Source organism: Streptomyces sp. NPDC003248, from assembly GCF_055563235.1.
Genome location: NZ_JBVHDT010000003.1, coordinates 114261 through 170413 on the forward strand (window position 1 = coordinate 114261; position 56153 = coordinate 170413).

51 protein-coding genes and 1 pseudogene (2 of these 52 cut by a window edge) are annotated in these 56153 nt (G+C 72.9%); 30 read left to right on the forward strand and 22 right to left on the reverse strand.

The window, feature by feature from the left end; all coding sequences use genetic code 11:
* The 3 genes from ACZ3KJ_RS09295 to ilvA all read right to left on the reverse strand — a co-directional run.
* A protein-coding gene (locus ACZ3KJ_RS09295) for an ABC transporter permease (protein ID WP_467525927.1) crosses the window boundary here: on the reverse strand, positions 1 to 741 show its 5' portion. The gene continues 117 nt to the left of window position 1, outside the view; the window shows 741 of its 858 coding nt (coding positions 1–741); it begins with the start codon at positions 739 to 741; its stop codon lies beyond the left edge, outside the window.
* Positions 738 to 1724: an ATP-binding cassette domain-containing protein gene (locus ACZ3KJ_RS09300; protein ID WP_467525929.1), complete on the reverse strand. Its 987-nt coding sequence runs from the start codon at positions 1722 to 1724 to the stop codon at positions 738 to 740. The genes ACZ3KJ_RS09295 and ACZ3KJ_RS09300 overlap by 4 nt, the downstream gene beginning before the upstream one ends.
* A gap of 284 nt (positions 1725 to 2008) precedes the next feature.
* Positions 2009 to 3238 (reverse strand): threonine ammonia-lyase, encoded by a 1230-nt coding sequence (gene ilvA, locus ACZ3KJ_RS09305; RefSeq protein ID WP_467525930.1) that lies wholly within the window; start codon positions 3236 to 3238, stop codon positions 2009 to 2011.
* Between the two features lie 162 nt (positions 3239 to 3400).
* On the opposite strand from ilvA, the gene ACZ3KJ_RS09310 reads away from it, so the two are divergent.
* Entirely contained in the window at positions 3401 to 3907 is a 507-nt protein-coding gene (locus tag ACZ3KJ_RS09310; protein ID WP_467526344.1) for a MarR family winged helix-turn-helix transcriptional regulator, read from the forward strand.
* Positions 3908 to 4132: 225 nt separating this feature from the next.
* Here the strand turns inward: ACZ3KJ_RS09310 and ACZ3KJ_RS09315 are convergent, their stop codons facing one another.
* Positions 4133 to 5299, reverse strand: coding sequence for a cystathionine gamma-synthase (locus ACZ3KJ_RS09315; protein WP_467525932.1), 1167 nt, complete (start codon positions 5297 to 5299; stop codon positions 4133 to 4135).
* 99 nt (positions 5300 to 5398) lie between these two features.
* Here ACZ3KJ_RS09315 and ACZ3KJ_RS09320 point away from each other — a divergent pair, with 99 nt between their 5' ends.
* The gene (locus tag ACZ3KJ_RS09320; RefSeq protein ID WP_467525934.1) at positions 5399 to 6517 is read left to right on the forward strand and encodes a hypothetical protein; all 1119 of its coding nucleotides are present in this window, start codon (positions 5399 to 5401) and stop codon (positions 6515 to 6517) included.
* A gap of 136 nt (positions 6518 to 6653) precedes the next feature.
* Here ACZ3KJ_RS09320 and msrA read toward each other — a convergent pair whose 3' ends face one another.
* Positions 6654 to 7166, reverse strand: coding sequence for a peptide-methionine (S)-S-oxide reductase MsrA (msrA, locus tag ACZ3KJ_RS09325; RefSeq protein ID WP_467525935.1), 513 nt, complete (start codon positions 7164 to 7166; stop codon positions 6654 to 6656).
* 647 nt (positions 7167 to 7813) lie between these two features.
* On the opposite strand from msrA, the gene ACZ3KJ_RS09330 reads away from it, so the two are divergent.
* From ACZ3KJ_RS09330 to ACZ3KJ_RS09350, 5 genes are all read left to right on the forward strand, one after another.
* A complete protein-coding gene (locus ACZ3KJ_RS09330; RefSeq protein WP_467525937.1) occupies positions 7814 to 8986 on the forward strand; it encodes a globin domain-containing protein in 1173 nt (390 codons plus the stop codon).
* Between the two features lie 37 nt (positions 8987 to 9023).
* On the forward strand, positions 9024 to 9716 hold the full coding sequence (locus tag ACZ3KJ_RS09335) for a pyridoxamine 5'-phosphate oxidase family protein (protein ID WP_467525939.1): 693 nt from the start codon (positions 9024 to 9026) through the stop codon (positions 9714 to 9716).
* Between the two features lie 236 nt (positions 9717 to 9952).
* Complete coding sequence (locus ACZ3KJ_RS09340; protein ID WP_467525941.1) at positions 9953 to 11539, forward strand: alpha/beta hydrolase; 1587 nt, start codon at positions 9953 to 9955, stop codon at positions 11537 to 11539.
* Positions 11540 to 11668: 129 nt separating this feature from the next.
* Positions 11669 to 12871 carry an MFS transporter gene (locus ACZ3KJ_RS09345; protein WP_467525943.1) on the forward strand — a complete coding sequence of 401 codons (1203 nt, stop codon included), beginning with the start codon at positions 11669 to 11671 and terminating at the stop codon, positions 12869 to 12871.
* 105 nt (positions 12872 to 12976) lie between these two features.
* Positions 12977 to 13771 carry a cyanophycinase gene (locus tag ACZ3KJ_RS09350; protein WP_467525945.1) on the forward strand — a complete coding sequence of 265 codons (795 nt, stop codon included), beginning with the start codon at positions 12977 to 12979 and terminating at the stop codon, positions 13769 to 13771.
* Positions 13772 to 13903: 132 nt separating this feature from the next.
* Here the strand turns inward: ACZ3KJ_RS09350 and ACZ3KJ_RS09355 are convergent, their stop codons facing one another.
* On the reverse strand, positions 13904 to 14956 hold the full coding sequence (locus ACZ3KJ_RS09355) for an NAD(P)-dependent alcohol dehydrogenase (RefSeq protein WP_467525947.1): 1053 nt from the start codon (positions 14954 to 14956) through the stop codon (positions 13904 to 13906).
* A gap of 168 nt (positions 14957 to 15124) precedes the next feature.
* On the opposite strand from ACZ3KJ_RS09355, the gene ACZ3KJ_RS09360 reads away from it, so the two are divergent.
* The 3 genes from ACZ3KJ_RS09360 (at position 15125) to ACZ3KJ_RS09370 (ending at position 18211) form a co-directional block, all read left to right on the forward strand.
* Positions 15125 to 16060, forward strand: coding sequence for a helix-turn-helix domain-containing protein (locus ACZ3KJ_RS09360; RefSeq protein WP_467525949.1), 936 nt, complete (start codon positions 15125 to 15127; stop codon positions 16058 to 16060).
* A gap of 131 nt (positions 16061 to 16191) precedes the next feature.
* On the forward strand, positions 16192 to 16575 hold the full coding sequence (locus ACZ3KJ_RS09365) for an IS607 family transposase (protein WP_467525951.1): 384 nt from the start codon (positions 16192 to 16194) through the stop codon (positions 16573 to 16575).
* Entirely contained in the window at positions 16568 to 18211 is a 1644-nt protein-coding gene (locus tag ACZ3KJ_RS09370; protein WP_467525952.1) for a nuclease/transposase family protein, read from the forward strand. Before ACZ3KJ_RS09365 ends, ACZ3KJ_RS09370 begins: the two co-directional genes overlap by 8 nt.
* A 193-nt stretch (positions 18212 to 18404) precedes the next feature.
* Here the strand turns inward: ACZ3KJ_RS09370 and ACZ3KJ_RS09375 are convergent.
* The 3 genes and pseudogenes from ACZ3KJ_RS09375 to ACZ3KJ_RS09385 form a co-directional block, all read right to left on the reverse strand.
* Positions 18405 to 19076 (reverse strand): annotated as a pseudogene (locus tag ACZ3KJ_RS09375) (ABC transporter ATP-binding protein); the annotation flags it as partial.
* A 63-nt stretch (positions 19077 to 19139) separates the two neighbouring features.
* Positions 19140 to 20630, reverse strand: coding sequence for an ABC transporter permease (locus tag ACZ3KJ_RS09380; protein WP_467525954.1), 1491 nt, complete (start codon positions 20628 to 20630; stop codon positions 19140 to 19142).
* 146 nt (positions 20631 to 20776) lie between these two features.
* Positions 20777 to 22039 carry a L,D-transpeptidase gene (locus tag ACZ3KJ_RS09385; protein ID WP_467525956.1) on the reverse strand — a complete coding sequence of 421 codons (1263 nt, stop codon included), beginning with the start codon at positions 22037 to 22039 and terminating at the stop codon, positions 20777 to 20779.
* Positions 22040 to 22689: 650 nt separating this feature from the next.
* Between ACZ3KJ_RS09385 and ACZ3KJ_RS09390 the strand changes: the two genes are divergently transcribed.
* Together ACZ3KJ_RS09390 and ACZ3KJ_RS09395 are read left to right on the forward strand one after the other, a co-directional pair.
* Positions 22690 to 23055, forward strand: coding sequence for an LAETG motif-containing sortase-dependent surface protein (locus ACZ3KJ_RS09390; RefSeq protein ID WP_467525958.1), 366 nt, complete (start codon positions 22690 to 22692; stop codon positions 23053 to 23055).
* Between the two features lie 43 nt (positions 23056 to 23098).
* On the forward strand, positions 23099 to 23899 hold the full coding sequence (locus ACZ3KJ_RS09395; protein WP_467525960.1) for a hypothetical protein: 801 nt from the start codon (positions 23099 to 23101) through the stop codon (positions 23897 to 23899).
* A gap of 72 nt (positions 23900 to 23971) precedes the next feature.
* Here the strand turns inward: ACZ3KJ_RS09395 and hutH are convergent, their stop codons facing one another.
* From hutH to ACZ3KJ_RS09420, 5 genes are all read right to left on the reverse strand, one after another.
* The gene (gene hutH / locus ACZ3KJ_RS09400; protein ID WP_467526345.1) at positions 23972 to 25510 is read right to left on the reverse strand and encodes a histidine ammonia-lyase; all 1539 of its coding nucleotides are present in this window, start codon (positions 25508 to 25510) and stop codon (positions 23972 to 23974) included.
* Between the two features lie 88 nt (positions 25511 to 25598).
* Positions 25599 to 26744, reverse strand: a complete 1146-nt coding sequence (locus tag ACZ3KJ_RS09405; RefSeq protein WP_467525961.1) for a GGDEF domain-containing protein — start codon at positions 26742 to 26744, stop codon at positions 25599 to 25601.
* Between the two features lie 108 nt (positions 26745 to 26852).
* On the reverse strand, positions 26853 to 27653 hold the full coding sequence (locus ACZ3KJ_RS09410) for an enoyl-CoA hydratase/isomerase family protein (RefSeq protein WP_467526346.1): 801 nt from the start codon (positions 27651 to 27653) through the stop codon (positions 26853 to 26855).
* 254 nt (positions 27654 to 27907) lie between these two features.
* Complete coding sequence (locus ACZ3KJ_RS09415) at positions 27908 to 29071, reverse strand: adenylate/guanylate cyclase domain-containing protein (RefSeq protein ID WP_467525963.1); 1164 nt, start codon at positions 29069 to 29071, stop codon at positions 27908 to 27910.
* Between the two features lie 440 nt (positions 29072 to 29511).
* Complete coding sequence (locus ACZ3KJ_RS09420; protein WP_467525965.1) at positions 29512 to 30378, reverse strand: biotin--[acetyl-CoA-carboxylase] ligase; 867 nt, start codon at positions 30376 to 30378, stop codon at positions 29512 to 29514.
* Between the two features lie 110 nt (positions 30379 to 30488).
* Here ACZ3KJ_RS09420 and ACZ3KJ_RS09425 point away from each other — a divergent pair, with 110 nt between their 5' ends.
* The 4 genes from ACZ3KJ_RS09425 (at position 30489) to ACZ3KJ_RS09440 (ending at position 33251) form a co-directional block, all read left to right on the forward strand.
* Complete coding sequence (locus ACZ3KJ_RS09425) at positions 30489 to 32093, forward strand: acyl-CoA carboxylase subunit beta (RefSeq protein ID WP_467525967.1); 1605 nt, start codon at positions 30489 to 30491, stop codon at positions 32091 to 32093.
* Positions 32094 to 32102: 9 nt separating this feature from the next.
* Positions 32103 to 32309, forward strand: coding sequence for an acyl-CoA carboxylase epsilon subunit (locus tag ACZ3KJ_RS09430; RefSeq protein WP_389513647.1), 207 nt, complete (start codon positions 32103 to 32105; stop codon positions 32307 to 32309).
* Positions 32310 to 32411: 102 nt separating this feature from the next.
* A complete protein-coding gene (gene mmpB, locus ACZ3KJ_RS09435) occupies positions 32412 to 32540 on the forward strand; it encodes a morphogenic membrane protein MmpB (RefSeq protein ID WP_389513645.1) in 129 nt (42 codons plus the stop codon).
* A 93-nt stretch (positions 32541 to 32633) separates the two neighbouring features.
* Positions 32634 to 33251 carry a Maf family protein gene (locus tag ACZ3KJ_RS09440; protein WP_401696392.1) on the forward strand — a complete coding sequence of 206 codons (618 nt, stop codon included), beginning with the start codon at positions 32634 to 32636 and terminating at the stop codon, positions 33249 to 33251.
* On the opposite strand, the gene ACZ3KJ_RS09445 is transcribed toward ACZ3KJ_RS09440, so the two are convergent.
* Entirely contained in the window at positions 33223 to 33798 is a 576-nt protein-coding gene (locus ACZ3KJ_RS09445; protein ID WP_467525970.1) for a hypothetical protein, read from the reverse strand. The genes ACZ3KJ_RS09440 and ACZ3KJ_RS09445 overlap by 29 nt on opposite strands.
* Positions 33799 to 34173: 375 nt before the next feature.
* Here ACZ3KJ_RS09445 and ACZ3KJ_RS09450 point away from each other — a divergent pair, with 375 nt between their 5' ends.
* The gene (locus ACZ3KJ_RS09450) at positions 34174 to 35949 is read left to right on the forward strand and encodes an acetyl/propionyl/methylcrotonyl-CoA carboxylase subunit alpha (protein WP_467525972.1); all 1776 of its coding nucleotides are present in this window, start codon (positions 34174 to 34176) and stop codon (positions 35947 to 35949) included.
* A gap of 1079 nt (positions 35950 to 37028) precedes the next feature.
* Here the strand turns inward: ACZ3KJ_RS09450 and ACZ3KJ_RS09455 are convergent.
* Positions 37029 to 37994 carry a DeoR/GlpR family DNA-binding transcription regulator gene (locus ACZ3KJ_RS09455; RefSeq protein WP_467525974.1) on the reverse strand — a complete coding sequence of 322 codons (966 nt, stop codon included), beginning with the start codon at positions 37992 to 37994 and terminating at the stop codon, positions 37029 to 37031.
* A gap of 178 nt (positions 37995 to 38172) precedes the next feature.
* Entirely contained in the window at positions 38173 to 39621 is a 1449-nt protein-coding gene (locus ACZ3KJ_RS09460) for an NAD(P)H-quinone dehydrogenase (protein WP_467525976.1), read from the reverse strand.
* Positions 39622 to 39737: 116 nt separating this feature from the next.
* On the opposite strand from ACZ3KJ_RS09460, the gene ACZ3KJ_RS09465 reads away from it, so the two are divergent.
* The 3 genes from ACZ3KJ_RS09465 (at position 39738) to ACZ3KJ_RS09475 (ending at position 42863) form a co-directional block, all read left to right on the forward strand.
* A complete protein-coding gene (locus ACZ3KJ_RS09465) occupies positions 39738 to 40175 on the forward strand; it encodes a gamma-glutamylcyclotransferase family protein (RefSeq protein WP_401696387.1) in 438 nt (145 codons plus the stop codon).
* Positions 40176 to 40338: 163 nt separating this feature from the next.
* Positions 40339 to 41163: a purine-nucleoside phosphorylase gene (locus ACZ3KJ_RS09470; protein ID WP_389513628.1), complete on the forward strand. Its 825-nt coding sequence runs from the start codon at positions 40339 to 40341 to the stop codon at positions 41161 to 41163.
* A 65-nt stretch (positions 41164 to 41228) separates the two neighbouring features.
* Positions 41229 to 42863, forward strand: coding sequence for a phospho-sugar mutase (locus ACZ3KJ_RS09475; RefSeq protein WP_467526347.1), 1635 nt, complete (start codon positions 41229 to 41231; stop codon positions 42861 to 42863).
* A 283-nt stretch (positions 42864 to 43146) separates the two neighbouring features.
* On the opposite strand, the gene ACZ3KJ_RS09480 is transcribed toward ACZ3KJ_RS09475, so the two are convergent.
* A complete protein-coding gene (locus tag ACZ3KJ_RS09480) occupies positions 43147 to 43869 on the reverse strand; it encodes a PH domain-containing protein (protein ID WP_467525978.1) in 723 nt (240 codons plus the stop codon).
* A 119-nt stretch (positions 43870 to 43988) separates the two neighbouring features.
* Between ACZ3KJ_RS09480 and deoC the strand changes: the two genes are divergently transcribed.
* The 3 genes from deoC to ACZ3KJ_RS09495 are packed head-to-tail and all read left to right on the forward strand — an operon-like array spanning position 43989 to position 47285.
* Positions 43989 to 44951 (forward strand): deoxyribose-phosphate aldolase, encoded by a 963-nt coding sequence (gene deoC, locus ACZ3KJ_RS09485; RefSeq protein ID WP_467526348.1) that lies wholly within the window; start codon positions 43989 to 43991, stop codon positions 44949 to 44951.
* A 5-nt stretch (positions 44952 to 44956) separates the two neighbouring features.
* Positions 44957 to 46399: an aldehyde dehydrogenase family protein gene (locus tag ACZ3KJ_RS09490; protein WP_467525980.1), complete on the forward strand. Its 1443-nt coding sequence runs from the start codon at positions 44957 to 44959 to the stop codon at positions 46397 to 46399.
* On the forward strand, positions 46392 to 47285 hold the full coding sequence (locus ACZ3KJ_RS09495) for an aldehyde dehydrogenase family protein (protein WP_467525982.1): 894 nt from the start codon (positions 46392 to 46394) through the stop codon (positions 47283 to 47285). The genes ACZ3KJ_RS09490 and ACZ3KJ_RS09495 overlap by 8 nt, the downstream gene beginning before the upstream one ends.
* Before the next feature lie 87 nt (positions 47286 to 47372).
* Here ACZ3KJ_RS09495 and ACZ3KJ_RS09500 read toward each other — a convergent pair whose 3' ends face one another.
* A complete protein-coding gene (locus ACZ3KJ_RS09500) occupies positions 47373 to 47780 on the reverse strand; it encodes a hypothetical protein (protein WP_467525984.1) in 408 nt (135 codons plus the stop codon).
* Between the two features lie 59 nt (positions 47781 to 47839).
* Here ACZ3KJ_RS09500 and ACZ3KJ_RS09505 point away from each other — a divergent pair, with 59 nt between their 5' ends.
* Positions 47840 to 48547, forward strand: a complete 708-nt coding sequence (locus tag ACZ3KJ_RS09505; protein WP_467525986.1) for a uridine kinase family protein — start codon at positions 47840 to 47842, stop codon at positions 48545 to 48547.
* Positions 48548 to 48892: 345 nt separating this feature from the next.
* Here ACZ3KJ_RS09505 and ACZ3KJ_RS09510 read toward each other — a convergent pair whose 3' ends face one another.
* Complete coding sequence (locus ACZ3KJ_RS09510; protein ID WP_467525987.1) at positions 48893 to 49639, reverse strand: SigE family RNA polymerase sigma factor; 747 nt, start codon at positions 49637 to 49639, stop codon at positions 48893 to 48895.
* 354 nt (positions 49640 to 49993) lie between these two features.
* Between ACZ3KJ_RS09510 and afsQ1 the strand changes: the two genes are divergently transcribed.
* The 5 genes from afsQ1 (at position 49994) to ACZ3KJ_RS09535 (ending at position 54012) form a co-directional block, all read left to right on the forward strand.
* Positions 49994 to 50671, forward strand: coding sequence for a two-component system response regulator AfsQ1 (afsQ1, locus tag ACZ3KJ_RS09515; RefSeq protein WP_189933766.1), 678 nt, complete (start codon positions 49994 to 49996; stop codon positions 50669 to 50671).
* On the forward strand, positions 50668 to 52224 hold the full coding sequence (locus tag ACZ3KJ_RS09520) for an ATP-binding protein (RefSeq protein WP_467525990.1): 1557 nt from the start codon (positions 50668 to 50670) through the stop codon (positions 52222 to 52224). The genes afsQ1 and ACZ3KJ_RS09520 overlap by 4 nt, the downstream gene beginning before the upstream one ends.
* Before the next feature lie 14 nt (positions 52225 to 52238).
* Positions 52239 to 52862 (forward strand): hypothetical protein, encoded by a 624-nt coding sequence (locus ACZ3KJ_RS09525; RefSeq protein ID WP_467526349.1) that lies wholly within the window; start codon positions 52239 to 52241, stop codon positions 52860 to 52862.
* Positions 52863 to 53163: 301 nt separating this feature from the next.
* A complete protein-coding gene (locus tag ACZ3KJ_RS09530; protein WP_467525991.1) occupies positions 53164 to 53715 on the forward strand; it encodes a VanZ family protein in 552 nt (183 codons plus the stop codon).
* Between the two features lie 93 nt (positions 53716 to 53808).
* Complete coding sequence (locus tag ACZ3KJ_RS09535) at positions 53809 to 54012, forward strand: PspC domain-containing protein (protein ID WP_467525993.1); 204 nt, start codon at positions 53809 to 53811, stop codon at positions 54010 to 54012.
* Positions 54013 to 54130: 118 nt separating this feature from the next.
* Here the strand turns inward: ACZ3KJ_RS09535 and ACZ3KJ_RS09540 are convergent, their stop codons facing one another.
* Both ACZ3KJ_RS09540 and ACZ3KJ_RS09545 read right to left on the reverse strand, forming a co-directional pair.
* Positions 54131 to 54487 (reverse strand): ATP-binding protein, encoded by a 357-nt coding sequence (locus ACZ3KJ_RS09540; protein WP_467525995.1) that lies wholly within the window; start codon positions 54485 to 54487, stop codon positions 54131 to 54133.
* Positions 54488 to 54621: 134 nt separating this feature from the next.
* Positions 54622 to 55785: an adenosine deaminase gene (locus ACZ3KJ_RS09545; protein WP_467525997.1), complete on the reverse strand. Its 1164-nt coding sequence runs from the start codon at positions 55783 to 55785 to the stop codon at positions 54622 to 54624.
* 113 nt (positions 55786 to 55898) lie between these two features.
* On the opposite strand from ACZ3KJ_RS09545, the gene ACZ3KJ_RS09550 reads away from it, so the two are divergent.
* Positions 55899 to 56153, forward strand: the beginning of a protein-coding gene (locus ACZ3KJ_RS09550) for an alpha/beta hydrolase (RefSeq protein ID WP_467525999.1). 507 nt of this gene lie beyond the right edge of the window; the window shows 255 of its 762 coding nt (coding positions 1–255); the start codon lies at positions 55899 to 55901; its stop codon lies beyond the right edge, outside the window.

Consider the following 56153-nt stretch of genomic DNA (forward strand, 5'->3'; position numbering starts at 1 on the left):
CGACTGTCCGGGGTTGGCGAAGAGGACGCGGCAGGCCTGGACGGTGGCGCTGAAGGGGTTCCACTCGGCGATGTGGCGCAGCCACGGCGTCATGTTGCCGGTGTCCACGAAGGCGTTCGAGATGAAGGTGACCGGGAAGAGCCAGATCAGCCCGCCCGAGGTGGCCGCCTCGGGGGTGCGCACGGACAGGCCGATCAGTGCGCCGATCCAGGTGAACGCGTAGCCGAGGAGGAGCAGCAGACCGAACGCGGCCAGGACCCGGCCGGCGTCGGTGTCGCCGTCGGAGCCGACGCGCCAGCCGACCAGGAGGGCGACGACGGCGAGGACGAGCAGGGTCAGGGCGGTCTGGACGAGGTCGGCGAGGGTGCGGCCGGTGAGCACCGCGCCGCGGGCCATGGGCAGGGAGCGGAAGCGGTCGATGAGGCCCTTGTGCATGTCGTCCGCGATGCCCGCGCCGGCTCCGGCGGTGGCGAACGTGACCGTCTGGGCGAAGATCCCCGCCATGAGGAAGTTGGTGTAGTCGGCGGCGCTGGTGCTGCCGCCGACCCGCATCGAGCCGCCGAAGACGTACGTGAACAGCACCACGAACATGATGGGCTGGATCAGTCCGAAGATCACCATTTCAGGGATCCGGGACATCCTGATCAGGTTGCGTTTCGCGACGACCAGGGAGTCGCGGACCGCCTGCCCGAACGGGCGGGCGGGGGCCGTGCCGCGGACGGCGTCGGTGACGGCGCTCATGTGACGGCCTCCTTGCCGCTCTCGTCGTGTTCGTGTCTCCCGGTCTCGGCCGCATGGCCCGTCAGGGACAGGAAGACGTCGTCCAGCGTGGGGCGGCGCAGACCGATGTCGTCGATCTCGATGCCGCGGGTGTCCAGTTCGCGGATGACCTCGGCGAGGAGCTTGGCGCCGCCCGTGACGGGCACGGTGAGCTTGCGGGTGTGCTCCTCGACCGTGGTGCGCCCCTTGCCGAAGCCCGCCAGGACCTCGGCGGCGGTCGCGATGTGCTCGCGTTCGTGCACCACCACCTCGACGCGCTCGCCGCCGGTTCGGGCCTTGAGCTGGTCGGAGGTGCCGCGGGCGATGACCCGGCCGTGGTCGACGACCGCGATGTCGTGCGCGAGGTGATCGGCCTCCTCCAGGTACTGCGTGGTCAGCAGCAGGGTCGTGCCACCGGAGACCAGGCCCTTGATCACGTCCCACAGGAGCTGCCGGTTGCGCGGGTCGAGCCCGGTGGTCGGCTCGTCCATGAACATCACGGGTGGCGAGACGACCAGGGCGGCGGCCAGGTCGAGCCGGCGGCGCATGCCTCCCGAGTAGGTCTTCGCGGGGCGGTCGGCGGCGTCCGCGAGGTCGAACCGGTCGAGCAGTTCGGCCGCCCGGGCCTTCGCCGCCGCGGCCTTCATCTGGTAGAGCTGCCCGACCATCCGGAGGTTCTCCCGGCCGGTCAGGTACTCGTCGACGGCGGCGAACTGGCCGGACAGGCCGATGGAGCGCCGGACCTGGTCGGGGTTCTTCAGCACGTCGACGCCGGCGACCACCGCCCGGCCGCGGTCGGGGCGCAGCAGGGTGGTCAGACAGCGGACCGCCGTGGTCTTGCCCGCGCCGTTCGGCCCGAGCAGGCCGAGGACGGTGCCCTCCGGGACGTCGAGGTCGACGCCGTCCAGAGCCCGTACGTCGCCGAAGGTCTTGACCAGGCCTTCGGCGTAGATGGCACCTGCCATAAGAGCCTCCACGTCCTTGGGGATGCTTCGGAAAGACTAGGTTCGTGGTGTTCGTTCCGCCCGATGGGTGGCATGCGACCCACCGTATCGCGATATATCGCGTCTCTCAACGGATTTCCCCGAACGTCTCCGAACGGGTGAGGGAGTGACGACCGGGCAACCGCGGTCGACGGCCGTCGGCGCCGCCGACCCCGGCCGAGGGCGGGACGCGGCCCGCCTCAGCCACCCGCCTCAACCGTCTGCCTCAGCCACCCGCCTCAACCGCCTGCCTCAGCCACCCCCGCCTAGCCGATGACCGGGTAACCGGCCTCGCGCAGGGACTGCTCCACCTCGGCGCAGTGCGCCGGCCCCTTGGTCTCCAGGTGCAGCTCGACCTCCGCCTCCGTGAGGCCGAGCCGCGGGTCGGTCCGCACGTGGCTCACGTCGAGGACGTTGGCGTCGACCGCCGACAGCACCCCCAGCAGCGTGGCCAGGGCGCCCGGCCGGTCCGTCAGCCGCAGCCGTACGGCGAGGTAGCGGCCCTGGGCGGCCATGCCGTGCCGCAGGACCCGCTGCATCAGCACCGGGTCGACGTTGCCGCCCGAGAGCACCGCCACGACCGGGCCCTCGAAGCCGCCGGGCTCGCTCAGCAGCGCCGCGACCGGGCTCGCCCCGGCCGGCTCCACGACCAGCTTGGCCCGCTCCAGACACAGCAGCAGCGCGGCGGACAGCTCGTCCTCCGTGACCGTGCGCACCTCGTCCACCAGGTCGCCGATGATGCCGAACGGGACGTCACCGGGCCGGCCGACCCTGATGCCGTCGGCCATCGTCGCGGGGTTCTCCACCACGACCGGGCGTCCCGCCGCCAGCGAGGGCGGGTACGCGGCCGCCCCCGCCGCCTGCACGCCGACGATCCGCACGTCCGGCCGCAGCGCCTTCACCGCGACCGCGATGCCCGCCGCCAGACCGCCGCCGCCGATGCCGACGACGATCGTGCGCACCTCCGGGCACTGCTCCAGGATCTCCAGGCCCACCGTGCCCTGCCCCGCGATGACGTCCGGGTGGTCGAAGGGGTGGATGAACACCGCGCCGGTCCCGGCCGCGTACTCCTGCGCCGCGGCCAGCGTCTCGTCGACCACCTGGCCGTGCAGGCGCACCTCCGCGCCGTACTCGCGGGTGGCGCTGATCTTCGGGAGCGGCGCGCCCTTCGGCATGAACACCGTGGAGCCCACCCCCAGCAGCGAGGACGCCAGCGCCACGCCCTGCGCGTGGTTGCCCGCGCTCGCCGCGACCACGCCGGCCGCCCGCTCCTCCGGCAGCAGCCCGGCGATCCGGACGTACGCGCCGCGCAGCTTGAACGAACCCGTCCGCTGGAGGTTCTCGCATTTGAAGTGCACCGGCGCCCCGACGAGCTGGGAGAGGTGCCTGCTGCCCTCCATCGCGGTCATCCGCGCGACGCCCGAGAGCATCTTCTGGGCGCCGCGCACGTCATCGAGGGTGACGGGCGGCAAGGAGTCAGCCGTGCCGTAGCTCATGGCACCAGCATCGCAGTTCACGGGCGGGAACGACCGCGGTGCCCAACCACCGAGACCGGTTTCGGCAGCGCCGGTACGGCCCGCCGTCCGGCCGCGTACCCTGTCCCCCAACCCAGCACCCCTTCATGAAGTGAGCCCCCGGCCATGCCCACAACACCTGAAATGTCGATGGACATGACGACCGTCGGTGACACCGGTCTTCTCGAGACGCTGCAACACGAGGTGGCGCTCTTCGCACGCCGTGCCGAACAGACCCGGCTCGGCGGTGTCGGGCAGGTGCGCAACTCCATGGACCGCGCCGCGTACCTGCTGCTCAACCGCCTCGACAAGGAAGGTCCGATGGGCGTCAAGGCGCTCGCTTCGAGCATGGGCATCGACTCCTCCACCGTCACCCGGCAGGTGGCTCCGCTCGTCGACACCGGCCTGGTCAAGCGCACCTCCCACCCCGAGGACGGGCGGGCCGTGGTGCTCCAGCTGTCCCCGCGCGGGATGTCGCGCCTGGAGGAGGTGCGCTCCTCCCGGCGTCAGCTGATGGCCGAGCTGACGCAGGACTGGGCGCCCGAGGAGCGCGAGGCGTTCTGCACCCTCCTCGCCCGCTTCAACGGCGCGCTCTCCGCCCGGATGACCTCCCAGGGCGTCGCCGGCGCGGAGCCCACGCAGGCTTCCTGACCCCCACGCGCGCGGGGGCGTTCCGGTCCGCGCGGGGGTGTGAGCACGGCACGCGGCCCGGGCGCCCTCCGGGCCGGTGAGTACGAGGCGTCCGTCGCCGGCGCGGGCGCCCGGCTGCTGCTCTCCGCCGCCCTGCTCACCGCAGGCGCCGACGACCACGTACTCGTGGTCGGTGCGCTGGGCGGAGGCAGCGGACGGCAACCCGCGACGGACCGGGGAAGCGGACTAGGCGACGGGACGGCCGAGGGCCTGCTGGAGGTCCTCCAGGAGGTCGTCGACGTTCTCGATGCCGACGGAGAGGCGCACCAGGTCGGCCGGGACCTCCAGGGCCGAGCCCGCCGCCGAGGCGTGCGTCATCCGGCCGGGGTGCTCGATCAGGGACTCGACGCCGCCCAGGGACTCCCCGAGGGTGAACACCTCGGCGCGGTTGCACACCTCGACGGCCGCCTCCTCGCCGCCCTCGACCTGGAACGACACCATGCCGCCGAACGCCCGCATCTGCTTGGCGGCGACCTCGTGACCGGGGTGGTCCGGCAGGCCCGGGTACAGCACCCGCGTCACGCGCGCGTGCCGGGTCAGCATGTCGGCGATCTTCGCGGCGTTCTCGCTGTGCCGGTCCATGCGCACCGACAGCGTCTTGGTGCCGCGCAGCACCAGCCAGGAGTCGAAGGGCCCGGCGACCGCGCCCATCGCGTTCTGGTGGTACGCCAGTTCCTCCCCGAGCTCCCGGTCGCCGACGATCAGCGCGCCGCCGACGACGTCGGAGTGCCCGCCCATGTACTTGGTCAGCGAGTGCACGACCACGTCGGCGCCGAGCGCCAGCGGCTGCTGGAGGTAGGGGGTGGCGAAGGTGTTGTCGACGACGAGCCGGGCGCCCGCGTCCCGGGCGACCTGCGCGACGGCGGCGATGTCGGTGATCCCGAGCAGCGGGTTGGACGGGGTCTCCACCCAGACGACCTTGGTCCGCGGGGTGATCGCGGCCCGTACGGCGGCCGGGTCGGCGGTGTCGGCCACCGACCACTCCACGCCCCAGCGGGAGACGACCTTCGCGAACAGCCGGAACGTGCCGCCGTACGCGTCGTTCGGGATGACCACGTGGTCCCCGGGGGTGAGCAGCGTGCGCAGCAGGCAGTCCTCGGCCGCCAGTCCGGACGCGAACGCGAGGCCCCGGACGCCGCCCTCCAGGGCCGCCAGGTTCTCCTCCAGGGCGGTCCTGGTCGGGTTGGCGCTGCGGCTGTACTCGTAGCCGCCCCGCAGGCCGCCGACGCCGTCCTGCTTGTAGGTCGACACCTGGTAGATCGGCGGGACCACGGCGCCGGTCAGGGGATCGGCGGTGTTGCCCGCGTGGATCGCGAGGGTCTCGAAGTGCTGACTGATGTGCCTGTCGCTCATGGGCACCGAGCGTAATGCGCGGGAGGCCGGGGCGCGGGACCGCCGGGCACCGACGCAGAGGGTTGGCCAATTGTCGGCGGGGTCTGGAACCCTTGAGGCATGGAGATTCTCTGGGTCCTGATGGCGCTGGTCATGTTCGGCTTCGTGCTGCTGCCGTTCCTGCGGCGCAGGCGCGGCATGATCGAGCAGGTTCCGGCCGGTCACCCGGACGCCGCGGACCCGGCGGACTACGGCTTCGCGCGGACGGAGGAGCTGGACGTCCGCATGCCCGGCCCCGACCAGGACCTGCTGGACGTCCTCGACGTGGTGCAGCGGACCCAGGACTACCGGGCGGCGCAGCAGCTGCTGGCGGGGACGGAGGCCGAGGGCGAGCTGCGCTGGCAGCGGGTGCAGGCCTTCGCGGGCTCGGCCTCGCTGGAGCTCCAGCAGCGGCCCGGCGGGGTCGGCGACCTGCCGGGCGGGCAGTGGCTGCGGGTGTGGCGCACGGAGGCGCCCAAGGACGCGGGCGGCGCGGCGGTGCACGCCGAGTTCCTGGTGCAGCAGGCGTGGCGGACCTCGACGCCCGGCACGGACGACTTCCGGATCATCATGGAGGAGGCGAGGGACGCCTGCGGCCAGGCGGCGCTGCTCGCCCCCGGTGACCCGGTCCCGTACATCGTCGAACTGTCGGTGGCCCGCGGTCTGGGCTACTCGCAGGCGGAGTTCGAGCAGCTCTGGCTCAGGATCCTGGACCGGGCACCGGCGCACATGGGGGCTCATCTGGCGGCCCTGCACTACTGGTGCGAGAAGTGGCACGGCTCACGCGAGACGGCGATGTCCTTCGCGGAGGCCGCGGCGGCCCGCGCGCCCCAGGGGTCGCTGCTCGCGGCGATGCCCCTGTTCGCGGTGTTCGAGCACCTCCCCGAGGTCAACCTGGTCAGGGGCTTCTACCAGAGCGAGGTGGTGACGAAGGCCGTCCACGGCGCGCTGTTCGCCGTCCACGCCGCCCGTCCCGACGACCCCATGCTGGCGCACGTGCGCCATCTCCTCGTCTTCTTCCTGGTGCGCGCCGAGCGCTGGGCGGAGGCCATGAACCAGCTGGTGCACGTCGACGGCCACGTCGGCGCGCTGCCCTGGACGCTGTCCCCGGACCCGGCGGCGGAGTTCGCGGTGTACCGGGCGCTGGCGGTGGCCGGCTACGAGGCGAACGGCGGCAGCCCGGCGTCCCTCCCGCACTGACATCCCTCCCGCACCAGGGGTACGTCCGGCCCGGCCACGGCGCGCATCGCGCCGCGGGCCGCCTCCCGCCGGGCCGCCCTCATCTCATGGTCGGCCCGGGCGGTCTCACGGCCGCGCGGTCCCACGGCCTCCGCGGTCAGCCCTCCGTGCGGGCGGGCAGCCGCCATCCCGGGCGCGGGAAGTGGCAGGTGTAGCCGTTCGGGTACCGCTGCAAGTAATCCTGGTGCTCGGGCTCGGCCTCCCAGAAGGGGCCGACGGGCTCCACCTCGGTGACGACCTTGCCGGGCCACAGTCCGGAGGCGTCCACGTCCGCGATCGTGTCCTCGGCGATCCGCTTCTGCTCGTCGTCCACGTAGTAGATCGCCGAGCGGTAGCTGAGGCCGATGTCGTTGCCCTGGCGGTTCTTGGTGCTCGGGTCGTGGATCTGGAAGAAGAACTCCAGGATCGCGCGGAAGTCGGTCTGCGCGGGGTCGAAAAGGATCTCGATGGCCTCCGCGTGCGTGCCGTGGTTGCGGTACGTCGCGTTCGGCACGTCACCGCCCGTGTATCCGACCCGGGTCGCCGTCACGCCCGGGAGTCGGCGGATCAGCTCCTCCATCCCCCAGAAGCATCCGCCGGCCAGCACGGCCCTCTGCGTCTGCGCCGCCATCACGGCCCCTCCAATGTCTGTCAGCTCGGTCGTTCGGGCTGCTCGGCTCACACACCGCCGGCATCCCCTGCACACCGTCCTCAACACCGGAGGGGTCCCGGCGATTCCACGCCCGTCCGCCCGCCCCGCGATCGCCGACCACCGATCGCCGCCCCCCGACCACCGGCCACCGATCACCCGGTCTCCCGGTCAGCCGACGGTGAAGTCGGCCACGAGCGCACGTACTCAGCTCGATCTGAGCAGGCCGCCCGGATCGCCCCCCTCCTCCCTGTCCGGTCACGGCACTTCACCAGGACCATGTGACGGGAGCATGGCTACTTCTGAGTCACCCGTGCGGTCATGTAGCGTCCGGAGCCGTTTGATCCGTTTCTCTGCCGCCGCTCCTGATGAGGACTCATGCCCGCCTGTGCAGCCGCCCCGACCGCCGCGCCGCGAAGACACACCCCCCTGAGCAATGCCCCCCTGCGCAATGCCGCCCTGCGCAATGCCGCCCCGCGGTCCGCCGGCGGGAGAAGATCCCGGCCGACGGACGGGGGAGCGCCGGCCCGTTGAGATTCCGGTTCAGCCGTTCGAGCAGCGCGTCCGCGCCCCCGCCTCCGGAGCACTCGGCACCCGCTCCCACGGCACACGCCGTGGAGCCCGAGGCCGTGCAACCCGAGGCCCTGGAACCCGAGGCCGTCGAGCCCCCTCTGTCGGCCCACGAGCAGGCCCTCATCCGTGCCTCCGTCTCGGTGGTCGAGCCGTTCGCCGCGGAGATGACGGTCTACTTCTACGCCATCCTCTTCGCCCGCTATCCCGAAGTCCGTTCCCTGTTCCCGCAGGCGATGGACGCCCAGCGCGGCCGCCTGCTGCGCGCGCTGCTGCGCATCGTGGACTTGGTCGACGACCCCGAGAACCTGGTGCGCTTCTGCGGACACCTCGGACGCGATCACCGCAAGTTCGGCACGCTCGGCGCGCACTACCCGGCCGTGGGCGAGTGCCTCCTCGCCTCCTTGGCCCACTACGCCGGCCCCGCGTGGACCGCGGAGATCGCCGCCGCCTGGACCAAGGCGTACGGCACGGTCGCCGGCGTCATGATCAGTGCCGCCGAGCAGGACGAGGCGGTCCGGCCCGCCGTGTGGCCCGCCACGGTCGTCCACCGCCTCCCGCGGGGACACGGCATCGTCGAGATCACCGTACGCCCCCACATGCCGTACGAGTACGCCGCCGGACAGTACGTGGGCGTCGAGACCCCTTGGTGGCCGAAGCTGTGGCGCTCCTACTCGCCCGCCAACGCGCCCCGTGCGGACGGCACTCTCACCTTCCACGTGCGCGCGGTGCCCGGCGGCTCCGTCAGCGGCGCGCTGGTGCACCGGGCCTCGGTGGGTGACGTGATCCGGCTGGGCCCCCCGCTCGGCGACATGGTGCTCGACGCCGCCGCCCACAGCGACCTGCTCCTCGTGGCCGGCGGCACCGGTCTCGCCCCCATCCGCGCGCTCGTCGAAGAGGTCGCCCGGCGCGGCGGCCGCCACCAGGTCGACCTGTTCCTCGGCGCCCGCACCAGCGCCGAGCTGTACGGGGTCGACGACATGCTGCGGATGGCCCAGCGGCACCACTGGCTGTCCATCAGAGGTGCGGTGTCCCAGGAGCACATCCCCGGAATCAGGGGGTCGCTGCCGGACGTCCTGGCCGAGTACGGGCCGTGGTACCAGCACGACGTCTACCTCAGCGGCCCGGCCCAGATGGTCGTCGCCGCCACGAGGGCGCTCACGCTGGGCGGCACCTCGCCCGACCGCATCCACCACGACCCGTTCGAGACACCCGTCCTGTCCCTTCCCTGAGCCAAGCGCTTGCCCGTCCCGCCAGGAGAACGCACCCGTGACCTTCCCCCAGCCGCCCTTCGGATCAGCAGGTGAACACCGGCTGCAACAGCAACTGGGCACCGCCGACCGCGCCGCCCGGTTCTACGACCGACAGGTTCGCCCCTGTCTCACGCCCGAGATGCGGGACTTCATCGGCCGCCAGGCCATGGTCTTCCTGGCCACCGCCGACTCCCGCGGGGAGTGCGACGCCAGCTTCCGCGCCGGACCGCCGGGATTCGTCCACGTGATCGACGACCACTCGCTCGCGTATCCCGAGTTCCGCGGGAACGGTGTGCTCGCCAGCGCCGGGAACATGACGGAGAACCCCCACCTCGGCATGCTCTTCGTGGACTTCACCCACCACCACGTCGGACTGCACGTCAACGGCACGGCCCGGCTGTACACCGACGCGGGGCTGCGGTCCCTCCATCCCGGTCTGCCCACCGACGTCGCGCCCGGGCGCAGCCCTGAGTTGTGGGTCCACCTGAGCGTCGAAGAGGCCTACATCCACTGCTCCAAGTACATACCCCACCTGGAACCGGCCCCCCGCCCCACCGGCCATGACGCCGCGCGGCCCAAGGACGCGGACTATTTCACCGGGCCCCGGCCCGGCCCCGGCCGAATCCCGCGCCCACAGAGCAGCGCACACAGCAGCACACACAGCAGCGCGCAGAGCACCGCACCGAGCACCGTGCAACGACCCGGGTGACGGCCCGGGTGACGCGACAGCGGTGTCTCCAGCCGCTTCGCGGACCGACCCGGTTCACGCCTTCGGCCTACTCGAACCATCCATTGAGCACAGTCTGTGATGACCTGATCACAGGACGGAGCGCGGTGGAGGGAACCGCCCGCCCCGTCCGGGCACGGGGTTGACCTCGGGCCCGCCGTGAAGCCTCATCCGGCGGGCCCGGATCGCTCGCACGGGCGCACGAGGAAGGCATGGCGATGACCGCTGCACGAGCCACTGACCGCACACCCCACCTCGACCGAATACGCAGGCGGAGGCTGCGCGACAGGGCGGCGCTGCTGGGTGCCTGCGGGCTGCTCCTGACCGCCCCGTACGCCGCCTGGCCCGGAGAGGCCCCCGCCGTGACGCGGTCGGCGAGGGCGGACGGCACCGCCTCCGACGGGGCCGTCCCGCCGGGACTGCTCCGCTACCACCAGCAGAAACTCCTGTGGGAGCCCTGCTCCGGCTACCCTTCGTTCCAGTGCACCACCATGAAGGTGCCGTTGGACTACGCCCGTCCGGACGCGGGCGACCTCCTCCTGAAGGCCACCCGGAAGAAGTCCACCGGCGACGGCGCCCGGACGGGCTCGCTGCTGGTCAATCCCGGCGGCCCCGGAGCGTCCGCGATCGACTTCCTGGTGGGCGGCGGCGCCGACCGCTTCTCCCCGGCCGTGCGAGCCGCCTACGACCTGGTCGCGCTGGATCCGCGCGGCGTGCAGCACAGCTCCCCGGTGGACTGCGGGACCGACACGTCCACGAGCTCCTCGGGGGTCGGCCGCCACCTGTCGGTCGACTCGGCGGACATCGCCGCCTATGACGTGGCGTACGAGGAGTTCTCCCAGGCGTGTGCACAGCACGCCGGGCGGCTGCTCCCGCATCTCGGCACCCTGGACGCGGCCCGGGACATGGACCTGTTCCGCGCGCTCATGGGCGACGACCGGCTGCACTACGTCGGCTTCTCGTACGGCACGTACCTGGGCGCGGCGTACGCCGATCTCTTCCCGTCCCGGGTGGGCCGGATGGTGCTCGACGGTGCCGTCGACCCCTCCGTCGACGGGTACCAGCGCTTCCTGCAGACCGCGGTCGGCTACCAGAAGGCCTGGGAGTCCTTCGCCGCCGCCTGCGCCGCCCGCGGCGACTGCCCGCTGGGCCGCTCCGTCGAGGAGATCAGCCGCGGGCTGGACACGCTCCGGCGCACCCTGGACCGCGTTCCCCTGCGCCAGGGCAAGGACATCTCCGTCTCGGGGGACGAGCTCCTCGTCGCGATCACGACGGCGCTGAGGACCCCCGAGTGGGAGCTGCTGCGCACCGCGCTCCGGCAGGTGCTGGCCGGTGACACCACCGCGCTCCAGCAGCTCCTCGGCTCCGCGACGGACACCTCCAGCAACGCCACCGACGCGTTCTACGCCGTCAGCTGCCTGAGCGCCCCCCTCGCCCCGCGGTTCACCTCCGCGGAGGTCCAGGCGGCGCTGCCGCAGTTCCTGCGCACGTCGCCCCAGTTCGGCAGGTTGTTCGCGGCCCCGCTCCTGCAGTGCGCCCACTGGCCCGTCCCGCCGGCCCAGCCCTCACGCACCGTCTCCGCGCGGGGGGCCGCTCCCATCCTGGTCGTCGGCACCACGCGCGATCCCGCCACCCCGTACGCCTGGGCCAAGGCGCTCGCCGGCCAGCTCTCCTCCGGCCGCCTGCTCACCTACGACGCCGACGGGCACGCCGCCTACCACCGCGGCAACGCCTGCGTCGTCGGCGCCGTGGACCGCTATCTGACACAGGGCCAGCTCCCGCCCGCCGGCACGACCTGCACCTGAGAGAACCCCGAACGCCGGGGGTCCGTGACCTGACGGACCCCCTGGTCCGCTGCCCGGCGTCCCCGGCTCTCCCGCACCGCCGGGCACGCCACACCTTTTGCGGTGGTGTGCGGGGTTACGGTCGGCGGCATGAACGGTGATCGTCGAGGATGGCGCCAGTGTCTGCTCGCCGGGACGGTGTTCGCCGTGTGCATGGCCGGGACCACGCTGCCGACCCCCCTCTACGGCCTCTACCAGGAGGCGTTCGAGTTCTCCGAGGTGACGGTGACCGTCGTGTACGCCGTGTACGCCTTCGGGGTCATCGGTGTGCTGCTGCTGGCCGGGAACGCCTCGGACGCCGTGGGTCGGCGGCCGGTGCTGCTGTGGGGGCTGGGGTTCGCGGCGGCGAGCGCCGTCAGTTTCCTGTGCGCCACCGGGCTGGGCTGGCTGTACGCGGGGCGGCTGCTGTCGGGGCTGTCCGCCGGACTGTTCACCGGAGCCGCCACGGCGTACGTGATGGAGTCGGCGCCCCGCGGCGGCGCCTCCCGGGCCACGTTCGTGGCGACGGCCGCCACCATGGGCGGCCTGGGCTGCGGTCCGCTGCTCGCCGGGGTGCTCGCGCAGTACGCGCCCCGGCCGCTGTACCTGCCGTTCGCCGTGCACCTCGTCCTGGTGGCCGGCTCGGCCGCGGTCCTGCTGCGCCTTCGGGAGACCGTCCGGGAGCGGCGGCCGCTGAGCGCGGTACGGCCGCGGTGGCCGGCGCTGCCCCCGCGGGTGCGGGCCGTGTTCGGGCCCGCGGCGATCGCCTCGTTCGCGGGGTTCGCGCTGTTCGGGGTGTTCACGTCGGTCAGCCCGGCGTTCCTCGCGCAGTCGCTGGACGTCGGCAACCACGCGGTGAGCGGACTGGTCGTCGCGCTGGCCTTCTTCGCCTCGACCGCCGGGCAGCTGGCGGTGGGCCGGGTCGGAGCGGGGCGCTCGCTGCCGCTCGGCTGCGCCGGCCTGCTCGCCGGGCTGGCGCTGCTCGCGGGCGCGCTGCGGTGGGACCTGCTGCCGCTGGTGGTGCTGAGCGCGCTGGTCGGCGGTAGCGGGCAGGGGCTGGCGTTCCGCGGAGGGCTGTCCGTGGTCGCCGGGGCGTCTCCCGAGGACCGGCGCGCGGCGGTGATCTCGACGCTGTTCGTGGTGGCGTACGCGGGGATCTCGGTCCCCGTCATCGGTGTGGGCGTGCTGACGGTCCCGCTCGGCCTGGAGGGCGCGGGGCTGGTGTTCATCGCCTGCATGGCCGTCCTGGTCTCGGTCGCGGCCGGCTACCTGCTCCGCCGGCCGGTACGGGGTGAGCGCGCACCGGCGCGGTGACCTCCGCCGCCGGCCGTCCCCCACGGGAAATGCCCGAGCGGGCGGGCCGCCGGTCGTGCGTTACTTGGCCGCGGACATCGGACGACCGGCCAGGAGGGCACACGCGTGAGCAGCCACACCGCAAGCAACAGCGGGAGGAACAGCAGGAGGAACGGCAGGGCCGGCGGTGAGGTGTTCCTGATCGGCGGCGGGCGGGACGAGTCCGTCGCCGGGGCCGTGTACGGGCCGTTCCTGCGGGCCGCCCCGGTGCCGGTGCCGCGCGTCCTGTGCCTGCTGGTCGACGAGGGCGACGGGGCCGAGCAGTTCGCGCGGTACGACGCGCTGCTGCGGAAGGCCGGTGGCTGTGTGCCCGAGCCGCTGCTGGTGCCGGTCGGGGAGCGGGTCGGGCCCGGGGTGCTGTCGGACGACGTGGACGCGGTGTTCGTCTGCGGCGGGCTGACACCGGCGCACCAGGAGGCGCTCGCCGGGTGCCGGGACGCGCTGGCCGAGCTGGTCGCCGAGCGGGGCGTTCCGTACGCCGGTTTCTCCGCCGGTGCCGCGGTCGCGGCGCGGGACTGCGTGGCCGGGGGATGGCTGGTCGACGGGACCGCGGTGTGTCCGCCGGAGACCGCGGAGGACCTGGAGGAGGTGGAGGTGCGGCCGGGGCTCGGGCTGGTGCCGTTCGGGGTGGACGTGCACGCGGCGCAGTGGGGCACGCTGCCGCGGCTGGCGGCCGTCGTCGCGGACGGGCGGCTCCGGCACGGGGTCGCCGTCGACGAGCACACCGTCGTACGGGTGTCGGGGGACGGTACGGCCCGGGTCGCCGGGCGGGGGCGTGCCCACTCCGTACGTCCGGCGCCGGGGGGCGGGGTGCTCGTGCGGTCCTACGGCGCCGGGGAGTCCTTCACCGCCGCCCCGTAGGGCCCCGGCGCGGTGCGGTGCGGGGCCCTGGGCGGTCGTCCCGGAGCCGGCCGGCCGTGCGGCCGTGTTCTGTCGTCCGCACGTCCGGGCGTCCGGGCATCCGGGCGTCCGGGCGTCCGGGAGTCCGGGCGTTCAGATGGTCGCCGTGTCGATCACGAACCGGTAGCGCACGTCGCTGACGAGCACCCGCTCGTACGCCTCGTTGATCTCGGACGCGCCGATCAGCTCGATCTCCGCGCCGAGGCCGTGCGCGGCGCAGAAGTCCAGCATCTCCTGCGTCTCGCGGATGCCGCCGATGGAGGATCCGGCGAGGGTCTTGCGGCCGCCGATCACCGAGAACAGGTTCAGGGCGACGGGCTCCTCGGGCGCGCCGACGTTCACGAAGGCGCCGTCCGTGCGCAGCAGGGACAGGTAGGCGCCCAGGTCCAGCGGGGCGGAGACGGTGGACAGGATGAGGTCGAAGGTGCCGGCCAGCTTCTTGAAGGTCTCGGGGTCGCTGGTGGCGTGGTAGTGGTCGGCGCCCAGCCGCAGGCCGTCGTCCTTCTTGCGCAGGGACTGGGACAGGACCGTCACCTCGGCGCCGAGCGCGTGGGCGATCTTCACGGCCATGTGGCCGAGGCCGCCCATGCCGAGGACGGCGACCTTCTTGCCGGGTCCGGCGTTCCAGTGCCGCAGCGGGGAGTACGTGGTGATGCCGGCGCAGAGCAGCGGGGCGGCGACGTCCAGCGGCAGCGCGTCGGGGACGCGGACGACGAAGTTCTCGTCGACGACGATCGCCTGCGCGTAGCCGCCGTAGGTCGGCTCGCCGTTCTTGTCGAGGGCGTTGTAGGTGCCGACGCTGCCGCCGGTGCAGTACTGCTCCAGGCCCGCCCGGCAGTTGTCGCACTCCCGGCAGGAGTCGACGAGGCAGCCGACGCCCACCCGGTCGCCGACGGCGAACTTCGTCACACCGGGGCCGACCTGCGAGACGACGCCCGCTATCTCGTGGCCGGGCACCATCGGGAAGATCGCCTTGCCCCAGCCCTCCCGGGCCTGGTGGATGTCGGAGTGGCAGATTCCGGAGAACTTGATGTCGATCATTACGTCGTGCTCGCCGACCGCGCGGCGCTCGATCGTGGTGCGCTCCAGCGGAGCCTTGGCGGCGGGGGCGGCGTACGCGGCGACGGTGGTCGTGCCCGTGGTCATGCAGGGGTCTCCTAGCGGGTCGTACACCCGGCCCGCGACCGGACCGGGTACGGCGACCAGCCTGCCGTGCCGCCCGGCGGCCGCCCAGCCCCCGCCCGTGCCTACGACCACCGTGCGTACCACTGGCGAGGTCAGGATCGTGTGCGTACGACCAGCAATACTGGACGCATGGACGTACAGCCCGAGCCCGTGCCGAGGACCGGCGCGCCCGGCGCACCCGGCGCGGGTCTGGACCGGCGTGCCGAGCTCAGCGAGTTCCTGCGCACCCGGCGGGCCCGGCTGAAGCCGGAGGACGTGGGGCTGCGCGACTTCGGGCGGCACCGCCGGGTGCCGGGGCTGCGGCGCGAGGAGCTGGCGCAGCTGGCCGGGGTGTCGGTGGCGTACTACACGCGCCTGGAGCAGGGCAACGGGCGGAACGTGTCGGCGGAGGTGCTGGACTCCATCGCCCGCGCGCTGCGGCTGACGGACGCCGAGCACGCGCACCTCACCCATCTCGCCAAGCCCAAGCAGCACAAGAAGAAGCCGGCGGCGCGGGCCCGGCAGGTGCGGCCGGCGCTGCGGCAGCTGCTGGACGTGATGGACGGGGTGCCCGCGTACGTCGTCGGACGGCGGGCCGAGATCCTGGCGTGGAACCGGATGGCGGCGGCGGTCTTCGGGGACTGGTCGGAGCTGGCGGACGCCGAGCGGAACTGGGCGCGGCTGGTGTTCCTGCGGCCCGACTACCGCGAGCTGTTCGTCGACTGGGAGCAGAAGGCGATCGACATCGTGTGCGCGCTGCGCATGGACGCCGGGTGCTACCCGGACGACCCCCGGCTGTCGGCGCTGGTGGGCGAGCTGTCGGTGAAGAGCGAGGACTTCCGGCGGCTGTGGGCGACGCACGACGTCAAGGAGAAGAGTCACGGGGTGAAGCTGCTCCGTCATCCGCTGGTCGGGGAGCTGTCCCTGAACTTCGAGGGGTTCCGGCTCTCGGGCGACGGCGAGCAGTCGATGGTGACCTACCACGCGGAACCGGGATCGCCCTCGGCGGAGGCGCTGCGGCTGCTGGCGAGCTGGGGGGCCGACGCGACGAGGGCGGGGACGGGGTCCCAGGCGCCGCCCGCCTGACCGCAGGGGACGGGCACCAGCCGCATGACCGCACCCCCGGAGCCGAAAGGCCGCCGGGGGTGATCAACTGCCCATCTCCAAGGTTGTGGGAGTGGACGTAACCATGCATGAGTGAGTGTCGTTGTCGAAGTGTGAATCTGACGGAGTGGGCGCACAGGCAGGGCGTGCATCCGCAGACCCCGTATCGCCGGTTCCGTGAGGGGACGTTGCCTGAACCGGCTCAGCGGGTCGGGCCGCGCACGATCCTGGTGAACGTGGAGGCCAACGCTGCACCGGAAGTGGTCGGCGGCCTGCGCCTGTATGCCCGTGTCTCCTCTCCCGGCCAGAAGGACGACCTTGGGCGCCAGGCCGCCCGGCTGACCCGTTGGGCTGCGACCACCGGCCGTCCCGTTGTGCGGGTGGATCCGGTGCGGGACATCGTGGACGTGCTGACGTCGTTCTGCGCCCGCCTGTACGGCCGCCGCTCGGCGCAGAACCGCGCCAGGAAGGCGCTGGAGGCCGCCGAGCATGGCTGAGCCCGCCAAGAAGCCGTTGCGCAGGATCGCCCGGCCGTACGCTGCCGACGGTCCCACCGGGGTCAGCATCCGCGACCGGCTCAAGGGCCTCACGCCCGAGGACGAGAAGGTGCTGCGCCTGGTCGGCGAGCACATGGGCCGCCTCGCCTCCGCCGATCTGGCCCGGCGTTGCAGGGATGGCCTGGAGCACTCCACCGACACCTGGGCCGCCCGGAAGCGGGAACTGACGGCCGCCTCGTCGTCCCGCTGGGCCGGGTCGGTCACCTCCCACACCCACGACCAGTGGGGGCTGTCCCGCCGTGCCCAGCACCAGCACCTGATGTCCCTGGACGCCGGTATCCGCATGATCCGGCACCGGCTGTCCCTGCCGGTCGGGGAGAAAGGCAGCCGGGGCAAGCCCGGCGGCTACCGCTCCCAGCACGAGTGGTTCGCCAAGACGCGCCGCCTGGCGATCCTAGAAGACCGCTACGAGCACGTTCGCGCCGAACGGGAAGCCGGGAAGGTCTCCGTCGTACGGGGCGGCCGCCGCCTGCTCCACCAGCGCCACAACCTCACCGCCGCGGAGAGGACCCCGGAGCAGTGGCGCGGCGAGTGGGAGGCGTCCCGCTGGTTCTTGACCGCTGACGGCGAGTCCGGCAAGCGGCACGGCAACGAGACGATCCGCGTCACCCCCGGCGGCGAGGTCAGTGTCAAACTGCCCGCCCCGCTCGCCGAACACGCGAACGCCCGGCACGGCCGGTACGTCCTCGCCGCCCGCGTCGCCTTCCCCCACCGGGGCGCAGAGTGGCGCGACCGTATCACCGCGAACCGGGCCGTGGCCTACCGCATCCACCTGGACGTGGCCCGTGGCCGCTGGTACCTCGATGCGTCGTGGACGCGTAAAGACCTGCCCGTGATCCCGCTCGACGCGCTGCGGGCCGGGGGCGTGATCGGCGTGGACACCAACGCCGACCACCTGGCCGCCTGGCTGCTGGACGAGCACGGCAACCCCGCCGGCAGCCCGCGCCGCTTCGACTACGCTCTGACCGGCACCGCCACCCACCGCGACGCCCAGCTCCGCCACGCCCTCACCCGCCTCCTGCACTGGGCCACAACGTGCAAGGTGCAGGCCATCGCGATCGAAGACCTCGACTTCACCGACTCCACCACCAGGGAGAAGCACGGCCGGAAGAAGAAGTTCCGGCAGCTCGTCTCCGGCATCCCCACCGGCAGACTCCGCGCCCGGCTCCTGTCGATGTGCGCCGAGGCCGGTATCAGCGTGATCGCCGTCGATCCCGCCTACACCTCCAGGTGGGGCGGGGAACACTGGCAAAAGCCGCTGACCAGCAAGAAAAGGAAGACTTCCCGACACGCCGCCGCCTCAGTGGCGATCGGGAGACGCGCCCTCGGACACGCGATCCGGCGACGGACGGCACCGCCCCACGACGACCAGAGTGATCGTCGTGGGCATCGGACCGCCCAGACCGGACCGCGTGACCAGGGGCGTGAGGAAACCCGCCCCCGCGTACCCGGACCACGCACCCGATGTGTGAAGCCGGACGCGGCAGGAACGCGGGCAACCAGCGCATCCAAGACCGTTCGGAATGCGCCAGCTGAGCCGGCATGGGTCCAAGACTCACTCCCGCTCACTGATTAGGAACGGTGCGGGAACGGTACCGGTGCACGGCGCACCCGAAGGGGCGGGACCGATGGACGCGCCGCCGGCCCCGCCGCGAGGGACGCGACCGACGTCAGGAGGCGGCGGCCTTCTTGGCGTCCTCGTCCGCCGCCGTGCCCTGTGCGCTCTCCTTGACCGGGCCCTTGGCCTTCTCCGCCGCGGCGGCCTTGGGGTTCTCCTTCACCGTGATCTTGCCCTTGCGGATCGTCGCCAGGCGCGGGGCCTTCTTCGCGATGGACGAGTCGTGGGTGACCATGATGAAGGTGAGCCCGTGCTCCTTCCACAGGGTCTCCAGCACGTCCATGATCTCGTCGCGCATCGACTCGTCGAGGTTGCCGGTGGGCTCGTCGGCGAGCAGCACCTTCGGCTGCTTCACCAGCGCGCGGGCGATCGCCACGCGCTGCTGCTGCCCGCCGGACATCTCGCTGGGCAGATGCCCGAGCCGCTCGCCCAGCCCGACCGACCGCAGTGCCTCGGCGGCCCGCTCGCGCCGCTCGCGGGTCTTCACGCCGAGGGGGACGAGGGCGGTCTCGACGTTCTCCTGCGCGGTGAGCGTCGGGATGAGGTTGAACGACTGGAAGACGAAGCCGATGTTCTCGCTGCGCACCTTCGTCAGGCGGGACTCGGAGAGCTTGGCCAGGTCGGTGCCGTCGAGGACGACCTCGCCCTCGGAGGGCCGGTCGAGTCCGCCGAGCATCTGAAGCAGCGTCGACTTGCCGCCGCCGGTGGGCCCCTGGATGACGAGCCGGTCGCCGTCCGGGATGGTCAGGTCGACGCCGTCGAGGGCGTGGACGGTCTCCTTGCCGCGTGTGTAGCGCTTGGTGACGCCTCTGAGTTCGTACATGGGTCAACTCCTGGGGTGGGTGAAGAAGGTGCGGTGGCGGCGCCGGCTGCGCGACGCGGCGTGCTACTCGACGCGGCGCAGCGCGTCGGCCGGCCGCAGCCGGGAGGCCCGCCAGCCACCGAACGCCCCCGCGATCAGCCCACCGGCCACGGCGAGCGCGACGGCGATCGCCACGGTCGTGACGCTGACGGGCGCGGTGAGCGCGACGTCGAGCGTCTGGGAGGCCGCCTGCCGGGCGCCGCCGAAGCCGCCACCGCCGCCGGGGCCACCGCCCATGCCGCCACCGCCGCCCATGCCGCCACCGCCGCCGGAGCCCAGCTGGGCCTGGAGGGTGGGGCTGATGGCCGTGACGACGTAGGCGCCCGCCAGGCCGATCGCGATGCCCAGCGCGCCGCCCAGCAGCCCGTTGACCATCGCCTCCCCGACCACCTGACGGGTGACGCGCCCGGACTTCCACCCGAGCGCCTTGAGCGTGCCGAACTCCCGCACGCGCCGCGAGACCGCCGAGGAGGTCAGCAGACCGGCCACCAGGAACGCGGCGACCAGCACCGCGATGGACAGCCACTTGCCGACGCTGGTGGCGAGGGAGGACGCCGTGGAGAGGGAACCGGAGACGGTGTCCGCGAGGTCGGCGGAGGTCGTCACCGTCGTACCGGAGACGTTCTTCTGGATCGCGGACTTGACGCTGTCGATCTGCTGGGAGTCGGTCGCCTTGACGTAGATCGTGGTGACCTTGTCCTTGGAGTCGCTGAGGGTCTGAGCCTGCGTCAGCGGGATGTAGACGTTGGCGGCGGAGTCGCCGCTGTCGGCCGTGGCGATGCCGATCACGCTGAACTTGACGCTCTTGATGGTGACGGTGGAGCCGACCTTGAGCTCCTTCTCCTTGGCGTACGCCGAGTCGACGACCGCGACCTTGCCGTCGGTCTCGGTCGTCTTGAAGGTACGACCGCTGGTGATCTTGGAGGAGGTCAGCGGGCCGAGCGCGGGCTCGGTGACGTCGGTGCCGTAGACGGAGTAGTTGTTGACGTCGAAGTCGGCTCCGCCGCCCTGCACTTCGCCCTGCGGCTGGCCGGAGCCGCCGCCGTTGCCGCCCGGACCGCCCTGCTGGCCGCCGGCGTTGCCGTCCTGCTGGAACTGGCCGCGGGTGAACTGGCCGCTGACCTTGATGACTTGCAGGCTCAGTCCGCCGACCGCGTCGGCGACGCCGCTCTGCTTGCCGACCTTGGTGACGGTCGAGGTGGACAGGGTCTGGAAGCCCTGGACCATGACGCGGTCGCTGCTCTGTTCCTCGTCGGAGCCGTCCTCCTGCGCGTCGAACTGGAAGCGCGGGCGTTCCGAGGAGTTCGCGGTGGGGGCGGCGGCGGCCTTGGTGACCGTCATGTCCGTGCCCAGGCCGTACAGGGACTGGAGGACCTTGTCCTGGGCCTTGCTCATGCCGGCGGACACGGAGGTGACCACGATGACCAGCGCGATACCCAGCGCGAGCCCGGAGGCGACGACGAGGGCCGCCTTTCTGCGGCGGCGCAGTTCGCGCCTCAGGTAGGTGAAGAACATGCGCCGCAAGCTAGGGACAGACCGTGATGAAGGGATAAGGCGAATATAAGAGAACGATGAGAAGGCTGTGAACAACCCCGGAAACGCCGGTGCCGCCCCTGGGGGCGGCACCGGAAAGCTGTGGATCGGCCCGGGGGCCGGGCGGGTCAGACGGCCGAACCGGCCTTCCACTGCGCCCAGTCCATGTTCCAGCCGTTGAGGCCGTTGTCCGGGGAGACGGTCTTGTCGCCGGTGTTCTGGACGACCACGACGTCACCGATGATCGAGTTGTTGTAGAACCAGGCGGCCGGCGTGCTGTCGTCGTCGGCGCCCTTGGTGTCGGACAGGCCGACGCAGCCGTGGCTGGTGTTCACCGAGCCGAAGATGGACTTCGCGCCCCAGTAGTTGCCGTGCACGAAGGTGCCGGAGGTGGTCAGGCGCATGGCGTGCGGCACGTCCTTGATGTCGTACTCGCCCTTGCCGTCGTCGTCGGTGAAGCCGACCGTCGCGCCGTTCATCCGGGTCTCCTTGAACTTCTCGGAGATCACCATCTGGCCTTCGTACGTCTTGTTGTCGGGCGAGCCGGCGGAGATCGGGATCGTCCGGACCGTCTTGCCGTCCTGCGTGACCTTCATCTGCTTGGTCTTCGCGTCGACGTACGTGACCTGGTTGCGGCCGATCGTGAAGGTGACCGTCTTCTGCTGGACGCCGTAGACGCCGTCGGCGCCCTCGACGCCGTCGAGCGCGAGCTTCAGCGTGACGGTGGAGTTCTCCTGCCAGTACTCATCGGGGCGGCAGTCCATGCGCTGGGTGTTGAACCAGTGGCAGACGACCTCCTGGCCGCTGCTGGAGCTGACCGTGATGCCCTTCTGGACGGCGGCCTTGTTGGTGATCTCCTTGTTGAAGTTGATCGACACCGGCATGCCCACGCCGACGGTCGAGCCGTCCTCCGGCGTGAAGTTGCCTATGAAGCTGTTGTCAGGGGAGACCGTGGTGAAGGACGCGTTCTCGTGGGCCTCGCGGCCGTCGGAGTCCTTCGCGGTCGCCGCGAGCTTGTAGGTGGTGGAGCGCTCCAGCTGGTCGCTGGGCTTCCAGCTGGTCTTGTCGGCGGAGAGCTCGCCCGCCACGGCGGTGCCGTCGGCGGTGGTCATCGTCACCTCGGTGAGCGTGCCCTTGCTCACCGTGACGGCCGCCGAGTTGTTGATGGAGGCGTTGTCCGAGCCGTCCGCGGGCGTGATCTTGATCTGGGCCTCGGATGCCTTCTGGGCCGCCGCCTCGTCGGCCTGGGCCTGCGAGGAGCTTCCCGCGCCGTCCGAGGCGCTGCTGTCGCCACTGGAACACGCGGTGAGCACCAGAACACCGCCGAGCAGTGCGGACGCGGTCATCAGACCCCTGCGCCGCCTACTGTCCGTCATCACACGCTTCTCCATCGTTGCCGAAATCCCGAACTACCCCGAGGGTCCCCCGTTAAAAAGCCTCAACGCCCCGACCGGTTCGTCCCGTTCCACATTTCCCCGATGTGTGGGCCACACCACGTCCACGGCGGCGGTGGGCCCGCCGGGTCCCGCGGCGCGGTGTCGGTCAGCGCGCCGTCTTGAGGCACATCGCTCGGGGCGCATTGCTTGAGACGACGGAACCCCGGGCGCGGTTGCCGTCCGGAGTCAAGAATTCCCCGATACGCCCGACCGATGCCGCCCGTGCGGCCACCGCCGTCGGTGTCCGCCCCGTCGTCCGCCCACCATCATCCTCGGCCGGACCCCCGCAAGGCGAGTCACCGTCATGATCGATCGACGCGCGGGGCCGGGAGACTCGGTGAAGTCCGGCCGTCGGCACCGCGCTGACCAGTGCGTACGGAGCGGCCGGCGCGCCGGGCTCCGCCGCGGTGTCTTCGGTCACAGCGGCCGGACATTCCCCCCGTGATGCGAAATCCATGTGAATCAGGACATATCCGGGTGCCTTTTCGGTGTTCCCGTGAGGAGCGCGTGCCCGTCGGCTCCCGCAACTTTCCCGCGACCCGCGCCTTTCATTAGCATCGGGACACACGGCCAATTCGCCAGCGTCACAAGGGGATCGATATTCCGTGTCATCCGCTCGCCGTCCGTTGCTGACCGCCGCCGCCGCGGGGACCCTGTTGGGCGCCCTGTGGTTCGTCCCGAACGCCAACGCGACGCAGGAGGCCCCGGCGAGAACGAACGCGACGTCGCAGACCACCCGGGCGCAGCCCGACGGCCGGGCGCAGTCCGCCACGGCCACCCGGACCCAGGTCACCACCCAGGCCCGGGCCGCCTCCACGGCCACGGACACCTCGGAGAGCGGGGACGGCACCCGCCTCGCCGACACCGGCAGCTTCGACACCACTCCCTATGTGGCCGGCGGGACCGCGCTGCTCGCGCTGGGAGCGGGATTCGTCGTGTACTCCGTGCGCCGGGAGCGCCTCGGTTTTTGAAAAGACTTGACGTTCCGTTCACAGGGACCTCATAGTCCCGATCATGAACAGATCATCGGGGGCGCGGCTGTGCGCCGCGGCTGTCGTGGGGGCGCTGTCACTCGCACTCGTCACGGGGTGCTCCAGCGACGACGGCAAGAAGGACAAGGGATCCAAGGGGTCCGGCTCCGGCTCCGGTGCCGCCTCGTCGTCGGCTCCGGCCGCCGAGGCGCTGACCTCGGCCGAACTGGAGAAGCTGCTCCTCGCCCAGGGCGAGGACAAGGGGTTCACCGTCGAATCGGGCGACGACACGCTCCCGAAGTCCAAGAGCACGGTGCAGGTCGACGACGAGGCGTGCGCGCCGCTCGCCTACGCCATGGCCGCCCTCCCGCCGGGTGAGACGGACGCCGGCGCGAGCAACACGGTGACGGAGGACAAGTCGGCGGACGCCACCACGTCGGTGGAGGACCTCACCGAGGCCGACATCGAGGACGCCTTCGACGTCGCCGCGACGTTCGTGGGTCTGTCCTCCTACGACGGGGACGGCGCCGAGAAGGCCCTGAAGGCCGTCACCGACGGCATCGACGCCTGTTCCGGCGGGTTCGGCATCACCGCCGACGGCGAGGACCAGGAGATCACCAAGATCACGGCGGACCAGGCCTCCGTGGCGGGCGACGGGTCCGCCGCGTTCGCCGCCGTGGTCGACACGGGCGGCGACGGCCCGGCCACGTTCCACGTCGAGGTGGTCCGCAGCGGCAGCACGCTGGCCACGTTCTACGCGATCAACCTGTCCGCGCTGGCGAACGGCGGCGAGCACGAGGTCCCGGCCGCCGTGGTCGAGGCGCAGGTCGCCAAGTTGAAGTGACCGTCCGGGGCCCCGCCGTGCGCGTGCGCGCGGCGGGGCCCCGGCACGCCGGCCACGCCGCCCCCTGGCCCGCTACCGCAGCGGCCCGGTGACCGTCTCCGCGGCGGCCACGAGCCGTCCCTCGCGCACGAACCCGTCCGCCGCCGCGAGGTCGGGCGCGAGGAAACGGTCGGGTCCCGGTCCCTGGACGCCCGCCGCGCGGAGGGCGTCGACGACGGCCCGGGTCGCGGGCGCCGGGGTGAGCCCCTCGCGCAGTTCGACGGCGCGGGTGGCGGCGTAGAGCTCGACGGCGAGCACGCGCGCGAGGTCGTCGACGGCCGTGCGCAGCTTGCGCGCCGCCGACCAGCCCATCGACACGTGGTCCTCCTGCATGGCGGAGGACGGGATCGAGTCCGCCGAGGCGGGTACGGCCAGCCGCTTCATCTCGGCGACCAGCGCGGCCTGCGTGTACTGCGCGATCATCAGCCCGGAGTCGACACCGGCGTCGTCGGCGAGGAACGGCGGCAGCCCGTGGCTGCGGTTCTTGTCCAGGAGCCGGTCGGTGCGCCGTTCGGCGATCGAGGCGAGGTCGGCGACGGCGACGGCGAGGAAGTCGAGGACGTAGGCGACCGGGGCGCCGTGGAAGTTGCCGTTGGACTCGACGCGGCCGTCGGGCAGGACCACCGGGTTGTCGACGGCCGACGCCAGTTCCCGCTCGGCGACCAGCCGGGCGTGCGCCAGGGTGTCCCGTCCGGCGCCGGCGACCTGCGGGGCGCAGCGCACCGAGTAGGCGTCCTGGACGCGGGGCGCGTCGTCCTGGTGGTGGCCGGTCAGCTCCGAGCCCTTCAGCACGGCCAGCATGTTGGCGGCGCTGGCCGCCTGTCCCGGGTGCGGGCGGACGGCGTGCAGTTCGGGGGCGAGCACCTTGTCGGTGCCGAGCAGCGCCTCCAGGCTGAGGGCGGCCGTGACGTCGGCGGACTTGTAGAGGGTGTCGAGGTCGTCCAGGGCCATGAGCAGCATGCCGAGCATGCCGTCGGTCCCGTTGAGGAGGGCGAGCCCCTCCTTCTCCCGCAGTTCGACGGGCGCGATGCCGTGCTCGGCGAGCAGGTCGCCCGCGGGCCGTACGACGCCGTCGGGGCCCTCGGCGTCCCCCTCCCCCATGAGCGTCAGGGCGCAGTGCGACAGCGGGGCGAGGTCGCCGGAGCAGCCGAGGGAGCCGTATTCGTGGACGACGGGGGTGATGCCGGCGTTCAGCAGGTCGGCCATGGACCGCGCGACCTCGGGGCGCACTCCGGTGTGCCCGGAGCAGACGGTCTTCAGCCGCAGGAACATCAGGGCCCGGACGACCTCCCGCTCGACCCGCGGTCCCATGCCGGCGGCGTGCGAGCGGACGATGTTGCGCTGGAGCCGCGCGCGCAGCTCCGGGCTGATGTGCCGGGTGGCGAGGGCGCCGAATCCGGTGGAGACGCCGTAGACGGGTTCGGGCTTGGCCGCCAGCGCGTCCACGATCTCGCGGGCGGCGGCGAGGGCCGCCACCGCCTCCCCGGAGAGCTCGACCCGGGCGCCGCCGCGCGCCACGGCGAGCACGTCGGACGCGGTCACCCCGGACGTCCCCACCACCACAGTATGCATATCCATATTCAGGAGCGTACGCAGTGAAGACTGGAATGTCACCCGTGGAGGTGGGGTTCGCCCCTTACCGATGCGTCACACCGCCGGTTCAGTTCGGCAGCCCGCGGAAGCTCCGCCGTTCGGCTGCCGGTCCCCTCGGCGGCTCGTCGGCGAGGCGTACGACGGGGTCGTCGGGCCCCTCCCGGCCCGCGACCACCGGCCGGGCGGCCCGTACGGCCTTGGCCCGGTACTGGGCGGCGTCCGCGAGCCGGAACAGCCGCCGGGCCGAGCGCACCGGCCCGATGGGGTCGTCCGTGGAGGCGACCCCGCAGGCCACGCCCTCGCCGAGCTCCAGCTCGGCGGCCCGCCGGCACAGTTCGCCGGCGACCTTCACCACGTCGTCGGCCGGCGGACCGACGGCGAGCAGACAGAACTCGTCCCCGCCGAGCCGGGCGGCGAGCGCGCCGGGCAGCATCGCCCCGCACAGCGACAGCACCGACCCGAACCGCTCCAGCAGCCGGTCCCCCACGGCGTGCCCCTGGGTGTCGTTGACCCGCTTGAGCCCGTTGAGGTCGCACACGGCGAGGCTCACCGTCTCCCCGTGCGTCCGGTGCCGCTCGACGGCCTCCTCCAGCCGTACGTCGACGGCGCGGCGGTTGGCCAGACCGGTGAGGGCGTCGGTGAAGGCGAGCCTGCGGGCCTCCTCCAGCCGCTCCGACTGCGCGAGCCCGGCGGCGACGACGGCGGCGAGGACGGTGGCGAAGTCGGCGTCGGCGCGGCCGAAGACGGGGGCGCCGGTGGAGCGGGCGACGTACAGCTCGCCCCAGGCGCGGCCGTGCAGCACGATCGGCGCGACGACGCAGGAGCCGCGGCCGCGCCGGCGCAGGGCGGCGACCCGCTGCTGGCAGTAGCCGGGCCGCCCGGCGGCGGGCCCCCGCGCCGTCTCCACCCAGGCGTTGGGCTCACCGCCGGCCACCCAGCGCTCGTGCAGGAACTCGGTGATCTCCGGGAACTGGTGCACCGGATAGGCCTCCCCCTCGGGGAACTCGTCCTCGTCCGGCGCCCGGTCCCCCACGTTCGCCAGGACCCGCAGCCGCCCGAGGTCCCGCTCCCACACCGAGAGCGCGGCGAACGCGCCGGCCAGTGCCCGGCACGCGCCGAACGCCGCCGCCCGCCACGACTCGCGGGGCGTGTGCGCGGCCGCCATCCCCTGCGCCAGCGCCACCACGGCCGCGAGGCGTCCATCCTCACCCATTTCACCAGGTTAGGGACTTTTGCCTACGAAGGTGGCAACAGCAGGCATCAGAAGGCACCCGAAGTGACGCGCCCGTGTCCCGCGCCCCCTCCCGGCCGGAGGGCCGCGTCACTCACCCGGCCACCGGGGCGTCCGCTTCTCGTTGAACGCCGCCACGCCCTCCGCCCGGTCGCCCGAGAACGCCACCGCCCGCCAGGCCGCGTCCTCGACCTCCAGTCCGGCCCGCAGATCCAGCCCCTGCCCCAGCCGCAGGGCCCGCTTGGCCGCCCGCAGCCCCACCGGGGAGTTCGCCCCGATGCGCGCGGCCAGCGCCAACGCCTCCTCGCGGTCCCGCCCCGCCTCCACCAGGACGTCCACCAGCCCCAGCTCCCGCGCCTCCGCCGCCTCCACCCGCCGTGCGCTGAAGATCAGCTCGGCGGCACGTGCCGCCCCCACCCGCCGGGGCAGCAGCTGCGTCCCGCCACCGCCCGGGATCACCCCGACCGACACCTCGGGCAACCCGACCACGGCCGTACGGTCCGCCACGATCACGTCGCACGCCAGCGCCAGCTCGAACCCGCCGCCCAGCGCGAACCCGTGCACCGCCGCCACCGTCGGCACCGGCAGCTCCAGCACCCCGGTGTACGCACCCCGCGCCACCGGTCGCTGCCGCACCAGCTCGGCGTCGGTGAGGGAGTTCCGCTCCTTCAGGTCGGCGCCGACGCAGAAGGCCCGTTCGTGCGTGGAGGTCACCACGACCACCCGCACCTCCCGGTCGCCGCCCAGCGCCGCGCAGGCCGCCGCGATCGACCGGGCCAGCTCCGTCGAGACGGCGTTCATGGCCTTCGGCCGGTCCAGGGCCAGCTCGGCGACGTGCCCGTCCCCGTGCCGCCGCACCAGCACGGACTCCCCGAACCGCTCCTCACGCACGACACCGCTCACGTCACCGCTCACGACACCCTCCGGATCGACAGATCGACACTGGTTAACGCGGGTTAACAGCTACCGCTCGCCCGATGATCGCAGGCCGGGTGGACGGGGGGAAGAGCGGGCGGGGTGAAGGGCGGGCGGGGTGCCGGCGCCGGCCGCCGGGCCGGCCGGGGTCGTGCGTCCCCGTCGTCTGCCCGCGCGTCGGCCCGCGCGTCGGCCCGTGCGTCGGCCCGTTCGGGTCCTGGGGGGCGTCGTCAGCGGCCGCCGTCGTCGCGGCGGGTCAGCAGCCAGGGCTCGACCACGCCGAGGCCGCGCACCGGCCGCTGCCACATCGGCTGGAGCGCGAAGCGGTAGACGGGCGGCTCCTTGCCCTCCTTCTCCGCGGCGACGGCCTCCTCGGCGGCCTCCGCCTCGGAGGCGGGCGCGTCCCCGGTGCGGACGACCTCCTCGGCGAACGCGCTGTCGACGAGCACGGCGTCCCGCGGCGCTATCGACGTCAGCCGCGAGGCCAGGTTGACGGTCGTGCCGAAGACATCGCCCATCCGGGTGGTCACCGTCCCGAACGCCATGCCGACACGCAGCTCGGGCATCGTCTCGTCGTTGCTCATCGTCTCCACGAGACGCAGCGCGATGTCGGCGGCGGTACCGGCGTCGTCGGCCGCGTACAGCACCTCGTCGCCCAGCGTCTTGATGAGCCGCCCGCCCCGCGCGGCGACCAGGTCGGCGGCGGTCGTCTCGAAGGCCTCGACGAGCTCGCCGAGCTCCTCCTCCTCCATCCGGCGGGTCAGCCGTGTGAACCCGACCAGGTCGGCGAACCCGACCGCGAGCCGCCGGTCGACCATCTCCTCGTCGTCCGCGGCCTGCACGACCCGCCCGGCCGAGGCGGCGAGCTGCCGGCGCCACACGTAGACGAGGAACTCCTCCAGCTCGGGCAGCAGCAGCTCGACGATCGGGTACGTGACCTCGGTGCGGGTCATCCCCGGCTCGGGCGGCTCGGTCAGCCCCTCCAGGAAGGAGTCGATCTGCCACTCCGCCAACCGGGCGGTGGTCTGCCCGGTCGACCGGGCCACCTGCACCGCCATCGCCTCGCTCAGCAGGCCCGCCTCCACCAGACCCGCGAGCCGCCGCAGCGCCAGCACGTCGGCCTCGGTGAGCGCCTTGGCCTGCCCGATGTCGGCGAAGCCCATCGCCCGCCAGAAACGGGACGCCAGCTCCATGGAGACACCGGCGCTGCGGGCCGCCTGAAAGGGGGTGTAGCGCCGCTCGGCGCCGAGGATGAGCTGCTCCAGGCGCAGGGCGAGCGGGTCGTCGCCGGACTCGGGGGCCTGGGGGTCCCCCCGCCCGGCCGAGGCCGAGTGCGGAGGATGGTCAACCCGGCCGTCCGCGCCCGCGCCGGAGCCCGTGTCGTCGACGGTCACGCCTGCTGCCCTTCCGATCTACAGCGGTCAGGTATCGACCGGCCTCAACTCTACGGCAGGTGTGCGCCAGCTCACTCCGCAAGCCGGAACCGGAGGGCACCCCGCCGCCCGGAGCAAGGCCACCCGGCCCGGACGGCCACCACCGGGGCCCGCCACCACTGGGGCCCGCCGGAGCCGGGACCCTCCGGGACCGGGACCCGCCGGAGCCAGGACCCGCCGGGACCGAGACCCTCCGGGACCGAGACCCGCCGGAGCCGAGACCCGCCAGGACCGGGACCCGCCAGGACCGAGACCCGCCGGAGCCGAGACCCGCCAGGACCGGGACCCTCCGGAGCCGAGACCCGCCAGGACCGGGACCCGCCGGAGCCGAGACCCGCCGGGACCGGGACCCATCCCCCCGGCGCCCCGACCGGCCCCGTCAGCGCCACCGTCACCCGCGTTCACGCCGGACGCAGATGCACCACATCCCCCGCCCCCACCGGCTCCTGCACCCCCTTCTCCGTGGCGATCACGAGCCTGCCGTCGCCGTCGACGGCGACCGCCTCGCCCACCAGGGAGCGCCCGCCCGGCAGCTCGGCGCGCACCGAGCGGCCCAGGGTCGCGCAGCCCGCCGTGTACACCTCCTGGAGTCCGCTGTCGGCCGGGTCGCCGTCGGCCGCGCGCCAGCGCCCGTACCACTCCTCCAGCGACCGCAGCACGGCCCGCAGCAGCGGATCCCGGTCGGTGCTCACCGCCCCGGCCAGCGCCAGCGACCCCGCCTGCGGCACCGGGAGCTCGGCGGCGCGCAGGGTGACGTTGATGCCGACGCCGACGACGACGCCGTCCTCCCCGGCCCGCTCGGCGAGGATGCCGCCGGCCTTGCGTTCCTCGCCGCCCACGGTCACCAGCAGGTCGTTCGGCCACTTGAGCGCCGTGTCCACGCCCGCCGCGCGGGCGAGACCGGTCGCCACCGCCACGCCCGTGAGCAGCGGCAGCCAGCCCCAGCGGGCCACCGGGATCCCGCTCGGTTCGAGCAGGACGGAGAAGAACAGCCCGGAGCGGGCCGGTGCCGTCCACCGCCGGTCCAGGCGCCCCCGTCCGGCGCTCTGCTCCTCGGCGACCAGGACGGCGCCCTCGGCCGCCTTCCCGGCGGCCGCCAGCGCCACCAGGTCGGAGTTGGTGGACCCGGTCCGCGCCACGACGTCCAGCCCGGTCCACAGCCCGCCCTCCCGGACGAGCCCGCGCCGTAGCGCCGCGGCGTTGAGCGGAGGCCGGTCCAGGTCGGACCAGCGGCTGTGGGGGTCGTCTGATGCATCTCGCGGCGTCATGCAAGCCACCCTAGGTGTGGTAAACACCGCACTGCCGACCAGTAGGGCCACCACTACGCTACGGATGAGTAACCGTCCCCCCTTTTGAGCAGGCAGGGAGCCGTATCCCGATGTCCGAGCCGGAAGAGCGTCAAGAGATCGACATCCACACGACCGCGGGGAAGCTCACGGATCTCCGGCGCCGCGTCGAGGAGGCGACGCACGCCGGCTCCGCACGTGCCGTGGAGAAGCAGCACGCCAAGGGCAAGCTGACGGCCCGTGAGCGCGTCGAACTCCTCCTCGACGAGGACTCCTTCGTCGAGCTGGACGAGTTCGCCCGCCACCGCTCGACCCACTTCGGCCTGGAGGCCAACCGCCCCTACGGGGACGGCGTCGTGACGGGCTACGGGACCGTCGACGGCCGCCCGGTCGCCGTGTTCTCCCAGGACTTCACCGTCTTCGGCGGGGCGCTGGGCGAGGTCTACGGGCAGAAGATCGTCAAGGTCATGGACTTCGCGCTGAAGACCGGCTGTCCGGTCATCGGCATCAACGACTCCGGCGGCGCCCGCATCCAGGAGGGCGTGGCCTCGCTCGGCGCGTACGGCGAGATCTTCCGCCGCAACACCCACGCCTCCGGGGTGATCCCGCAGATCAGCCTGGTCGTCGGCCCGTGCGCGGGCGGCGCGGTCTACTCGCCGGCGATCACCGACTTCACCGTGATGGTCGACCAGACCTCGCACATGTTCATCACCGGCCCCGACGTCATCAAGACGGTCACCGGCGAGGACGTCGGCTTCGAGGAGCTGGGCGGCGCCCGCACCCACAACGCCACCTCGGGCGTGGCCCACCACATGGCCGGCGACGAGAAGGACGCCGTCGAGTACGTCAAGCAGCTGCTGTCGTACCTGCCGTCCAACAACCTCTCCGAGCCTCCGTCGTTCCCGGAGGAGGCCGACCTCACCGTCACCGGCGAGGACCTGGAGCTGGACACGCTCGTCCCGGACAGCGCGAACCAGCCGTACGACATGCACACGGTGATCGAGCACGTCCTGGACGACGCCGAGTTCTTCGAGACGCAGCCGCTGTACGCGCCGAACATCCTCACCGGCTTCGGCCGCGTCGAGGGCCGCCCGGTCGGCATCGTCGCCAACCAGCCGATGCAGTTCGCGGGCTGCCTGGACATCAAGGCCTCCGAGAAGGCGGCGCGCTTCGTGCGCACCTGCGACGCCTTCAACCTCCCGGTGCTCACCTTCGTCGACGTGCCGGGCTTCCTGCCCGGCGTCGACCAGGAGCACGACGGCATCATCCGCCGCGGCGCGAAACTGATCTACGCCTACGCCGAGGCCACCGTCCCCCTGATCACGGTCATCACCCGCAAGGCCTTCGGCGGGGCGTACGACGTGATGGGCTCCAAGCACCTGGGCGCCGACCTCAACCTGGCCTGGCCCACCGCGCAGATCGCCGTGATGGGCGCCCAGGGCGCGGTCAACATCCTGCACCGCCGCACCCTCGCGGAGGCCGAGGCGGGCGGTGAGGACGTCGAGGCCGTCCGGGCCCGGCTCATCCAGGAGTACGAGGACACCCTCCTCAACCCCTACGTGGCGGCCGAGCGCGGCTACGTGGACGCGGTGGTCATGCCGTCGGACACCCGCCGGCACATCGTGCGCGGGCTGCGTCAACTGCGGACCAAGCGGGAATCCCTCCCTCCGAAGAAGCACGGCAACATCCCCCTGTAAGGAGCCGCTGTGATCAAGGTCGTACGGGGCAACCCGACCCCTGAGGAGCTGGCCGCCGCTCTGGCGGTGGTCCGGGCCCGCGCCGCGGCGGCGGCCGCCACGCCGTCCGGCGCGCAGGGCTCCCGCGACTCCTGGTCGGACCCGTCCCGCATCGCCGCCCACCGCCTGCCCCAGCCGGGACCGGCCACCTGGGCGCGGACGTACTGGCCCGGCTAGGCCCCGGACACGCGGGCGGCGGGGCACGGGCCGTGGGGCGCGGCGGGAAGTTGAGTACGCGTACTCAGGCGCCGGCCACGGCTTCGCCGCACGCTGGGGACCATGCTGTGGTCCGATCCCGAGAACGAGCCGCCCGAGGAACTGCGCGACATGCAGGCGATGCTGCGGCGGCTCGGTCTCCTCATGGCGCTGGCCATGGTGCTCGCGATGATCGTGATCGGCGTGCGGTGAGCGGCCGGCCGCGGAGGGGCCGGCCGGCCCGGGGCGTCGCGGGTGCCGCGTGACGGGTGTGAAGGCCCCGCGGCGCGCCGATACGCTGGCCGCATGACTGATCAGCCGCGCCGCCGACTCGTGCTCGCCTCCCAGTCCCCCGCCCGGCTGGGCCTGTTGCGGCAGGCCGGGCTCGACCCCGAGGTGATCGTGAGCGGGGTCGACGAGGACGCCGTCACCGCTCCCACCCCCGCCGAGCTGGCGCTCGCCCTCGCCGAGGCGAAGGCCTCCGTCGTGGCCGCGAAGCCCGAGGTCAAGGGCGCCCTGGTGATCGGCTGCGACTCGGTCCTCGACCTGGACGGCCAGGCCCTGGGCAAGCCCGCGGACGCCGAGGAGGCCACCGCCCGCTGGAAGGCCATGCGCGGGCGGGCGGGCACGCTCCAGACCGGGCACTGCGTCTACGACACCGCCACCGGCCGGTACGTCTCCGGCGTCGCCTCCACCGTGGTCCGCTTCGGTGAGCCCACGGACGAGGAGATCGCCTCGTACGTCGCCTCGGGCGAGCCGCTGCACGTCGCCGGGGCGTTCACCCTGGACGGCCGGTCGGCCCCGTTCGTCGACGGCATCGACGGCGACCACGGCAACGTCATCGGCATCAGCCTGCCCCTCGTCCGGCGCCTGCTGGCCGAGCTGGGGGTCGGCATCACGGAGTTGTGGGCGCCGGCGGAGTGACCGGAGCGGGCGCGCCGCCCCGCGGCGCGCCGCCGCCGTCCGTCGGCGGGTCGCCGGGCGTGTCGCCCTGGGGCCCGCCTCGGGGGCCGGCTTGGGGGCCGCCTTGAGGGCCGCCGTCGCGCGGCTGCGGGGCGGCCGCGCCCCCGCCCGCGTCCACCGGACGGTCGTACGTCATCAGCAGCAGCACGATGAGCGCCAGCACGGCCATCATGAACGCGAACGCCGACGGGCCCACCAGCCCCCACGCGAACGCGCCCAGCAGCCCGTGCACCACCGCGGCGCTGATCAGCAGGACGCGGCCGAACCCGGCGGGCTGCCGGTCGCGCACCGCCACCAGCAGCGCGACCAGTCCGCACGCGGCGAAGTAGAGGCCGAAGACGATTCCGCCGGCCTTCGCCGAGGCCGACATCGTGTCCGGGTCCAGACCCGCCAGGGACATGTCCTGCCGGTCCACGACCATCCCGAGGAACCAGTTCAGCGCCGCCACGCCGAGCGCCTCCCCGAAGAGCACGAGCGCCACGACCGCCGCCACGGGTCTGCGCACCACCGGTTCCCCACCCACTCTCGTCCCAGCCCTCGGAGGGACTGTGGTTACCCCTAGTACGTTCGAGACATCGCGAACGCTACTAACCGGTAAACGGCGGGACAAGGGTCCGGCGGTCGGCAAAGAATCGTTGGGCCATTCGTAGGGACTCGACAAAGAAACAGAGTGGGCCGCAGCACGCCCTCACAGAGACCTTGGCCACAGTAGAGGGCTAGGGTTTCCGGAAGGAGTGCTGCGTACGGCGGTACTGCAAGGGATTTCGCGGTCGAGTGAGCCTGGTATCACGCTCCGTGTGGGCAAGCTCACCTGAGGGGACGGGTCGAAGAGCCGTGTCGGCAGTCCCTAAACTCGGCTTGTTTCAAGGAGGGAGCCTCAATCGTGCGCAAGGTGCTCATCGCCAACCGTGGCGAAATCGCAGTCCGTGTGGCCCGGGCCTGCCGGGATGCCGGTATCGCGAGCGTTGCCGTCTACGCGGAGCCGGACCGGGACGCTCTGCATGTCCGCGCCGCGGATGAGGCGTTCGCCCTGGGCGGTGACACTCCGGCGACCAGCTACCTCGACATCGGCAAGGTGCTGAACGCCGCGCGCGAGTCCGGCGCGGACGCCATCCACCCGGGGTACGGCTTCCTCTCCGAGAACGCCGACTTCGCCCAGGCGGTCCTGGACGCGGACCTGATCTGGATCGGCCCGCCCCCGCAGGCCATCCGCGACCTCGGCGACAAGGTGGCGGCCCGTCACATCGCCCAGCGCGCGGGCGCGCCCCTGGTCGCCGGTACGCCCGACCCGGTGTCCGGCGCCGAGGAGGTCGTCGCCTTCGCCAAGGAGCACGGGCTCCCGATCGCGATCAAGGCCGCCTTCGGCGGCGGCGGCCGCGGCCTGAAGGTCGCCCGCACCCTCGACGAGGTCCCCGAGCTGTACGACTCCGCCGTCCGTGAGGCCGTCGCCGCCTTCGGCCGGGGCGAGTGCTTCGTCGAGCGCTACCTCGACCAGCCGCGCCACGTCGAGACGCAGTGCCTCGCCGACACCCACGGCAACGTGGTGGTCGTCTCCACCCGTGACTGCTCCCTCCAGCGCCGCCACCAGAAGCTGGTCGAGGAGGCGCCCGCGCCGTTCCTGTCCGACGAGCAGATCGCCGAGCTGTACTCCTCCTCGAAGGCCATCCTGAAGGAGGCCGGCTACGTCGGCGCCGGCACGGTGGAGTTCCTCGTCGGCAACGACGGCACGATCTCGTTCCTGGAGGTCAACACCCGTCTCCAGGTCGAGCACCCGGTCACCGAGGAGGTCGCCGGCATCGACCTCGTCCGCGAGATGTTCCGCATCGCCGACGGCGAGGAGCTCGGCTACGGCGACCCGGTGCTGCGCGGTCATTCGTTCGAGTTCCGCATCAACGGCGAGGACCCGGGCCGCAACTTCCTGCCCGCCCCCGGCACGGTCACCGCGTTCGACCCGCCGACCGGTCCCGGTGTGCGGCTGGACGCGGGCGTGGAGTCCGGCTCGGTCATCGGCCCGGCCTGGGACTCGCTGCTGGCCAAGCTGATCGTCACCGGCCGCACCCGCAAGGAGGCCCTGGAGCGGGCCTCCCGCGCCCTGGAGGAGTTCCAGGTCGAGGGCATGGCCACGGCGATCCCGTTCCACCGCGCGGTGGTGCGGGACCCGGCGTTCGCTCCGGAGCTGACCGGCTCCACCGACCCGTTCACGGTCCACACCCGCTGGATCGAGACCGGCTTCGTCAACGAGATCAAGCCCTTCGCCTCGCCGGCCGACGCCGAGGCGGAGGAGGACGCGGGCGGCCGTGAGACGGTCGTCGTCGAGGTCGGCGGCAAGCGCCTGGAGGTCTCCCTCCCGGCCTCGCTCGGCATGTCCCTGGCCCGTACGGGCCTGGCGGCCGGCGCCAAGCCGAAGCGCCGCGCGGCGAAGAAGTCCGGCCCCGTCGCCTCCGGCGACACCCTCGCCTCCCCGATGCAGGGCACGATCGTCAAGGTCGCCGTCGAGGAGGGCCAGGAGGTCCAGGAGGGCGACCTGATCGTCGTCCTGGAGGCGATGAAGATGGAGCAGCCGCTGAACGCGCACCGCTCCGGCACCGTGAAGGGCCTGTCGGCCGAGGTCGGCGCGTCGATCACGTCCGGCGCGGCCATCTGCGAGATCAAGGACTGACCCCCCTCACCCGGCGTCCAGACGCCCGGCGGCCCGCACCTTCCGGACCGCCGGGCGCCTTGCTTTCCGGGACACGGGCCGGGGGCTCCGGCCGGAGGCTCACACGCCGGGGGCTCCGGCCGAGGGCTCACACACCGGGGGCTCCGGCCGGGGGCTCACACACCGGGGGCTCCGGCCGGGGGCTCACACACCGGGGGCTCCGGCTGGAGGCTCACACACCGGGGGCTCCGGCTGGAGGCTCACACCGGGGGCTCACACGCCGGGGGGATCCGCCGGGGGGCTCGCACTCCGGCGGAGACCCCGCGAACCGGCGCGGGCCCCGCGCCCGGCGGAAGCCCCACTCGGCGCAGGCCGCACTCGGGCCGGCACGTGCGGCGCACCGCACGGCCCTGTCGGCTGACGGAGGCGCCCGACGCCCCGAAGCCCCGGCGTCCGCTGACGGACGCATCCCGCACCTCGGCCCCGTCACCGGGCGACGTGCGGCACGGAGCGGCTTCGCGTCGGCACGGAGCGGCTTCGCGTCTGCCCCCGCGAGGGCGAACGGCTTCCGCAGGGCGAACGGCTTCCGCAAGGCAAGCGGCTTGCGCAGGGCGAACGGCCCGGAGGCCCGCAGCGGCGGCCTCCGCCCCTTCGCGCGGGTGGCGGCGGGCGCACGGGCCGGAGTGGCTTCGCGGGCGCCAGGAGGCGTGCCGGTGGGCGGTGTGCCGGTGGCCGCGGGGGTGCGTGGGCGGGCTGGCACTCGGCCGCCCGCGCCCCTCGGCTCCGTCGCCGTGGGCCCGTGGACGGTGCTCCGCCGTCCGCTGGACCCGTCGTGAGGCGGGGCGTGCCACGGCCGGCCAGCGCTCACGTCGGCCACGCGATCACGCGGCCACGTCGACCGGACCGACCCGATCAGCCGGTCCCGTCACAGCGGCGGCTCAGCCCGATCAGCCGGTCCCGTCACAGCGGCGACTCGGCCCGATCAGCCAGCCCCATCGCAACGGCGACTCGGCCCGATCAGCCAGCCCCACCGCAACGGCGACTCGGCCCGCTCGACCGGACCCTCACGGCGGCCCACGCCGGCCGGGGCCGTCGTCGTCTCACCGTCGGCGCAGGTCGGCCACCCTGGCCCGTTCCCCGCCGGGGGGCTGTTCGCCCAGGACCGTGGTGGCGCGGAGGCCCGGCGCGGCGCCGGGGACCTGGCCGCGGCGGGGCGCGGGCAGGGGGACGTCCCGGCGCTGCTGCTGGCGACGCGCCGGGACCGCGTCACCCCCCGGGTTTCCCGACGCCCCGGCCACCGAGATCTGCACTCCCTGGTCCGCCAGGGCCTGCAACTCGGTCTGGGCGCGGTCGTCGTGGGCGGGTGGCTCGTCCGTGACCAGGCGGGTGATGACGTCGGTGGGGACCGTCTGGAACATCGTGTCGGTGCCCAGCTTGGTGTGGTCGGCGAGGACGACGACCTCGGCGGCCGCCTGGACGAGGGCCCGGTCGACCGAGGCCGACAGCATGTTGGACGTGGAGAGCCCGCGCTCGGCGGTGAGGCCGCTGCCGGAGAGGAAGGCCCGGGAGACCCTGAGCCCCTGGAGGGACTGTTCGGCTCCGCTGCCGACGAGGGCGTAGTTGGACCCCCTGAGCGTGCCGCCGGTCATCACGACCTCCACCCGGTTGGCGTGGGCCAGCGCCTGGGCGACCAGGAGGGAGTTGGTGACCACGGTGAGTCCGGGCACCCGGGCGAGCCGGCGGGCCAGCTCCTGGGTGGTGGTCCCCGCCCCGACCACGATGGCCTCGCCCTCTTCGACGAAGTTGGCGGCGAGGTCGGCGATGGCGGTCTTCTCGGCGGTCGCGAGATGGGACTTCTGCGGAAAGCCGGACTCCCGCGTGAAACCGCCCGGCAGTACCGCACCGCCGTGCCGGCGGTCGAGGAGTCCTTCTGCCTCCAGTGCGCGCACGTCCCGCCGTACGGTCACTTCGGAGGTCTGGACGACGCGGGCGAGCTCACGGAGCGACACGGCTCCGTTCGCTCGCACCATTTCGAGGATCAATTGGCGACGTTCTGCAGCGAACACGAAACTGACAGTAACGCGGACGACCGTCTGCTTTCAGCTCTTTGCGCCGAATAATAGAAGTTGTTCGCACAGCAGGGTGGGAGGTGGTATAGGGGTTTAGTTCTGATGCCTATGCCAACCGCACGGTCCACAACTCCCCGTCACCGGCGGGGAATCGAATCCGGCCGCAGGTCACGGCCTAGACGTCCGCGCCCGTCTTCCTCGTGTGCAACTGCCGTGCCACCTCGGCGATCGAGCCCGAAAGGGACGGATACACGGTGAAGGCGTTCGCGATCTGTTCGACCGTCAGATTGTTGTCGACGGCGATCGAGATGGGGTGGATGAGTTCCGAGGCGCGCGGCGCGACGACGACGCCGCCGACGACGATCCCGGTGCCCGGCCGGCAGAAGATCTTGACGAATCCGTCGCGGATGCCCTGCATCTTGGCGCGCGGATTGCGCAGCAGCGGCAGCTTGACGACCTTCGCGTCGATCTTGCCCGAGTCGACGTCGGCCTGCGTGTAGCCGACGGTGGCGATCTCGGGGTCGGTGAAGACGTTGGAGGAGACGGTCTTGAGGTTCAGCGGGGCCACCGCGTCGCCGAGGAAGTGGTACATGGCGATGCGCCCCTGCATGGCGGCGACGGAGGCGAGCGCGAACACGCCGGTCACGTCACCGGCGGCGTAGACGCCCGGAGCCGTGGTGCGGGACACCTTGTCGGTCCAGATGTGCCCGGAGTCGCGGACCTTGACGCCCGCCTCCTCCAGCCCGAGGCCCTCGCTGTTGGGGATGGCGCCGACGGCCATCAGACAGTGCGAGCCGGTGATGACCCGCCCGTCGGCGAGGGTCACCTCGACGCCGTCCCCGACCCGCTTGGCGGACTGGGCGCGGGAGCGGGCCATGACGTTCATGCCGCGGCGCCGGAAGACGTCCTCGAGGACGGCGGCGGCGTCGGGGTCCTCGCCCGGCAGCACGCGGTCCCGGGAGGAGACGAGGGTGACCTTGGAGCCGAGCGCCTGGTACGCGCCGGCGAACTCGGCGCCCGTCACGCCCGAGCCGACCACGATGAGCTCCTCGGGCAGCTCACGGAGGTCGTAGACCTGGGTCCAGTTGAGGATGCGCTCGCCGTCGGGCTGGGCGTCGGGCAGCTCCCGGGGGTGACCGCCGGTGGCGATGAGCACGGCGTCCGCGACGAGGGTCTCCTCGCTGCCGTCGGCCGCCCGCACCACGACCTTGCGCGAACCGTCGAGGGCCTGCATGCCCTCCAGCCGGCCGCGGCCGCGCAGGACGCGGGCGCCCGCGCGCGTGACGGAGGCGGTGATGTCGTGCGACTGCGCGAGCGCGAGCCGCTTCACCCGCCGGTTGACCTTGTCGAGGTCCACGCCGACGACCCGGGCCGACTGCTCCAGCGGCGGGGTGTCGTCGGCGACGATGATCCCCAGCTCCTCGTAGGAGGAGTCGAAGGTGGTCATCACCTCGGCCGTGGCGATGAGAGTCTTCGACGGTACGCAGTCGGTCAGCACCGACGCCCCGCCCAGACCGTCGGAGTCGACGACGGTCACCTCCGCGCCGAGCTGAGCGGCCACCAGCGCCGCTTCGTAGCCGCCGGGTCCGCCACCGATGATCACGATCCGAGTCACGTACTCCATTGTCCCGCACGCCCCGGCGTCCTACGTCGCCGGGGGGCCGGGCGGCGGTACGGCCGGTGCCACGGGGGCGGTGGACGACGGGAGGGACGTGCGCGGGGCTGCCGTACCCTCGTCGCATGTCGCTCTACGCCGCGTACGCCGGCAACCTCGACGCGCGGCTGATGACCCGCCGCGCCCCGCACTCGCCGCTGCGCGCGACCGGCTGGCTGAACGGCTGGCGGCTGACCTTCGGCGGGGAGCAGATGGGCTGGGAGGGCGCCCTGGCGACGATCGTGGAGGACCCGACCGCCCAGGTCTTCGTCGCGCTGTACGACCTCGCCCCCATGGACGAGGAGCCGCTGGACCGGTGGGAGGGCGTGGGCCTCGGCATCTACCGCCGGCTCCGGGTCCGCGTCCACACCCTGGACGGCGAGGAGCGCGGCTGGACCTACGTCCTGAACGGCTACGAGGGCGGTCTGCCGTCCGCCCGCTACCTGGGCGAGGTCGCCGACGCCGCCGAGTCCGCGGGAGCACCACACGATTACGTGATGGAGCTGCGCAAGCGGCCGTGCTGACGAGCGCGTGAGGCCCTCGCCCCGAGAGGCCCTCACCTCGTACGCCCGCCCCCGGGAACGACACCGTAGGAAACGACACCGTAGGAAACGACAAGACAACGATCGCCGTCCCGCGGGCTCCGTCATCTACGCGCGTAGGCCCGGACCGGCTACGCTCATCCGCGTGAACGCATCTCTTCTCCCGGACGACATCCAGGGCGACCCCCACGGCGCCGCCGACGCGGCGGCCACGCGCCTGCGCGAACTCACCGGCGCCGAGACCCACGAGGTCGCCCTCGTGATGGGCTCCGGCTGGGCACCGGCCGTCGACGCCCTGGGCGCGCCCGAGGCCGAGTTCCACGTGACCGAGCTGCCCGGCTTCCCGCCGCCGGTGGTCGAGGGGCACGGCGGCAGGATCCGCTCGTACCGCATCGGTGAAAAGCGCGCGCTGGTCTTCCTGGGCCGGACGCACTACTACGAGGGCCGTGGCGTGGCCGCCGTCGCGCACGGCGTCCGCACGGCGGTCGCGGCCGGCAGCAAGACGATCGTGCTGACCAACGGCTGCGGCGGTCTGCGCGAGGGCATGCGTCCCGGACAGCCGGTCCTGATCAGCGACCACATCAACCTCACGGCGGCCTCCCCGATCGTCGGCGCGAACTTCGTCGACCTCACCGACCTGTACTCGCCGCGGCTGCGGGCGCTGTGCAAGGAGATCGACGCCACGCTGGAGGAGGGCGTCTACGCCCAGTTCCCCGGCCCGCACTACGAGACGCCGGCCGAGATCCGCATGGCGCGGGTCATCGGGGCGGACCTGGTAGGCATGTCGACCGTCCTGGAGGCGATCGCCGCGCGGGAGGCGGGCGCGGAGGTGCTGGGCATCTCCCTGGTGACGAACCTGGCGGCCGGGATGACGGGCGAGCCCCTCAACCACGAGGAGGTCCTCCAGGCCGGCCGCGACAGCGCGGCCCGGATGGGGTCCCTGCTGGCGCAGGTGCTGGACCGGCTGTAAGGGGCGGCGGGGGCGGGCGGACGCCCGGCACCCCACCGCACGCACACTCTGAGAGGTTGACCCACGTGCACGACGACGACCTGACCGCTCGCGCCCACGCCTGGCTCGCCGAGGACCCCGACCCGGACACCCGCGAGGAACTCGCCGCGCTCCTCGCCGCGGGCGACCGCGCCGAGCTCGCCGCCCGGTTCGGCGGCACCCTCCAGTTCGGCACCGCCGGTCTGCGCGGCGCGCTCGGCGCCGGCCCGACGCGCATGAACCGGGCCGTCGTCATCCGCGCCGCCGCGGGCCTCGCCGCGTACCTCGTGGCCAAGGGCCGGGGCGACGGCCTCGTCGTCATCGGCTACGACGCGCGCCACAAGTCCGCCGAGTTCGCCCGGGACACCGCGGCCGTGATGACGGGCGCGGGCCTGCGCGCGGCCGTCCTGCCCCGCCCGCTGCCCACCCCCGTCCTCGCCTTCGCCGTACGGCACCTGGGCGCGGTGGCCGGCGTCGAGGTCACCGCCAGCCACAACCCGCCCCAGGACAACGGCTACAAGGTGTACCTGGGCGACGGCTCGCAGATCGTCCCGCCCGCCGACGCGGAGATCGCGGCCGAGATCGCCGCCGTCCGCGCGCTGGCCGACGTCCCCCGCCCGGACTCCGGCTGGGAGACCCTCGACGACACCGTCCTCGACGCCTACCTGGCCCGCACGGACGCCGTCCTCGCCCCCGGCTCCCCCCGCACCGCGCGGACGGTGTACACGGCGATGCACGGTGTCGGCAAGGACGTCCTGCTCGCCGCCTTCGCGCGGGCCGGGTTCCCCGCGCCCGACCTCGTCGCCGAGCAGGCCGAGCCCGACCCGGACTTCCCGACGGTCGCCTTCCCCAACCCGGAGGAGCCCGGGGCGATGGACCTGGCCTTCGCGAAGGCCGCGGAGACCCGGCCCGACCTCGTCGTCGCCAACGACCCGGACGCCGACCGCTGCGCCGTGGCCGTCGAGGACGGCGGCGACTGGCGCATGCTCCGGGGCGACGAGGTGGGCGCCCTGCTCGCCGCGCACCTGGTGGAGCGGGGCGCCCGCGGCACCTTCGCCGAGTCGATCGTCTCCTCGTCCCTGCTGGGCCGGATCGCCGAGAAGGCCGGGCTGCCGTACGAGGAGACCCTCACCGGCTTCAAGTGGATCGCCCGCGTCGACGGCCTGCGCTACGGCTACGAGGAGGCCCTCGGCTACTGCGTGGACCCCGAGGGCGTGCGCGACAAGGACGGCATCACGGCCGCCCTGCTCGTCACCGAGCTGGCCTCCGTCCTGAAGGAGGGCGGCCGCACCCTGCTCGACCTCCTCGACGACCTCGCCGTCGAGCACGGTCTGCACGCCACCGACCAGCTCGCGGTGCGGGTGGAGGACCTGTCGGTGATCACGGACGCGATGCGGCGCCTGCGCGAGCGGCCGCCGTCCGCCCTGGCGGGGCTGCCCGTCACCCGCGTCGAGGACCTCACGCGGGGCACCGGCGGACTCCCTCCCACGGACGGCCTGCGCTACACGCTCGACGGCGCCCGGGTGATCGTCCGGCCCAGCGGCACCGAGCCGAAGCTGAAGTGCTACCTGGAGGTCGTCGTCCCGGTCACGGCGCACGCCGGCCTCCCCGCGGCCCGCGCCGAGGCGGACGAGCTGCTCGCGGCCGTCAAGCGGGACCTGTCGGCGGCGGCCGGCATCTGAGGCGCGCCCGCGGGGCGCCTCCGGCCGGTACCCCGGCACGGTGTGCGCCGCGGCGCCCCCGGTGCGCACCGTGACCCGCACGGGCCGCGGCCGTCGCCCCCTCCCCGCAGCGGGCGACGCCCGCACGTCCGGAAGAAGCCCCCGTCACGGCAGACGAACCCGCGTCCGGGACACCGACCCGCCCATTAGGGCGCTTCTGAGATCCGTCAGAAGCGCCCTAGGCGGGGCGCCCCCCGGACACGGCGCCGCCGGCCGGCCGAACGCCCGCACCGAGGCCCTTGCCTCAGCCCACCGCCAGCAGGATCGCCAGCACCACGGCCCCGGCGACGGCGGGCCCCACGATCTCCCAGGCCCAGCGCACGGTCACCTCGCCCTGGGCGCTCTCCGCCTTCTCCCCCGCCTCCAGCAGTTCCCGCAACTCGTACATGATCTGGTCGCTCTCGGCCCGCACCGGCCCCTCCGGCACACCCGCCCCGGCCGCGGAGCCGTGCGAGGGCAGCCCGCCCCCGAGCCCGCCGAGACCGCCGAGCCCGCCGGACCCCCGGCCGGCGCGGCCGCCCCGGCCCTCCCGCTCCGCCGCGGCCCGCGCCTCCCGCTGGACCGCCTTCTTCCGGGCCCGCAGCGAGACGGGGACCGCCCACAGCTGGAACTTCCGCCCGGAGCGGGTGACGACCTCGTTGGAGTACCCGGACCGCAGCGACACGGCCTCCCCCCAGGGCACCGCGATCACCCGCAACGGGTTGCGCACCCGCAGCCGGTCCGCGTCGGCGTACACGGCCGGGCGCAGCGTGAACGCGACGATCAGCGGCACCAGCAGGATGAGCGCCGCGAGCGCCAGCCACGGCGTGCGGCCCTCCCCCGCGACGATCGCGTCGACACCGAGCCAGCCGACGACCGCGAGCAGCAGCGCCCCGCCGACGATGCCCGCGGGCGACCGGTAGACACGGTCCCTGGACTCGGGGGCCGAGGGCCGCGGCGCTGGTGACTGGTCTTCCGGGCTCGTCATGGCCCCGATTCTGCCGCACGCCCGCGGCGCCGGGCCGACCCGCCCTCACCTCGCCGCCCACGGAGCCGTCCTCCGGGGTATACAGCCGCTACGCGCGTAGATATGCTCGTCTGGTGACCATGCCCACCAACGCACCCACCGCAGCTCACGCCCTCACGGACGTCACCGCGTCCGACAGCACGCTGCGCCGCTTCCTCCACGGGCTGCCCGGCGTCGACGGGGTCGGCCTGGAGGCGCGCGCCGCATCCCTCGGTACCCGTTCCATCAAGACGACCGCGAAGGCGTACGCCATCGACCTCGCCATCTCGATGGTCGACCTGACGACGCTGGAAGGCGCGGACACCCCGGGCAAGGTCCGGGCGCTCGGCGCGAAGGCCGTCCGCCCCGACCCGACCGACCGGACGACGCCCTCGACGGCCGCGGTCTGCGTCTACCCCGACATGGTCGCCACCGCCAAGGCGGCCGTCGCGGGCTCCGGCGTCAAGGTCGCCTCCGTGGCCACCGCCTTCCCGGCGGGCCGCGCGGCCCTCGACGTCAAGCTGGCCGACGTGCGGGACGCCGTCGCCGCCGGTGCCGACGAGATCGACATGGTCATCGACCGCGGCGCCTTCCTCGCGGGCCGCTACCTGAAGGTGTACGAGGAGATCGTCGCCGTACGGGAGGCCTGCGGCGGGTCCGCCCGGCTGAAGGTCATCTTCGAGACGGGCGAGCTGTCGACGTACGACAACATCCGCCGGGCGAGCTGGCTCGGCATGCTGGCCGGGGCGGACTTCATCAAGACGTCCACCGGCAAGGTCGCCGTCAACGCCACGCCCGCCAACACCCTGCTCATGCTGGAGGCCGTCCGCGACTTCCGCGCGCGGACCGGCGTCCAGGTCGGCGTGAAGCCCGCCGGCGGCATCCGCACCTCCAAGGACGCCGTCAAGTTCCTGGTCCTGGTCAACGAGACCGCGGGCGAGGACTGGCTGGACAACCACTGGTTCCGCTTCGGCGCCTCCTCCCTCCTGAACGACCTGCTGATGCAGCGTCAGAAGCTGGCCACCGGCCGCTACTCCGGCCCCGACTACGTGACGGTGGACTGATCACCATGGCATCGGCATCCGCATTCGAGTACGCCCCCGCACCCGAGTCCCGCTCGGTCGTCGACATCGCGCCCTCCTACGGGCTGTTCATCGACGGCGAGTTTGTGGACGCGGCCGACGGCAAGGTCTTCAAGACGGTCTCCCCGTCGACCGAGGAGGTTCTCTCCGAGGTCGCCCGGGCCGGTGCCGAGGACGTCGACCGCGCGGTGAAGGCCGCCCGCAAGGCCTTCGAGAAGTGGTCGGCGCTGCCCGGCTCCGAGCGCGCCAAGTACCTCTTCCGCATCGCCCGCCTCATCCAGGAGCGCAGCCGCGAACTGGCCGTCCTGGAGACGCTGGACAACGGCAAGCCCATCAAGGAGACCCGCGACGCCGACCTCCCCCTGGTCGCCGCGCACTTCTTCTACCACGCGGGCTGGGCCGACAAGCTCGGCCACGCCGGTTTCGGCCCGGCCCCCCGGCCCCTCGGCGTCGCCGGCCAGGTCATCCCCTGGAACTTCCCCCTCCTGATGCTGGCGTGGAAGATCGCCCCGGCGCTGGCGACGGGCAACACGGTCGTCCTCAAGCCGGCCGAGACCACTCCGCTGAGCGCCCTGTTCTTCGCGGACATCTGCCGCCGGGCGGGCCTGCCGAAGGGGGTCGTCAACATCCTCCCCGGCTACGGTGACACGGGCGCCGCGCTCGTCGCGCACCCGGACGTGAACAAGGTGGCCTTCACCGGCTCCACGGCCGTCGGCAAGGAGATCGCGCGCACGGTCGCGGGCACCCGCAAGAAGCTCACCCTCGAACTGGGCGGCAAGGGCGCCAACATCGTCTTCGACGACGCCCCGATCGACCAGGCCGTCGAGGGCGTCGTGAACGGCATCTTCTTCAACCAGGGCCAGGTCTGCTGCGCGGGCAGCCGCCTCCTGGTCCAGGAATCGATCCACGACGAGCTGCTGGAGTCGCTCAAGCGCAGGCTCTCCACGCTCCGCCTCGGCGACCCGCTGGACAAGAACACGGACATCGGCGCGATCAACTCCGCCGAGCAGCTCGCGCGCATCACCGCGCTCGCCGAGCAGGGTGAGGCGGAGGGCGCCGAGCGCTGGTCCCCGGCCTGCGAGCTCCCCTCCGCCGGCTACTGGTTCGCCCCGACGCTCTTCACGAACGTCACCCAGGCGCACACCGTCGCCCGCGACGAGATCTTCGGCCCGGTCCTGTCGGTCCTCACCTTCCGCACCCCGGACGAGGCCGTCGCCAAGGCCAACAACACGCCGTACGGCCTGTCGGCGGGCATCTGGACGGAGAAGGGCTCCCGCATCCTCGCGGTGGCGAACAGGCTCCGGGCCGGTGTCGTCTGGTCCAACACGTTCAACAAGTTCGACCCGACGTCGCCGTTCGGCGGTTATAAGGAGTCGGGTTCCGGCCGCGAGGGCGGCCGCCACGGTCTGGAGGCGTACCTCGATGTCTGACGTGACCCGTCTCTCCGTCCTCAAGACCTACAAGCTGTACGTCGGGGGCAAGTTCCCCCGTTCCGAGAGCGGCCGGGTGTACGAAGTGACCGACTCCAAGGGCAACTGGCTGGCCAACGCGCCGCAGTCGAGCCGCAAGGACGCCCGGGACGCGGTCGTGGCCGCCCGCAAGGCGTTCGGCGCCTGGTCCGGGGCGACGGCGTACAACCGTGGCCAGGTCCTCTACCGCGTCGCCGAGATGCTGGAGGGCCGCCGGGGCCAGTTCGTCCGCGAGGTGGCCGACGCCGAGGGCCTGTCGAAGTCGAGGGCGGCCACGGTCGTCGACGCGACCGTCGACCGCTGGGTCTGGTACGCGGGCTGGACCGACAAGATCGCCCAGGTGGTCGGCGGCGGCAACCCGGTCGCGGGCCCGTTCTTCAACCTGTCCTCGCCCGAGCCGACCGGCGTGGTGGCCGTCCTGGCCCCGCAGGAGTCGTCGTTCCTGGGCCTGGTCTCGGTGCTCGCCCCGGTGATCGCGACCGGCAACACGGCGGTCGTGGTGGCCTCCGAGAGGTCCCCGCTCCCCGCCCTCTCCCTGGCCGAGGTCCTGGCCACCTCCGACGTCCCCGGCGGTGTGGTCAACGTCCTCTCCGGCCGTACGGCGGAGATCGCGGCGCCCCTCGCCGCCCACCAGGACGTCAACGCGATCGACCTCGCGGGCGCCGACCAGGCGCTGGCGAAGGAGCTGGAGATCGCGGCCGCGGACAATCTGAAGCGGGTTCTCCGTCCACAGCCTGTGGACGACTGGTCCCTGACTCCCGGGATCGACCGCATGACGGCGTTCCTGGAGACGAAGACCGTCTGGCACCCGACGGGGTCGCTGGGCGCCTCGGGCTCGTCGTACTGACGTCCCACCACGACGAGCGGGCCGCGTCCCTCTCCGTCCGGAGGGACGCGGCCCGCTCCCCGCGCACGGCACACGGGTGCGCGCCGGTCAGCCGCCCAGCAGCCCCGTCGCCTGCCCCAGCACCGGCACCGCGCCGACCGACGACGCCTGCGCCACCGGCTCGGTCAGCGAGCGGGACGACACCGGCTGGAAGTCGGCGAGCTGGGTGCCGACGCCGTTGTCGAGCGGGTCGACACCCGTGCCCGCGAGCGGGTTGGGCTTGAGGTCCGACAGCGGACCGGTGACGTATCCGACGGTGCCGCCCAGGGCCTGCGCGCCGGCCTGCGGGTCGATCTTGCCGAGCGAGGTGGGACGCGTGCGCACCACGTCCACGACCGGTTCGGTCCCGGCCGCCGCGGCCACGCCCGTGCCCGCGCCCAGGGCCGCTCCCGCCGTGGCGAGGGCGACCAGGGCGCGCCGTCCGGTCGGGGTGCGGGAAGAGTCGTGTCGGGCCATCGCGATGCCCACTTTCTGCTGCGTCGGGTAATCAGGTCGACACGAAGGGTAGTTGAGGAGTGACCCGTGCATCAAAGCCGACCCGCGGGGTCGTTCACCGCCCGGCGGATGCCGCACACTGGTGTCCCGTGAGTTCCCCACCGCCCATGTCCACGCGAGTCGTGCTGCTCTGCGGCCCCTCAGGCTCCGGCAAGTCCCTTCTCGCCGCCCGCTCCGGCCTGCCCGTGCTGCGGCTCGACGACTTCTACAAGGAGGGCGACGACCCGACGCTGCCGCAGGTCGCGGGAAGTTCCGACATCGACTGGGACCACCCCGGCTCGTGGGACGCGGACACCGCGGTCGCCGCGATCACCGACCTGTGCCGCACGGGCCGTACGAACGTCCCGGTCTACGACATCGCGCTCAGCGCCCGCACCGGCGCGGAGACCGTCGAGATCGGGCGGACCCCGCTGTTCATCGCGGAGGGCATCTTCGCCGCGGAGATCGTCGCCCGCTGCCGGGACCTGGGCGTGCTGGCCGACGCGCTGTGCCTGAGCCGCGGTGCGGTGACGACGTTCCGCCGCCGTTTCCTGCGGGACCTGAAGGAGGGCCGCAAGTCGGTGCCGTTCCTCCTGCGCCGAGGCTGGCGCCTGATGCGCGCCGAACGCTCCATCGTGGCCCGCCAGACCGCCCTCGGCGCGTACGCCTGCGACCGCGACGAGGCGCTCGGCCGTCTGGCGGCCGCGGCGGCGGGCGACAGCGCCACGACGGCGCGTACGGCCGTCTGACGGCTGACGGCTGACGGGCGGGCTGCGGCAGGCCCGATGCGACGCGCGGGCCGTCGCGGGCCGTGCCGGGCGTGCTCCCACGCGCGGGCCCCGGCCGGCCGGCTGCCGGAAGACCGGTTCCGACGGACGGACGCGGAAGAGCGGGACTGGACGGACCCCCCGGCCCTCCAGCCCCGCTCGTTTCCCCCGTGTTCCCCCGTGTCCCCCGGGTGGTGCTTCCCCCGTGCTGTGCGCGGTACCGCTCCCCCGACGTCCCCCGTTGGGTCCCCCCGGTACCGCTCCCCCGTTTTTCCCCCGTGTTCCCCCGTTCACCGGCCTCCCGAGGGAGGCCGGCCCCCGTGCACCTCAGGCGACGAGCTCGCCGAAGGCGTCCTCCTCGTCACGGCCGAAGCTGAGGACCTCGTCCTCGCGCAGCCGGCGGAGCGACCGCCAGATGCTCGACTTCACCGTGCCGACACTGATGTCGAGGATCTCCGCGATCTCCGGGTCGGTGCGGCCCTCGTAGTAGCGCAGGACCAGCATCGTCCGCTGGAGTTCGGGCAGCCGGGCCAGCGCCTGCCACAGGACGGCGCGCAGCTCGGTGCCGCGCATCGCGTCCGTGTCGCCGGGCGTCTCCGGCAGCTCCTCGGTCGGGTACTCGTTCAGCTTGCGCCGGCGCCACGCGCTGATGTGCAGGTTGGTCATCGTGCGTCGCAGGTAGCCGCCGACGGCCGCCTTGTCACTGATCCGGTCCCACGCCCGGTAGGTCGAGAACAGCGCGCTCTGCAACAGGTCCTCGGCCTCGAAGCGGTCGCCGGTGAGGTGGTAGGCGGTGGCGTACAGGGAGGCGCGGCGCTCCTGGACGTAGGCGGTGAACTCCGCCTCCGACAGCGAGCGGCGCTCCCCCGTGTCCTCCCTGTACGCGGCTCCCCCGTGAGCCGCCTGTTCCCCCGCGTCGACCACCGTCATGAAGGCGGTGTGCTGACGCCCGGTGCCGCGAGCGCACCCCCGTCCGCTCATCACGGCACCGGACTTCTCGGACACCCGGTGCACGTCGTGCAGACGCGTGACGACCGCGACTGCGTTGGTGCTCTTACCGTGCAGCGTGTTCATCTCGCGCCCCCCGTCGTGGACTTCCGGTGTCCGTGCTCGTTCCGTTCGGCCCGTCCGCCGCGGCGGTGTGCTGTGTGCCGCCCGCTGCCGTGCCTGTGCCGAAAATCCTGCCGACGGCACTTCATCGCCGTGTCCGCCGACTGTCACAGACCTGTCACAGGGGTCCGTCACGGTGGCGCCACAGCCCGCGCACAGACACCGGCGCTACGGCGTTCCGGCGCGGGTTCCACCGGCGCTCCGGACCGGCCCCCGACCCCGTGTACGCCGCGCGCGCCGCGGGAACCACGCCCCTCTGGCATCCGAGCCCCTGCCCACAGGTCGAACGACGGCACCTCCATGGGCCAGAATGAGCCCGTGCCTTCCCTGTTGCTGATCGAGGACGACGACGCCATCCGTACGGCCCTGGAGCTCTCACTGACGCGCCAGGGACACCGCGTGGCGACCGCTGCGAGCGGTGAGGACGGTCTGAAGCTGCTGCGCGAACAGCGGCCGGATCTGATCGTGCTGGACGTGATGCTGCCCGGCATCGACGGATTCGAGGTGTGCCGGCGCATCCGGCGCACCGACCAGCTGCCGATCATCCTGCTCACCGCGCGCAGCGACGACATCGACGTGGTCGTCGGGCTGGAGTCCGGCGCCGACGACTACGTCGTCAAACCGGTGCAGGGCCGGGTGCTCGACGCCCGGATCCGCGCCGTGCTGCGGCGCGGGGAGCGCGAGTCGAACGACTCGGCGACCTTCGGCAGCCTCGTCATCGACCGCGCCGCGATGACGGTGACGAAGAACGGCGAGGACCTCCAGCTCACCCCGACCGAGCTGCGGCTGCTGCTCGAACTGAGCCGGCGCCCCGGTCAGGCGCTGTCCCGGCAGCAGCTGCTGCGCCTGGTGTGGGAGCACGACTACCTCGGCGACTCCCGGCTGGTGGACGCCTGCGTCCAGCGGCTGCGCGCCAAGGTCGAGGACGTACCGTCGTCCCCCACCCTGATCCGTACCGTGCGCGGGGTCGGCTACCGCCTGGACGCCCCTCAGTGACACAGCGGCAAGGGGGGATCCGCGGCTGGTCCGCGGCGCGCAAGGGACATCTGTCACGGCTGCGCCTGACCAGCCTGCGGCTGCGGCTCGTCGTGGTCTTCGGGCTGGTGGCGCTGACCGCGGCCGTGTCCGCGTCCGGCATCGCGTACTGGCTCAACCGCGAGGCCGTGCTGACCCGCACCCAGGGCGCGGTGCTGCGCGACTTCGAGCAGGAGATGCAGAACCGGGCCGGCTCGCTGGCGGAGTACCCCTCGCAGGACGAGTTGCAGTACACGGCCGGCCAGATGGCCACCAGCAGCCAGCGCTTCAGCGTGCTGCTGGTCGCCGAGGACGGCACCGGCACGACGGTCTACGGCAGTTCCGGGGGGCTGAACGGCTTCTCCCTGGAGGACGTGCCCGAGTCGCTGCGCAGGGCGGTGGACAAGCAGCAGGGGACGACCGCCGGCAACACGTCGCCGTACCACCTGTACTGGCAGCGGGTGGTCGACCACGGGACGCCGTACCTGGTGGCCGGCACGAAGGTGATCGGGGGCGGTCCGACCGGCTACATGCGCAAGTCGCTGGAGCCGGAGGCCAAGGACCTCAACTCGCTCGCCTGGTCCCTGGGCATCGCCACCGGTCTGGCGCTGATCGGCGCCGCGCTGCTCGCGCAGGCCGCCGCCACGACCGTGCTGAAGCCGGTGCACCGGCTGGGAGTGGCCGCCCGCCGGCTGGGCGAGGGCAAGCTGGACACCCGGCTGCGGGTCTCCGGGACGGACGAACTGGCCGATCTGTCCCGTACGTTCAACCTCGCCGCCGAGTCGCTCGAGAAACGGGTGGCGGACATGGCGGCCCGGGACGAGGCCTCCCGCCGCTTCGTCGCGGACATGAGCCACGAACTGCGCACCCCGCTCACCGCCATCACCGCCGTCACCGAGGTGCTGGAGGAGGAACTGGACGCGGAGTCCGGCGGTATCGACCCGATGATCGAGCCGGCCGTCCGCCTGGTGGTCTCCGAGACCCGGCGGCTGAACGACCTGGTCGAGAACCTGATGGAGGTCACCCGCTTCGACGCCGGCACGGCGCGCCTGGTCCTGGACGACGTCGACGTCGCCGACCAGATCACCGCCTGCATCGACGCGCGCGCCTGGCTGGACGCCGTCGAGCTGGACGCCGAGCGCGGCATCCACGCCCGCCTCGATCCGCGCCGCCTGGACGTGATCCTCGCCAACCTCATCGGCAACGCCCTCAAGCACGGCGGCTCGCCGGTGCGGGTGTCCGTGCGGGAGTCGGCCGACGAGGTCGTCATCGCCGTACGCGACCACGGCCCCGGCATCCCCGAGGAGGTGCTGCCGCACGTCTTCGACCGCTTCTACAAGGCGAGCGCCTCCCGCCCCCGTTCCGAGGGCAGCGGGCTGGGTCTCTCCATCGCCCTGGAGAACGCCCACATCCACGGCGGCGAGATCAGCGCCGCCAATTCCCCCGAGTCGGGCGCGGTCTTCACCCTCCGCCTGCCCCGGGACATCTCGGACCTGGCGGAACAGGGCGAGCCGAAGGACAAGGGGGACACCTGATGACCGCTCGCGCCATGTCCGTACGCCCCACGTCCGTACGCCGCCGTCTCGCCCTCCCCCTCCTCCCCGTCCTCGCCGCCCTGCTCACCGGCTGTGGCATCCGCGCGACCGAGGTGCCGACCGACTTCGGCCCGGCCCCCTCCCGGGTCCGCTGCTCCCTGTCCGGGCCCGAGGTGACCGCCCAGGCCTCCGGGGGCGTGCCCGTACGGGTGTTCCTGCTGTGCGGTTCGTCCCTGGTCGCCGTGGACCGCACGGTCCCGGTACCCGACGGCACGGCCGGCTCCGCGCGCCGCGTCCTGGTCGCCCAGGGCCTGCTGGACGAACTGGCGCGGTCCCCCTCGGCCGCGGAGAAGGAGGCCGGCTACACCACCGACGTGCGGGGCGGAACGGCGGTGAGCGGCCCGGCCGCCGAGGACCCGGACGACACCCTGCGCCTGAGCACCTCGCCGGCCGACCTGACCTCGTACGCCCTGGCCCAGATCGTCTGCACCTTCTCCGACTCGGCGGCGGCGGAGGGCGACGGCTCGGTGGTCCTGGGCGGTCCCACGGCCCCTCCCCGCCGCTACCAGTGCACGGACGAGGTCCGCTCCCGCCCGGGCACGGCGGAACCCCCGTCGACGGAGGTCACGGGGGGCTGACGGCCGACGTCATGGGCGGTCGGCGGGCCAGACTGGCTCGGCGGGCCGAGCGGGTCCGGGCATCCGGGCCGGACCGGCGAGGGCGTCCGGGCCGGACGGTGGGCCGGGCCGGTGGGCCGGGCCGGTGGGCAGGGCCGGTGGGCAGGGCCGGTGGGCAGGGCCGGTGGGCAGGGCCGGTTCGGGCCTTTCGGCCGGTTTCGGGGCCCCGCAGGGTCCCGTGCGGGCGGCGTTGTGGCGCGGGCCTCGGTGCGGCTGCCGCGGGGCCGGAACCGATCCCGCCGCCTCCCGCGTCTAGGGGGACGTGCAGCGTCAAGGCTCCATCGGCGGCAGCGCCGCGTTCCGCGTTCGCGCGACCGGGAGTGTTCTCCTGGTCGTCCACCTCGTGTTCGTCGCCTGGTGCACGCTGCGCCCCCTGGACGTTCCCTGGGTGATGCCTGCCAACCTGCGTCCGTTCGCCGGCATCCGCGCCGACCTGGAGCTGGGCTGGCCGCAGGCGGCCCGCCGGATCGGCGGGGGCCTCGCCCTCCTGGCGCCGCTGGGCGTCCTCCTGCCCCTGGTGCACGGCAGGCTCCACGTCTCGCCGCTCGCCTCCCTGGTCCGCACGGTCACGGCGGGCGCCCTGCTGTCGCTGGCCATCGAGCTCCTCCAGACCGGGGTGCCCGGCCAGGTGGTCGACGTGGACTCGCTCCTGCTCAACACCGTGGGCGTGGCTCTGGCGCACACCGCGGTGGTCCCCGCGGCCCGCGCCCGCCTGCGGCACCGGGCCGAGCGCCGTGCGGACCGGGCGGACCGCCAGGAGGAGCCGGCTCAGGGGCGGACCCCGACGATTCCCAGGGTCGGGATCGCCCCGTAGGGCGACGTTTCACCCGCTTCGTCTGCGTAGCGTGGACATCAGACGGGGCAGCCACCGGAGGCCGCCCCGGACCGACTCACCAAGGAGCCGCAGATGTCCCGCAGCCTCGCCCGCCCCACCCACGGCCGCATGATCGGCGGAGTGTGCGCCGCGCTGGCCCGGCGCTTCGGCACCTCCGCGACGACGATGCGCGTGATCTTCCTGCTGTCCTGTCTGCTGCCGGGCCCGCAGTTCCTGCTCTACATAGCGCTGTGGATCTTCCTGCCGTCCGAGGACAAGGCCCGCACGGCCTGGTAGGCACCGGGTACGGAACGAGCCGCGCACGGGAAAAGCCGTCGGGCGCACCCGGAGGACCCGGATGCGCCCGACGGCGCCGCGACGCGCAGGACTCAGCCCAGCGACTCAGCCCAGCGACTCAGCCCAGCGGGATCCCGTTCACCCCTACCCCGTTCGTGGGCAGGCCCTTGAGGACGGGCAGACCGCCGAGCAGATCGCGGGCCGGCGCGGTCGGCTGCTCGGTGAGCGCCTGCTGGGCGATCGGCTGCACGGCGGCCAGGCCGGCGCCGAGCGTCGGCTGGGCCTGCTGGACCGCGTCACCGGCTCCCGGCAGCGCCGTGGCGAGCTTCTCCGCCGGCAGCGACTGGGTGACTCCGCCCAGTGCCTGGGTGGCGTCCGGGGCGGCCGGGGCCGCGGTGGCGGCGCCCGCACCGGCGGCGGCGAAAGCGGCACCGAGCGCGGCGACGCCGAGGGTCTTGGCAGCAGACTGCTTCATGGTAAATGCGTCCTCGAATATCGGGGAACTGAGCGGTCCACGACCGTAAACACAAAAAGGCACCCACCGCAAACAACGAAATGCGGACAGACCGTGAAGGCCCGCCCGCATTACGGTCCGGAAATTACCGCCCCTCAGTTCTCCTCGGTCACGGAAGCCCTGGTGGAGGCAGTCTGCTGGAACAGCCATTCGGACTTGAGCTCGGCATAGCCGGGCTTGATCACGTCATTGATCATAGCCAGTCGTTCATCGAAAGGAATGAATGCTGACTTCATAGCATTGACCGAGAACCATGCGAGATCGTCGAGCGTGTAACCGAACGCGTCGACAAGGTGCTCGAATTCCCGGCTCATGCCGGTGCCGGACATCAGCCGGTTGTCGGTGTTGACCGTGGCCCGGAAGTGCAGTCGGCGCAGCAGCCCGATCGGGTGCTCGGCGTAGGAGGCGGCCGCCCCGGTCTGGAGGTTGGAGCTGGGGCACAGTTCCAGCGGGATGCGCTTGTCCCGGACGTACGAGGCGAGCCGTCCGAGCTTCACGGAGCCGTCCTCCGCGACCTCGATGTCGTCGATGATGCGGACGCCGTGCCCGAGGCGGTCGGCGCCGCACCACTGGAGCGCCTGCCAGATGGACGGCAGCCCGAAGGCCTCCCCGGCGTGGATGGTGAAGTGGTTGTTCTCCCGCTTCAGGTACTCGAAGGCGTCGAGGTGCCGGGTGGGCGGGTAGCCGGCCTCGGCGCCGGCGATGTCGAAGCCGACCACGCCCAGGTCCCGGTAGCGGTTGGCGAGCTCGGCGATCTCCAGGGCGCGGGCGGCGTGCCGCATGGCGGTGAGGAGCGCGCCCACCCGGATGCGGTGGCCGTTCGCCCGGGCGAGCCGTTCGCCCTGCCGGAAGCCCTCGTCGACGGCCTCGACGACGTCCTCGAGGCGCAGCCCGCCCTCCAGGTGCTGCTCGGGCGCGTAGCGGACCTCGGCGTAGACGACCCCGTCCTCGGCGAGGTCCTCGGCGCACTCGCGGGCGACCCGTACCAGGGACTCCCGGGTCTGCATGACGCCGACGGTGTGCGAGAAGGTCTCCAAGTACCGCTCCAGGGAACCGGAGTCGGCGGCCTCCCGGAACCAGAGGCCGAGCTTTCCGGGATCGGTCTCGGGGAGCCGTGCGTACCCGGTCTCCCGGGCGAGGTCGACGATCGTGCCGGGGCGCAGCCCGCCGTCGAGGTGGTCGTGCAGCAGAACCTTGGGCGCCCGGCGGATCTGGTCCGCGCTCGGGGTGACGCCCTGTCGAATGGTCTGGCTCGTCATTTCCGCACTCTAACTCCTACGCGCGTAGATCGCGCGCTGTACACCTGCGCCGATATGTAACGGTGACCACACGGACGGGTGGAGTACACCGGCGCTTCTGACACTGTTCTGTCATGGGACAGCAAGCGACGCCGGTGCGAACGGCCAGGCTGGGGAAGGGAATCGGCCCGGAGCCGGAGACGGTGAGCGGCGTGCTGCTGCTGCTCCCGGGCGGCGACGAGGTCTCCGACCGCAGACCCTCGCCCCTGTGGGGGAACGGCCCGGTGCGTGCCGTCGGGCGCAGACTCGCCCGCGCGGCCCGGCAGGACGGCCTGGCCGTCCACGTGGTGCGCTACCGCTACCGGGGCTGGAACGGCAGCGAGGCCCAT

Bases quoted from the DNA above. Each gene is read 5' to 3' on its own strand.
- ACZ3KJ_RS09440 (WP_401696392.1), top strand. From the start codon at position 32,634: ATGACTGATCAGCCGCGCCGCCGACTCGTGCTCGCCTCCCAGTCCCCC.
- ACZ3KJ_RS09405 (WP_467525961.1), bottom strand. From the start codon at position 26,744: ATGGGTGAGGATGGACGCCTCGCGGCCGTGGTGGCGCTGGCGCAGGGG.
- ACZ3KJ_RS09315 (WP_467525932.1), bottom strand. From the start codon at position 5,299: ATGAGCGACAGGCACATCAGTCAGCACTTCGAGACCCTCGCGATCCAC.
- ACZ3KJ_RS09300 (WP_467525929.1), bottom strand. From the start codon at position 1,724: ATGGCAGGTGCCATCTACGCCGAAGGCCTGGTCAAGACCTTCGGCGAC.
- ACZ3KJ_RS09545 (WP_467525997.1), bottom strand. From the start codon at position 55,785: ATGACGAGCCAGACCATTCGACAGGGCGTCACCCCGAGCGCGGACCAG.
- ACZ3KJ_RS09360 (WP_467525949.1), top strand. From the start codon at position 15,125: ATGGACGTACAGCCCGAGCCCGTGCCGAGGACCGGCGCGCCCGGCGCA.
- ACZ3KJ_RS09525 (WP_467526349.1), top strand. From the start codon at position 52,239: ATGTCCGTACGCCCCACGTCCGTACGCCGCCGTCTCGCCCTCCCCCTC.
- ACZ3KJ_RS09490 (WP_467525980.1), top strand. From the start codon at position 44,957: ATGGCATCGGCATCCGCATTCGAGTACGCCCCCGCACCCGAGTCCCGC.
- ACZ3KJ_RS09510 (WP_467525987.1), bottom strand. From the start codon at position 49,639: ATGAACACGCTGCACGGTAAGAGCACCAACGCAGTCGCGGTCGTCACG.
- ACZ3KJ_RS09540 (WP_467525995.1), bottom strand. From the start codon at position 54,487: ATGAAGCAGTCTGCTGCCAAGACCCTCGGCGTCGCCGCGCTCGGTGCC.
- hutH (WP_467526345.1), bottom strand. From the start codon at position 25,510: ATGCATACTGTGGTGGTGGGGACGTCCGGGGTGACCGCGTCCGACGTG.
- ACZ3KJ_RS09460 (WP_467525976.1), bottom strand. From the start codon at position 39,621: ATGGAGTACGTGACTCGGATCGTGATCATCGGTGGCGGACCCGGCGGC.
- ACZ3KJ_RS09380 (WP_467525954.1), bottom strand. From the start codon at position 20,630: ATGTTCTTCACCTACCTGAGGCGCGAACTGCGCCGCCGCAGAAAGGCG.
- ACZ3KJ_RS09495 (WP_467525982.1), top strand. From the start codon at position 46,392: ATGTCTGACGTGACCCGTCTCTCCGTCCTCAAGACCTACAAGCTGTAC.
- ACZ3KJ_RS09340 (WP_467525941.1), top strand. From the start codon at position 9,953: ATGACCGCTGCACGAGCCACTGACCGCACACCCCACCTCGACCGAATA.
- ACZ3KJ_RS09310 (WP_467526344.1), top strand. From the start codon at position 3,401: ATGTCGATGGACATGACGACCGTCGGTGACACCGGTCTTCTCGAGACG.
- ACZ3KJ_RS09395 (WP_467525960.1), top strand. From the start codon at position 23,099: ATGAACAGATCATCGGGGGCGCGGCTGTGCGCCGCGGCTGTCGTGGGG.
- ACZ3KJ_RS09425 (WP_467525967.1), top strand. From the start codon at position 30,489: ATGTCCGAGCCGGAAGAGCGTCAAGAGATCGACATCCACACGACCGCG.
- msrA (WP_467525935.1), bottom strand. From the start codon at position 7,166: ATGGCGGCGCAGACGCAGAGGGCCGTGCTGGCCGGCGGATGCTTCTGG.
- ACZ3KJ_RS09500 (WP_467525984.1), bottom strand. From the start codon at position 47,780: ATGGCCCGACACGACTCTTCCCGCACCCCGACCGGACGGCGCGCCCTG.
- ACZ3KJ_RS09320 (WP_467525934.1), top strand. From the start codon at position 5,399: ATGGAGATTCTCTGGGTCCTGATGGCGCTGGTCATGTTCGGCTTCGTG.
- ACZ3KJ_RS09345 (WP_467525943.1), top strand. From the start codon at position 11,669: ATGAACGGTGATCGTCGAGGATGGCGCCAGTGTCTGCTCGCCGGGACG.
- ACZ3KJ_RS09385 (WP_467525956.1), bottom strand. From the start codon at position 22,039: ATGGAGAAGCGTGTGATGACGGACAGTAGGCGGCGCAGGGGTCTGATG.
- deoC (WP_467526348.1), top strand. From the start codon at position 43,989: ATGCCCACCAACGCACCCACCGCAGCTCACGCCCTCACGGACGTCACC.
- ACZ3KJ_RS09420 (WP_467525965.1), bottom strand. From the start codon at position 30,378: ATGACGCCGCGAGATGCATCAGACGACCCCCACAGCCGCTGGTCCGAC.
- mmpB (WP_389513645.1), top strand. From the start codon at position 32,412: ATGCTGTGGTCCGATCCCGAGAACGAGCCGCCCGAGGAACTGCGCGAC.
- ilvA (WP_467525930.1), bottom strand. From the start codon at position 3,238: ATGAGCTACGGCACGGCTGACTCCTTGCCGCCCGTCACCCTCGATGAC.
- ACZ3KJ_RS09465 (WP_401696387.1), top strand. From the start codon at position 39,738: ATGTCGCTCTACGCCGCGTACGCCGGCAACCTCGACGCGCGGCTGATG.
- ACZ3KJ_RS09355 (WP_467525947.1), bottom strand. From the start codon at position 14,956: ATGACCACGGGCACGACCACCGTCGCCGCGTACGCCGCCCCCGCCGCC.
- ACZ3KJ_RS09370 (WP_467525952.1), top strand. From the start codon at position 16,568: ATGGCTGAGCCCGCCAAGAAGCCGTTGCGCAGGATCGCCCGGCCGTAC.
- ACZ3KJ_RS09535 (WP_467525993.1), top strand. From the start codon at position 53,809: ATGTCCCGCAGCCTCGCCCGCCCCACCCACGGCCGCATGATCGGCGGA.
- ACZ3KJ_RS09480 (WP_467525978.1), bottom strand. From the start codon at position 43,869: ATGACGAGCCCGGAAGACCAGTCACCAGCGCCGCGGCCCTCGGCCCCC.